Below are 54,887 nucleotides of genomic sequence, written 5' to 3'. Positions count from 1 at the left end.
CGCCTCGACCGCGTAGTCACGGAAGTCGGGCATCCGCAGCGGCGTGAGCAGCAGCCCGCCGTTGGCGTGCGGGGACGCGCTCATCCGCAGCTCACCGCCGGGGTGCAGGGCGGCGATGTCCGGCGCGGGTGCGCCCGCCTCGTCGAAGAGCTCCTCGGGCCGGTAGCTGAGCATCCACTCCTCGAGCACCGCACGGTGCCCGTCGTCGCTGCGGGCGTTGGCGAACGGGACCTGGTGCGAGCGCCAGAAGCCCTCGACGCGCTTGCCGTCGACCTCCTTCGGCCCGGTCCACCCCTTGGGGGAGCGCAGCACGATCATCGGCCAGGGCCGGCGCGAGACCGTCCCGGACGAGCCGCGTGCCTCGGCCTGGATCTCCGCGATCTCCTCGAGGCAGCGGTCCACGGCGCCGGCGAAGTCCACGTGCATCTGGGCGGGGTCCGAGCCCGAGACGACGTACGGCGTGTGCCCGTAGCCGCGCAGCAGCGAGACCAGCTCCTCCTCGGGGATCCTGGCCAGCACGGTCGGGTTGGCGATCTTGTAGCCGTTGAGGTGCAGGATCGGCAGCACGGCGCCGTCGCGACGCGGGTCCAGGAACTTGTTGGAGTGCCAGCTGGTCGCGAGCGGGCCGGTCTCGGCCTCGCCGTCCCCGACGACGGCCGCGACGACGAGGTCGGGGTTGTCGAACGCGGCGCCGTACGCGTGCGAGAGCGCGTAGCCGAGCTCGCCGCCCTCGTGGATCGAGCCCGGCGTCTCCGGGGCCACGTGGCTGGGGATGCCGCCCGGGAAGGAGAACTGCTTGAACAGCCGCTGCATCCCGGCCGCGTCCTGGGTGATGTCCGGGTAGACCTCGGAGTAGGTCCCCTCGAGGTAGGACGACGCGACCAGGCCCGGACCGCCGTGGCCGGGGCCGGTGACGAAGATCATCTGCTGCTCGCGCGCCATGATCGCGCGGTTGAGGTGCGCGTAGACGAAGTTCAGGCCCGGGGTCGTGCCCCAGTGCCCGAGCAGCCGCGGCTTGACGTGCTCGGCGAGCAGCGGCTCGCGCAGCAGTGGGTTGCCCATCAGGTAGATCTGCCCGACCGACAGGTAGTTGGCGGCGCGCCACCAGCGGTCGAGGGTGCCGAGCGTTGCGTCCATGGCCTCACGGTTCCGGGGCGCTAGACCGGGCGCAAGGGCAATCGGGCCCTGTTTCGGCGTGGGTTAGCGTGAAGGTCGACCAAGGAGGACCCATGAGCAGTCACAGCGAGGGCGAGTCCGAGATCTACGGCGACTACAGCGTCGACGACGAGGACCAGCCCGGGAACATCGACGACCTGGGCGACGGCGACGTCGAGGACGAGCTCGACCGGGGCTACTCCCCGCCCGAGCAGTACTCCGCCGGCCAGCGCTACGGCAACACGCCCTGGGAGGAGGAGCACCGGGAGACCATCGACCAGCGGGTCCGCCAGGAGGTCCCCGACGAGGACCCGTACGCCGACGCCGGTGACGACGAGCTCCTCGACGACGGCGAGGTCGGGCGGGACCGCGCCGGGCGGCTCGTCGACCCCGACCAGGGGCTCGGCGAGGACACCGAGAAGGACCTGGTCGGCCAGGACGTCGGCATCGACGGCGCGGCCGCGTCGGCCGAGGAGGCCGCCGTCCACATCGTCGAGGACGTCCCCGAGGAGTGAGAGCCGGCGCAGCGGGGTACGAGTGGGTCTCACCAAGAGGGAGGAACACTCATGGCATTCCTGCTGTGGATCCTGGCCGTCATCCTTGTGATCGCCGGCATTTTCCAGCTCTTCAAGGGCCAGCTGCTCTGGGGCATCGTGCTGATCATCGTGGGCCTGCTCGTCGGCCCCGGTGGGGTGAGCCTCTTCACATAGAGCGGAACCGCTCAGCAGCGACCCGCAGGTCGGCGACGAGATCCTCGTACGCCGACCTGCGGTCGTCTGCGCGCAGCACGGCCGCTGCTCGGGCATGACCGGCCGGTAGCCCGGGAACCGGAGCGGCATGACCGACATCGCCCTGCGCGCCCTCGTGCTCGTCTGCACGCTCAAGCCGTCCCCCGCCGAGTCCAGCTCCCAGCTCCTCGGCGAGCGGGTGCTGCGCGAGATGGAGCAGCACGGCGTGACCGGCGAGGTGGTCCGGGTGGTCGACCACGACGTCCGGTTCGGCGTCAGCGCCGACGAGGGGGACGGCGACGCCTGGCCGGAGATCCGGGCCAAGATGCTGGTCAGCGACATCCTGGTGATCGCCACCCCGATCTGGATGGGGCAGCCGTCCTCGGTCTGCAAGATGACCCTGGAGCGGCTCGACGCCGAGCTCAGCGAGACCGACGACGAGGGCCGGATGCTCACCGAGGGCAAGGTCGGGGTCGTCGCCGTCGTCGGCAACGAGGACGGTGCCCACCACGTCGTGGCCGAGGTGCTCCAGGCGCTCAACGACACCGGCTTCACCGTCGCGGCGAGCGCCGGGACCTACTGGGTCGGCGAGGCGATGCAGAGCACCGACTACAACGAGCTCGACCCGACCCCGGAGAAGACGGCCTCGACCACCGAGGCGGCCGCGCGGCACGCCGCCCACCTGGCCCGGCTGCTCAAGGACGCGCCGTACCCCGGTCCGCAGTAGACCAGAACGCGTTCTAGTTCGTGGCTAGGCTGAGCGCGTGCGCTTCTCGATCAGTACGGCGTTCCAGCCGGTCGACCACCTGCTCCCCCTCGCCCGCGCGGCGGACGAGCTCGGCTACCACTCGATGGCGGTGCCCGACCACGTGGTCGACCTCGAGGAGCTGGCCACGCCGTACCCGTACACCGCCGACGGCGCCCGCCGCTGGGACTCCTCGGCGGCCTGGCCCGACCCGTGGGTGCTGATCGGGTCGCTGGCCGCGGTCACGACCCGGCTGCGGTTCTTCACCTCGGTCTACGTGCCGGCGATCCGGAGCCCGTTCCAGGTGGCGAAGAGCGTGGGGACGGCCGCCGTGCTCTCCGGCAACCGGGTCAGCCTCGGCGTCGGGATCGGCTGGTGCCGGGAGGAGTTCGAGCTGCTCGGCCAGGACTTCGGCACCCGGGGTCGCCGTACCGACGAGGCGCTCGCGCTGATGGCCGCGCTCTGGACGCCGGGCTGGACCGAGTTCGACGGCGAGTTCTACTCGGCGCCCCGGCTGATGATGGAGCCGACGCCCACCGAGCCGATCCCGGTGCTGGTCGGCGGCCTGTCCGAGGTCGCGTTCCGGCGCGCGGCCCGCCACGACGGCTGGGTCGGCGACATCTACCCCGTCGACGAGGCGATCGCGCTGGCCGGGCGGCTCGCGGAGGTGCGCCGCGAGGCCGGCGCCGACGGCGACTTCACCGTGGTGGCCGCGCTCAGCGACGCGCTCCTGCCCGAGGACTTCGCGCGCGCCGAGGCCGGCGGGATCACCGACTGCTGGACGATGCCGTGGGCCTACTACCACGGGCTGGACGCGACGCTGGAGCAGAAGGTCGACGCGCTGGAGCGCTTCGCGCGGGAGGTGCTCGCGCCGGTCAACGGCTGAGTCGGCCGCTGGGCTCGCATGGGGCCCGCCGGCGTCGGGTACCTCGTCGGGGTCCGGTACAACCCGACCGAAGGAGGAGTCCGTGCCCAGCAAGTCGGCGAACGTGAAGAACGAGAAGCAGTACGAGGCCCTCAAGGACAAGGGCATGTCGAAGGAGCGGGCGGCCAAGATCGCCAACGCGAAGGACTCCTCCAAGCACGGCGGCGAGCAGTCCGGGAAGGGCGGCGACAGCAAGCAGGGCGGCACCACCGCCCAGAAGAAGGAGGCCGGGCGCAAGGGCGGCAAGGCGACGGCGAAGAAGCACTGACGAACCGGCTCGGGCCTACGAGGCCGAGGTCCTCCCGGCACTGCGGCGCTCGGCGACGTAGGCGAGCCGCCGCAGGCTCTCGGAGTTGCGCCAGGTCAGCTGGAGGTCGCGGACCGGCTTCGGCACGAGCAGTGCGGGACCGCTGATCGCGTCCTCCTCGATGCTGACGTCGGTCTCGACCCCGACCGCATCCAGCCGGATCGTCACCTTCGCGGCGCCGGTCGGCCACGCCCGGGCGTGCAGCACCAGCGTCGAGCCCGGGGTGGACTCGACCACCTCGGTGGTGTCGTCGAGCAGCGCCGGCCAGGTGCCGACCGAGTGGTGGAGCTGGGAGCCGACCGCCGGCCACGAGTCGTCGACCTCGCGCATCCGGGAGGCGCCCACGACCCACAGCGGGTAGAGCCAGCCGTCGGCCAGCACGTCCCAGACCTGCTCGGGGGTGGCCTTGAACCTGCGGGTGTTGGTCGCCATGGCGGCGCTGTACCCACTTCCGGAAATGGAAGAACCGCCGGGGTCTCGGGTCCCCAGCGGTTCGTTGAAAACTCTACTCACTCCGAGCGGTCGCTGTCAGGAGGACGGCCCGCCGATTCGGTGAGACGTCCGTCACGCCCGATCTGCCCGACAGGTGGACGCGACCGGCGGGCCGGCCCACCGCTGCCTACGCTCGCTACCGCGCACGTCGGCCGCGATCCCCCAGGAGCAGAGATGACCTACCGACCGGAGACCCTCGCCGTCCACGCGGGCCAGGAGGAGCACGACCCGGCCACCAACAGCCGGGCGGTCCCGATCTACCAGACCACGTCCTACGTCTTCAACGACACCGAGCACGCGGCGAACCTGTTCAGCCTCGCCGAGCCCGGCAACATCTACACCCGGATCATGAACCCGACCCAGGACGTCTTCGAGCAGCGGATGACCCAGCTCGAGGGCGGCGTCGGGGCGCTGGCCGTGGCCAGCGGCTCGACCGCGACGACGTACGCCGTGCTCAACCTGACCTACGCCGGCGACAACATCGTGGCGATGTCGACGCTGTACGGCGGCACCTACGCGCTGTTCGCCCACACGCTGCCCCAGTTCGGCATCGAGGTGCGGTTCGTCGACCCCGAGCGGCCGGAGGACCTCGCGTCGGTCGTCGACGACAAGACCCGCCTCGTGTTCGGCGAGACCGTCGGCAACCCCAAGATCAACGTCGTGGACATCCCGGCGTGGGCCGAGGCCGCCCATGCGCTGGGTCTCCCGCTGATCATGGACAACACCGCGCCGACGCCGTACCTCGTGAAGGCCTTCGACCAGGGCGCGGACGTCGTCGTGCACGCGGCGACGAAGTACATCGGCGGCCACGGCACCTCGATCGGCGGCATCATCGTCGACTCCGGGAAGTTCGACTGGGCGGCCCACGCCGACCGGTTCCCGGGGCTGACCAAGCCGGACCCGGCCTACCACGGCGCGGTCTGGACGGAGGCGGCCGGCCCGGCGGCGTACATCATCCGGGCCCGTACCGTGCTGCTGCGCAACACCGGCGGGGCCACCACCCCGATGAACTCCTGGCTGTTCCTCCAGGGCCTCGAGACGCTGCACCTGCGCATGGAGCGGCACAGCGAGAACGCGCTGAAGGTCGCGGAGTTCCTGCAGGCGCACAAGGGGGTGTCCTGGGTGAGCTACCCCGGCCTGGCGGACAGCCCGCACAAGGCGGTCTTCGACCGGATCGGCACCGGCAAGGGGTACGGCGGCCTGCTGAGCTTCGGCCTGAAGTCCGGACGCGAGGGCGGCAAGCGGTTCATCGAGGCGCTGGGACTCTTCAGCCACCTGGCCAACATCGGCGACGCGAAGTCGCTCGCGATCCACAACGCCACCACCACGCACAGCCAGCTGACCCCCGACGAGCTCGAGGCGGCCGGCGTGCCCGAGGACATGGTGCGGCTCTCGATCGGCATCGAGAACGTCGAGGACATCATCGCCGACCTGGACCAGGCGCTCGCGGCCAGCAAGTGATCCCATGACCGGCTCGCTCGGCCACGTCGAGACGCAGCGGGTCGTCCTCGCCAGTCCGGACGACCCGCTGCGCCTGCGCGGCGGCGGCCGCCTCGACCACGTCGAGGTCGCCTACGAGACCTACGGCGAGCTGTCGCCGGCTCGCGACAACGCCGTCTTCATCTGCCACGCCCTCACCGGCGACGCCCACGCCGCCGGGCTGCACGTCGGCTCGAAGAAGCGCGGCTGGTGGGACAACCTGATCGGCCCCGGCAAGCCGGTCGACACCGACCAGTTCTTCGTCATCTCGGCCAACCTGCTGGGCGGGTGCTCGGGCACCACCGGGCCGCTGTCGACCGATCCGGCCACCGGCGCGCCGTACTGCCTGGGCTTCCCGATGCTGCACATGAGCGACCTCGTCGCGGTGCACCGGCGGCTGGTCGCGCACCTCGGGATCGAGCGCCTCCACGCGGCGGTCGGCGGGTCGCTCGGCGGCATGCAGGTCCTGCAGTGGGTGATCGACGGCCCCGGCGCGCTCGACCGGGCGGTGCTGGTGGCCGCGTCCTCGCGACTGTCCGCGGAGAACATCGCGTTCTCCGCGATCGGCCGCGAGGCGATCATGTCCGACCCCGACTTCTGCAACGGGCGGTACGTCGAGCAGGGCGTCTTCCCCTGGCGCGGCCAGAAGGTCGCCCGGATGATGGCGCACGTCACCTACGTCTCGGCCCAGTCGCTGGAGACGAAGTTCGGCCACCGCCGGAGGTCTCGCGGCGACGCCTGGACGCTGGCCCCCGACTACGAGGTGGAGCACTACCTGCAGCACCAGGGACAGGTGTTCCTGGACCGGTTCGACGCCCTGTCCTACCTCTACCTGACTCGGCTGCTCGACTACTTCGACCCGTTCGCCGACCCGGGGACGGCCGAGGCGCTGCGGAGCACCGCGACCCGGTTCCAGCTGACCTCGTTCGACTCCGACTGGCGCTTCGACTCGACCCAGTCCGCGCGGATGGCCGCTCAGCTCGAGGAGCTCGGGGTGGCGGTGGACTGGGCGGAGCTGGCCTCGCCGCACGGCCACGACTCGTTCCTCCTGCAACCGCAGGGGTACCACGAGCGGATCGCGGAGTTCCTCGGCTGAGGGGCGACCGGTCAGATCACTCCCACTCGATGGTGCCGGGGGGCTTCGAGGTGATGTCGACGGTGACCCGGTTGATCTCGCGCACCTCGTTGGTGATCCGCGTGGAGATCCGCTCGAGGACGTCGTACGGCAGCCGGGCCCAGTCGGCGGTCATCGCGTCCTCGGAGGTGACCGGGCGCAGCACGACCGGGTGCCCGTAGGTGCGCTGGTCGCCCTGGACGCCGACGGAGCGGACGTCGGCGAGCAGGACCACGGGGAACTGCCAGATGTCGCGGTCCAGGCCGGCCCGGGTCAGCTCCTCCCGGGCGATGGCGTCGGCCTCGCGGAGGATGTCGAGGCGTTCGCGGGTGACCTCGCCGATGATCCGGATGCCGAGTCCCGGGCCCGGGAACGGCTGGCGCCAGACGATCTCGGCCGGCAGGCCGAGCTGCTCGCCGACCAGGCGCACCTCGTCCTTGAACAGGGTGCGCAGCGGCTCGACCAGCTCGAACTCGAGGTCGTCGGGCAGCCCACCGACGTTGTGGTGGGACTTGATGTTGGAGGTCCCGGCTCCCCCGCCGGACTCGACCACGTCGGGGTAGAGCGTGCCCTGGACGAGGAACGCGACCTTGTCGCCGTCGCCGCCGGCGACCGCCTCGCTGAGGATGTCCGCCTCGGCGGCCTCGAAGACGCGGATGAACTCGCGGCCGATGATCTTGCGCTTCTCCTCGGGGTCGGTGACCCCGGCGAGCGCGTCGAGGAACTGCTTCTCGGCGTCGACGACCTTGAGGTCGACGCCGGTCGCGCCCACGAAGTCGCGCTGCACCTGCTCGGTCTCGCCCTGGCGCATCAGCCCGTGGTCGACGTACACGCAGGTGAGCCGGTCGCCGATCGCCCGCTGCACGATCGCGGCCGCCACCGCGGAGTCGACGCCGCCGGACAGGCCGCAGATCGCCTGGCCGCGGTCGCCGATCTGGGCACGGATCGCCTCGATCTGCTCCTCGACGATGTTGACCATCGTCCAGGTCTGGCGGCAGTGCGCGATCTGGACCAGGAAGTGCTCGAGCACCTTCTGGCCGTGCTCGGTGTGCAGCACCTCGGGGTGCCACTGGACGCCGGCCAGGCCGCGGTCGACGTCCTCGAACGCGGCCACCGGGGTCGTGGCCGTGGAGGCGAGCACCTCGAAGCCGCTCGGCGCGGCCGCCACCGAGTCGCCGTGGGACATCCAGACGGTGTGGTGCGCGGGGATCTCGGCCAGCAGGGTGCCGGGCCGGCCGACCGTGACCGCCGTACGCCCGTATTCGCGGGCACCGGTGTGGGCCACCTCGCCGCCGAGGCCCTGGGCCATCAGCTGGAAGCCGTAGCACATGCCGAACACCGGCGTCCCGGCGGTGAAGATCGCGGGGTCGATCGAGGGTGCCCCCGGCTCGTAGACCGAGGACGGCCCGCCGGAGAGGATGATCGCCTTCGGCTCCCGGGCCAGCATCTCGGCCACCGGGGTGGTGTGCGGCACGATCTCGGAGTAGACCCGCGCCTCGCGCACCCGGCGGGCGATCAGCTGCGCGTACTGCGCCCCGAAGTCGACCACCAGGACCAGATCGTGCTCCGCCGCCGGATTCATGCCCCGCATCGTATCGGCCGCATCCGGCTGCCCCACGGCTCGCGTCGCACCTGACACAACTGCTGTCGATCCGGTGGCAGGACGACAGATCCGTCAGGTGCGCGAGAGCCGGGGGCGGATCAGGAGGCCTGCCGGCGCAGCCATACGGCCCGGGCGGCGGCGTCGAGCACGCGACGGCGAGCCACCGTCGAGGTGTCGACCCACCAGTCGGGCTGGTCCACCGTCCAGGAGCGAGGCGTGCCGCGCCGCTGCGCGGCCCGGTGGTAGGCACCCTGCAACCGGGCGAGGAACGACGTGAGGTCGCGGCCGTCGGCCGACATCATCGTCACGAGCTCGATGCCCAGGTCGCGATACAGCGCGTCTCGGTCGAGGTCGCGGCGCCGCGGCCCGTCGCCGAGGTGGACGACGCCGTCGTACTCGCCGCCGACCCCGTGCTCGACGTCGAGCAGGTCAGGGGTCAGTAGGTGCCGGCCGTCGTGGTCGAAGATCGGTGCGTTGCACAGGAGTCGTGCCTGGGGCAGCGCCCGCCGCCAGTGGATCCGCATGGTCGGCTCCTGCGGGGACCAGGAGTTCTCGTCCGCCCACTCGATGGCCGCCCGCAGCCTCCTGACCCCCGGGCGGCCGGCGAGCCGACCGGCGTAGACGCGCATCGACTCGACGTCCACCAGGTCGTCCGCCGCGGCCATGTCGATCGCCCGGACGGCCCCGATCAGGGACTCCGCACGCAGCATCTCGTAGGCGACCGACCGCTCGGCCACCGTGAGCGGCAGGCCGTCGAGCTCCACGACATCGTCGGCGAACAGCCAGTCCTCGGAGAGGACGACGCCCGCACGCGGCCGCACGGCCCGTCGGTCCCCGAGCGCGACCGGCACCGGCAGCGGGGTGACCCCGTCCGCCGCCAGTCCACTGAACCACCGACCCCGCCCCCAATGCAGCGCGGCCCAGCCCGTGGCCGCGACCGGACCGGACGTGCCGAGGACGGCCTCCACGATCCGCTGCTCGAGGTCGCCGGGATCGACCGACGCCGGGACGTACCGCCCAGATCCGACCCGCCGCCAACCGGGGCCACGGGCCTGACCCGGCGTCGGCCCGGTCACCCCTGTCGGGTCCAGCCGCACCGGCATCACGATGCCGGGGCGTTCGATGCGGGTGGTCATCGGCCGAGCATCCCTCGTGAGCGCCCCCGTCCGCCGGCGTCATCCACAGGCCCCACGGGGTGGTCGCCACGCCCCTGACAGATCTGTCGGGAATCCGGCCGGACGGGAGCAGATGCGTCAGGTGCGCGCCGGACACAACGGTGCGGGCGCGGGCCCACTCGACCTCCTCGCTGCGTCTTCGTCTCGGAAAACGCATCAGGGCCCGGCCGGGGAGGGAGGGATGGCCGGGCCCTGACCGTCCATGCATCTGCTGGACAGAGCCTGGACATGGGACCCGGCGGTGGGAGGGAGCGTATTTACCGGGTCCGCTGGCTCAACGACCCGTGTTGACCCGAGTCACGGGCCATTCTCAGGAATTTTCTGGAGTTTCCCGTCCGGTTCAGCTGACGCCGACGATCGGCAGCCGCAGCGCGCCGGGCGCCGCGTCCGGGACCGCCGGTGCGGCGGGGCGGACCGGGTCGATCCGGCGGTACGCCGAGCCCAGCTCGGGCCGCGGGTCGGCCTCGCCCTTGTTCGGCCAGAACGACATCGCGCGCTCCGCCTGGGCGGTGATCGTCAGCGACGGGTTCACGCCCAGGTTCGCCGAGATCGCCGAGCCGTCGGCGATGTGCAGGCCGGGGTACCCGTAGACCCGCTGGTAGGGGTCCACGACGCCGGTCTCCCGGGAGTCGCCGATCGGGCAGCCGCCCAGGAAGTGGGCGGTCAGCGGCTTGTTGAAGGCGTCGCCGACCGCGCTGCCGGGGAAGCCGCCGGTGATCCGGGCCATCGCCCGGATCGCCTCGTTGCCGGCCGGGATCCAGGTGGGGTTGGGCTCGCCGTGGCCCTGCTTGGAGGTCAGGTAGCGCCGGCGGGTGCCGGGGATGCGCTTGGTGTAGGTGGTGATCGAGTTGTCCACGCTCTGCATCACCAGCGCGATGATCGTGCGCTCGGACCAGTGCTTCATGTCGTAGAGGTTCGGCACCTGCTTGCGCTGGCGCCACACCTCGCGCAGCCAGGTCCGCCACCGCGGCTCGTCGCCGTCGCCGTCGGTGAGCACCGACTGGAGCAGCGACATCAGGTTGCTGCCCGGGCCGTAGCGCACCGGCTCGATGTGGGTGTTCGGGTCCGGGTGGAAGCTGCTGGTGATCGCGATGCCCTGGCTGTAGTCGACCGACAGGTCCGGGGCGACCACGCCGCCGATCGACTCCGAGTTGGTGCGCGCGAGCTCGCCGAGCCGGTCGGACAGGCGGGGCAGGTGCCCCTCGTCCTTCATCTTGTGCAGCAGCCGCTGGGTGCCGAGCGCGGAGGCGGAGAACACGACCTGCTCGGCGGTCAGCACCCGCCGCACCGAGCGCCGGTCGATCTTCGCCTTCGTGTAGCGGACGTGCACGTCGTACCCGCCGCCCTCCCGCGGACGCACCCGGGTGACGGTCGTCAGCGGCATCACCTTCGCGCCGTTGTGCTCGGCGAGGTAGAGGTAGTTCTTCACCAGCGTGTTCTTGGCGTTGTGCCGGCAGCCGGTCATGCAGGAGCCGCACGCGATGCAGGTACGGCGCTCCGGGCCGGCGCCGCCGAAGAACGGGTCGTCCACGGCCTGGCCCATGCCCGCGCCCGGGCCGCCGAAGAAGACGCCGACCGGGGTCGGGTGGAAGGTGTCGGCCACCCCCATCTCGGTCGCGACCTTCTCCATGATGTCGTCCGAGGGCGTGCGGAGCGGGTTCTCGACGACGCCGAGCATCCGCTTGGCCTGGTCGTAGTACGGCGCCAGCTCGGCGCGCCAGTCGGTGATGTGGCTCCACTGGCTGTCCGCGTAGAACGCCGGCAGCGGCTCGTAGAGCGTGTTCGCGTAGACCAGCGACCCGCCGCCGACGCCCGCGCCGGAGACGATCAGGCAGTCCTTGAGCGCGTCGATGCGCTGGATGCCGTAGCAGCCGATCTCGGGCCGGAAGAGGTACTTCGAGACCTCGAAGGAGGTCTCGGGCAGGTCCTGGTCCTCGAACCGCGCCCCGGCCTCGAGCACCCCGACCCGGTAGCCCTTCTCGGTCAGCCGCAACGCCGTGACCGAGCCGCCGAACCCGGAGCCGACGACGAGGACGTCGTAGTCGAAGCCCGGCCGGTCGTTGCGAGGGGTGCTCATGCGCGTCCCACCTTCTTCATCAGGCGCAGGTTGGCGTTCATGACCCTGGCGTACATCTGGTCGGACATGCCGTACTGCGGGGCGAACCGGATCAGTCGCTGGGTCGCGACCGCCTGGGTCTCGGTGAAGCGCCGGACGCCCATCGCGCCCTGGCGGCGGCCGGCACCGGACTCGCGCATGCCGCCCATCGGGGCGTCGATGCTCGCGAAGGTCGCGGCGAAGGCCTCGTTGACGTTGACGGTCCCGCACCGCAGGTGCCGGGCGATCGTCCGGGCCCGCGCGCCGTCCTGGCTGTAGACCGAGGCATTGAGGCCGTACTCGCCGGCGTTGGCCCGCGCGACCGCGTCGGCCTCGTCGTGGAACCGGTACAGCGACACGACCGGGCCGAACGTCTCCTTGCCGAAGCAGGTCATGTCGGGGCTGACGCCCTCGAGGATCGTGGGCTCGAAGAAGTACGGCCCGAGGTCGGGACGGGCGCGGCCGCCGACGAGCACCCGGGCGCCCTTGGCGACCGCGTCGTCGACGTGGGCGGTGACGGTGTCGAGCTGGGCCTGGGAGATCAGCGGGCCCATGTCGTTGCCCCAGTCCAGGGTCGCGCCGAGCGTCAGCGCCTGGGTGCGGGCCACGAAGCGGTCGACGAACCGGTCGTAGAGCTGGTCGGCGACGAAGATCCGCTCCATCGAGACGCACAGCTGGCCGGCGTTGGAGAACGAGGCGCGTACGGCGCCCTCCGCGGCCTTCTCGAGGTCGGCGTCGCGCAGCACCAGCAGCGGGTTCTTCCCGCCCAGCTCGAGCGAGCAGCCGATCAGCCGGTCGGCGCAGCCCTTGGCGATCGCCCGCCCGGTCGCGGTCGAGCCGGTGAAGCAGACGTAGTCGGCCCGCTCGACGATCGCGCCGCCGATCTCCGCGCCCGGGCCGGCGACGACCTGCCACAGGTCACGGGGCAGGCCGGCCTGCTCGAGCAGCCGGGCACCGAGCAGCGCGGAGAGCATCGTCTGCGAGTCCGGCTTGGCGACGACCCCGTTGCCGGCCATCAGCGCGGCGATGCCGTCGATCAGCGCCAGGTTGAACGGGTAGTTCCATGGCGAGATGATCCCGACCACGCCGACCGGGTTGTGGTTGACCTCGACCCGGGTCAGGCCGGGCACGACGCCCAGCTTGCGCTCGGTACCGAGGTGGCGCTTGGCGGTGCGCGCGTAGTAGCGCGCGGTCAGCGCGACGTGCAGCGGCTCGTCGAAGGCGTGCTTGCGGGCCTTGCCGCTCTCCCAGACGATCAGGTCGATGATCTCGTCCTGGTGGTCGAGCACCAGGTCGTGCAGCCGCAGCAGGATCGCCGAGCGCTCCGCGAGCGGAGTGCGGCCCCACGCGACCTGGGCCCGGCGGGCCCGCTCGAAGGCGGTGGCGACGTCGGCGACGGTCGACTGCGGGACGTGCCCGAGCGGGGCGTCGTTGAGCGGGGACCGGACCTGGACCGAGCGGCCCGAGGTGGCCACCAGCCGCCGGGTCAGCGCGTCGGCGTACTCCGGCTCGAGGGCGTACGCCGCCGTCGGGTCGTGCTCGGGGTCGAAGGGGCCTTCGACGACCGGGCCGCCGGCGGGAGTGGGGCTCTGGGCGCTCATAGGGCCGAGGGTATGTGACGCGCGTCTCGGAAACTACCCTTCGGTAGCCTCGTGTGCGCTTTTACACATGACGTCCGGATGTCAAGACGCCCGCGGGCCGCGGCTACGGCAGGTAGATCGTCTTCAGCTCGGTGTACTGGGCCAGCCCCTCCGGGCCGAACTCGCGGCCGATGCCGGAGGACTTGTAGCCGCCGAACGGGGCCGCGAAGTCCATCGTGTAGGTGTTCACGCCATAGGTGCCGGTGCGCACCCGCCGGGCCACGTCGAGGCCGCCCTCGACGTCACCGGTCCACACCGTGCCCGCCAGCCCGTAGTCGGAGTCGTTGGCGATCCGGACCGCGTCGTCGACGTCGTCGAAGGGGATCACCGAGAGCACCGGGCCGAAGATCTCCTCCTGCGCGATCCGCATCCGGTTGTCGACGTCGGCGAAGACCGTCGGGCGGACGTACCAGCCCGAGTCCAGCCCGTCGGGCCGGCCGTTGCCGCCGACGACCACGCGGGCGCCCTCCTCCTGGCCCAGGGCGATGTACTTCTCGACCCGCTCCTGCTGGCGCTGGGCCACCAGCGGGCCGATCTCGGTGGCCGGGTCCATCGGGTCGCCGACCTGCATCCCGGACACGGTCGCGGCCAGGGCGTCGACGACCTCGTCGTACCGGCTCCGGGAGGCGAGGATCCGGGTCTGCGCGACGCAGGCCTGCCCGGAGTTCATCAGCGCGGTGAACTTCAGGCCGTCCATCGTGGCGGCCAGGTCGGCGTCGTCGAGCACGATCGCCGCCGACTTGCCGCCGAGCTCGAGCGAGACCCGCTTGAGCTGCTCGCCGCAGACGGCCGCGATCCGGCGCCCCGCGGCGGTCGAGCCGGTGAACGCGACCTTGTCGACGCCCGGGTGGGCGACCAGGTGCTCGCCGACCTCGCGGCCGGCGGCGACGATGTTCACCACCCCGGCCGGTACGCCGGCCTCCGCGAGCAGCTCGGCCATCAGGTAGGTGTCCAGCGGGGTCTCGGGCGCGGGCTTGACCACCACCGTGCAGCCGGCGAGCAGCGCCGGGACCACCTTCGACATCGTCGTGAACTGCGGGACGTTCCACGGCGGGATCGCGGCGACGACGCCGACCGGCTCGCGCCGCACGATCACGTCGGTGCCGAGCGCGCCGGGCCGCGCCTCCTCCCACGGGAACGCCCGGGCGACCGCGAGGAACGACTCGATCTGCATCCACGGCGCCGGGGACTGCGCGAGGTTCGAGAAGGACGTGGGCGAGCCCATCTCGATCGTGATCAGCTCGGCCATCTCGGCGAGCCGGCCGGCGTAGGCGTTCGAGAACGCCTGGACCACCTCGATCCGCTCCTCGGGCGTCATCCGCGGCCACGGGCCCTCGTCGAACGCGCGGCGGGCGGCCGCGACCGCGGCGTCGATGTCGGCGGCACTCCCCTCGGGCACGGTCGCGACCACCTGCTCGGTGTGCGGCGAGACCACCTCGAGCGTGGCCGAGGTCGCCGGGGCGGCCCAGCCGCCGTCGATGAAGAACGCGGAGCGGTCGAGGGTCATGGTTGCGGTTTCCTCTCGGGTGCGGGGGTCTCGACAGGCTCGACCACCGGCGCGGCTAGGGGGCGAGGGCGAAGAAGTCGGCGAACCCGGACGGGTCGTGCCGGCCGATGCAGAAGTGCTCGAAGAGGCCGAAGCCCTCCTGGCCGTCGACGCCTCCGGTGCTGCACAGGGCCCGGCCGACGTGGTCGACGCAGCCGAACATGAACCGGCCCTGGACCGCCGGGTCGTCCATCGCGTAGGTGACCCGCTCGGCGAAGCCCGCGCCCTTCCAGGTGCCGTGGATCCAGTCCGGGTCGCCGCCGTAGCCGCCGCCGACGTGGAGGGGTACGGCGAGCCGCGACTCGACCTCGAGCACGAGCGGCTTGCCCTCGGGCGTCGTGCAGCGGATCGTCGCGCCGGTCGGCGTACGCGTGCCGGAGGCGTAGTGGACGTCGATCAGCGGCCAGCCGAGCTGCTCGATCCGGCCGTCGCGCCACACCCGGGTGCAGTCGTTGAGCGTGCGGAACCCGTCGGGGTCCTCCTGGATGATGATCACGACCGCGTAGTCCTCGAACTGCAGCGGGACGTAGAGCCACCATATGCCCTCGAACGGCGGGTCGCTCGGGGCGCCCGGGGGCTCGGCCTCGCCGACCGGGCGGATCCCCCAGGAGCGGTCCCGGCTCCCGAGCCAGGTCGCGGGGTCGACGGTGATCTCCTCGCCGTCGATCGCGATGGTGCCGCGCCAGCTGCCGAGCTGGGCGAACCGCTGGGCGTCGAGCGTGACCCGGCTGCCGGAGCGCAGCACGTGCGGCTGCTCCTGCACGACGTCGCAGGTGCCCTCCCAGGTGAGGTCGAGCGCGAGGCCCTCGGTCTCCTCGAGGACCACGCGGATCTTCTGGAGCGGCTCCGGGACCTCGACGCGGTAGCGGCCGACATGGGGGTTGAGCCGGTCCTGGTCGATCAGGTCGGAGAGGTGCACGGCGGTCTGCCTGCCGTCGCGAGCGACCAGGACGAAGGCGTCCTTGGTGCCGAGGTTCGGGTAGTAGCCCAGGCCGGTGACCACCATGATGTCGCCGGTGCGGTCGTGGGCGTTGAAGTACCAGCGGTCGTAGAAGTTGCGGTCGCTGCTGCTCGCCCAGGCCAGCGGCAGCGGCGCCTGGTGGAGCGGGAACTCGTCGAGGGGTCCGATGCCGCCGTTCATCCGGGGTCCCCGACGAGATGTGCGCGGAGGGAGCGCAGCGAGCGGAGCGTGCATCTCGGTGGGGTGGTCATGCGCCCGCCTCCTCGAGGAGCCGCTCCATCAGCGGCTTGTGGTGGAACAGCGACTCGAGGTCGTCGGGGCGCTCGATCTCGCCGAAGTGGATCTGCCGGGCGCCGGTGCGCATGAAGACGATGCACCACTGGACCGCGTTGTAGACGTGGTACCAGTGCAGGTCGCCGACCTCGACGCCGGCGAGCTCGGCGTACGTCGCCACCACGTCCTCCTCGCGCAGGAAGTGCGGCATGCCGGGGAGCTCGAGCATCCCGGTGATCGTCTCGAACACCTGGTGGGCGAACACGATCCACGAGAGGTCGAGCTCGCGCGGCCCGAGCGCGGCCATCTCCCAGTCGAGGACGCCGACCGGCTCGAAGTCGCGGTAGAGCACGTTGCCGATGCGGGAGTCGCCCCAGCACAGGACGGCCTCGTCGGTGGCCGGGAGGTTGGCCTCGAGCCAGTCGAGGCCGCGCTCGACCAGCGGGGAGCGGCCGATGTCGGTGACCGCGAAGTCGTACCAGGCGCGGGTCCGCGCGAGGTTGCGGGCCAGCGGGGTCTCGCCCGGGTGAGCGGGGTCGAGGAACGAGAACGTCGTGGCCGCGTCGGGAATCGCGTGCAGGCGGGCGATCACGTCCACCGTGGCGTCCTGGAGCCGGCGCTGGTGCTCGTGCGGGGCGTCGTGCAGCCAGTTGTCGCCGAAGTTGTAGGGCAGCACGTCCTGCGGGACCACGCCCTCGATCCGGTCCATGAGGAAGAACGGCGTGCCGAGCACCTCCCCGGTCGGCTCCATCCAGCGCACCTGCGGGACGGGGACGTCGGTGGTCTCGCCGACGATCCGGATCGCGTCGTACTGCTCCTGCAGGGCATAGCTCGGGAACACCGGGAGGTCGTCGGCCGAGGGCGCGACCCGCGCGACGTACTCCCCCAGCCGCCGCTCGCCGGCCTCGGTCCAGGCCACGTCGAGGAGCAGCGTCTCCGAGGACATCCCGTTGGCGTCCACGCCGCTGTGCAGCGTCACCATCGGCTCGGCGCCCTCCGGCAGCACCGCCGCCAGCCACCCGGCCAGCCGGGTCGGCACGGTGCTCGCGTCCCTGCTCGAGCGCTGCATCCTCAGGTCGGCCGGCGGCGGTGCCTGGGTCACGTTCCCCTCCCGGCGGATCGCTGTGACATGGGTCTCAGCATCGGTGGAACGTGTTCTAGTTGTCAATGGCGGCCGGCGGGCTTGCGCAACCTCAGACGATGTCGGGGGCCGACACCCGGGCCTCGTCGGCCTCCTGGTCGGTGAGCATCAGCTGGCTCTGGCGCTCGGCCTCGACCCGGCGCCGGTAGTGGTCGATCTCGTCGGCGGTGCGCGCGGCGTCCCAGTCGAGCTCACCGGCCATCAGCCGCGCGACCTCGGAGGCCGCCCGGACGCCGCGGTCGAAGGTCTCGATCGAGATGCGGGTCCGGCGGGTCAGCACGTCGTCGAGGTGCCGGGCGCCCTCGTGGGTGACGGCGTAGACCACCTCGGCGGCGAGGTAGTCGTCCGCACCCTCCAGGGGCGACGCCAGCTCGGGCCGGGCGGCCACCAGCGCGAGCAGGTCGTCGACCAGGCCGCCGTAGCGGCCCAGCAGGTGGTCGATCCGGGCGACGTGCAGCCCCGAGCGGCGCGAGAGCAGCACCCGCTGGTTGGAGCGGGTCTCCCAGTCGGCGGCACCGACCAGCGGCACCCGGTCGGTGATCGAGTCCCGGACCGTGAGGCTCGCGGTGGTGCGCAAGGAGTGCGCGGCCGCGTCGATGGCGTCCTTGCCCATCACCCGGTAGGTCGTGAGCTTGCCGCCGGCGATCATCACCAGTCCGGGCACCGGCGTGACGACGGTGTGCTCGCGGGAGATCCGCGAGGTCGGCTCGGACTCCCCGGAGAGCAGCGGCCGGAGCCCGGCGTACACGCCCTGGACGTCGTCGTGGTCGAGCGGTTCGCGCAGGATCGCGTTGACGTGCTCGAGGACGTAGTCGATGTCGGCCCGCGACGCCGCCGGGTGCGCCTTGTCCAGGTCCCACGGCGTGTCGGTGGTCCCGATGATCCAGTGCCGGCCCCATGGGATCACGAACAGGACGGACGTCGCGGTGCGCACGATGAACCCGGCCTCCGAGCGGATCCGGTCGCGGGGCACCACCAGGTGGATGCCCTTGCTGGCCTGGACGTGCAGCGCGCCGCGGCCACCGACCATCTCCTGGATCTCGTCGGTCCACACCCCGGCGGCGTTGACGACCACCCGGGCCCGGACCTCGAGCTCCTCCTGGGTCTCCAGGTCGAGAGCGCGTACGCCGACCACGCGCTCGCCCTCGCGGAGGAACCCGGTCACCTTGACCCGGGTCGCCACGTGCGCGCCGTGGGTGGCGGCGGTGCGGGCGAGCGTGACCACCAGCCGGGCGTCGTCGACCTGGCAGTCCCAGTACTGGATGGCGCCGGCGATCGTCTCGTACCTGAAGTCCGGGGCGATCCGGGCGACCTGGCGACGGAGCAGGTGCTTGTGCCGGGGCAGCCCCATGCCGCCCTGGCTCCGCAGCGCCCCGATCGTCGCCATCCCGTCGTAGAGCGTCAGGCCCGCGGCGACGTACGGGCGCTCCCAGCCGCGGTGGGTCAGTGGATAGAGGAACGAGACCGGCCGGACCAGGTGCGGCGCCAGCCGGGTGAGCAGCAGGCCCCGCTCCTGGAGCGCCTCGCGGACCAGGCCGAAGTCGAGCATCTCCAGGTAGCGCAGGCCGCCGTGGATCAGCTTGCTGCTGCGGCTGCTGGTGCCGCTGGCCAGGTCGCGCTGCTCGAGCAGCCCGGTGCTCAGCCCTCGGGTCACGGCGTCCAGCGCGGTGCCGGCACCGGTCACGCCGCCGCCGACGACCAGCACGTCCAGCTCGGACCCGCCCCCGGTCGCCCGCATCGCGGCGAGCGCCTGGTCGCGGGCCTGCGGGCTGAGGGCACTGGGCTGGCTCATGTGCCCAGTCTCGCAAACGCCGAGCCGGCGATGTGCTCGACGGACCGGGCCGGAACGCTGGCCTGGTCGAGGTTGCTGACGATCAGGCCCGCACCCGCGGGCCCAGGTCGGCGCGGTGGTCACCGATCATCGTGTGCGTGGCCCGGGTCTGCGCGACCAGCGCCGCGTCGAGGTCGGCGATCGCCAGCCCCTCCTCGTCGGCGAGCCGCGCGAGCGGGCGCCCCTCGGGGTCGTAGACGGCCGAGCCGCCGATGAAGTCGAACCCGCCGCAGCGGCCGGTCAGCCCGGAGAGCACGACGTACATGCCGTTCTCGACGGCGCGGGCCGCGTAGTAGAGGTCGCGCCGGTGGGCGCCGCCGGGGAAGTACGCCGCGGAGCTCAGGTAGCCGACGGCGCCGTCGCGGGCCGCGGCCTGGGCGTGCTCGGGGAAGCAGCCGTCGTAGCAGACCGAGAGGCCGAGCTCGAGGCCGTCGACCTCGATCGAGGTGCCGTGGTCGCCGACGGTGAAGAAGGTCTTCTCGAGCCCGTCCAGGTGCTGCTTGTCGTACGGCGCGTCCGCGCGGCCGTCCGGCCGCACCACGATCTGCGAGAGCCGGCGCTCGGAGCCCCGCCGCAGGGCGGTGCCGACCACGACCGTGACGCCGGCGGCGGCCTCCGCGCGGAGCGGCTCCAGCCAGCCGGCGTCGAGCCCGTCGGCGTCCGGCAGCGGGCCGTCGAACGCGGCGACGTCGTACCCGGTCAGGAACGCCTCGGGGAGCACGAGCAGCCGGACGCCCTGGGTCGCGGCCAGCCGGGTGAGCCGGGCGGCGGTGCGCACGTTCGCGTCGAGGTCGCCGCCGACCGACGCCGCCTGCCCGGCCGCGACCCTCACGCCGGCCTCACTCGACGACGATCTCGACGCGCTGGAACTCCTTGAGCTCGGTGTAGCCGGTGGTCGCCATCGAGCGGCGCAGCGCACCCATCAGGTTCATGGTGCCGTCGGCGACCCGGGACGGGCCGAACAGGATCTCCTCGATCGTCCCGACCGTGTCGAACTGCACCCGCTGACCGCGGGGCAGGTCGTGGTGGTGGGCCTCGGTGCCCCAGTGGAAGCCGCGGCCGGGCGCGTCGGTGGCCCGCGCGAACGGCGAGCCGACCATCACGGCGTCGGCACCGCAGGCGATCGCCTTGGCGACGTCACCGGACTTGCCGATCGAGCCGTCGGCGATCACGTGCACGTAGCGGCCGCCGGACTCGTCGAGGTAGTCGCGGCGCGCTGCGGCGACGTCGGCGACCGCGGACGCCATGGGGACCGCGACGCCGAGCACGGTCCGCGTCGTGTGCGCCGCTCCCCCGCCGAAGCCGACCAGGACGCCGGCCGCGCCGGTGCGCATCAGGTGCAGCGCGGCCTGGTGGGTGGCGCAGCCGCCGACCACGACCGGCACATCGAGCTCGTAGATGAACTCCTTGAGGTTCAGCGGCTCCGCCTGGGAGGACACATGCTCGGCGGAGACCGTCGTACCCCTGATCACGAACACGTCGACGCCCGCGTCGACGACCGCCTTCGCGAACTCCTTGGTGCGCCCGGGCGAGAGCGAGCCGGCCACGGTGACCCCGGCGTCGCGGATCTCGCGCAGCCGCTCGGTGATCAGCTCGGCCTTGATCGGCTCGGTGTACATCTGCTGGAGCCGGCGGGTGCCCTCGCTGCCCCGGAGCGCGGCGACCTCCTCGAGCAGCGGGTCCGGGTCCTCGTAGCGGGCCCACAGGCCCTCGAGGTTGAGGACGCCGAGCCCGCCGAACCGCCCGAGCGCGATCGCCGTCGCCGGCGACATCACCGAGTCCATCGGCGCCGCGAGCACCGGGATGTCGAAGCGGTAGGCGTCGATCTGCCAGGCGGTGCTCACCTCCTCCGGGTCGCGGGTGCGCCGCGAGGGCACGATCGCGATGTCGTCGAAGGAGTAGGCGCGCCGGGCCCGCTTGGCCCGGCCGATCTCGATGTCGGTCACCGGCGAACTCTATCGAGGTCACCCGTCAATGGCCCGATCTGGCCGTTCTCAGGCCCGCGGCACCGGAGGAGGATCGGCGCACCACGCTCGAGGAGGCACCATGCGCCCGGTCACGCTGCTCGGAGCCGTCGTCGCGACGCTGCTGCTCACCCTGCTCGTCCCGGTCCCGCCCGCGAGCGCGGCCACGACGTACACGTGGAGCGGGGCCGAGAGCACCGTGTGGACCAACAAGAAGAACTGGCGCCCCGAGGGTGTGCCGAAGGACGGCGACGCCGTGGAGCTCGGGCCGGGACCCCGGCCGACGATCACCGACGTCCCCGACGTGAGCCTCACCAGCCTGAGCGTCACCGGCTCGACCGACGGCCTGGTGTCCATGACGGGCGAGGGCCAGGTCATCACCGGGAGCCTGCGGTGGAACGGCGGCGACATCAATACCGACCTGATGGTCTCCGCACCGCCGCTGGACCCGACCCCGTCGTACATCATGATGGGCGATACGCCGATGCACTTCGGCAACGGCACCAGCAGCCTGACCGGCCACCAGACCCTCACCATCAACAGCACGCTGTCGCTGATGACCGGTCCGCTGGGGGCCGGCGACGGTCCGTGGCTGACGTTCATGTTCGACAGCAGCATGCGGATCGCGAGCACCGGCAAGCTGCTCGTCGACCCCGCGGCCCGGGTGCTCGGCAGCCGCTGCTGCAGCGGCACCACCTCGACCGTCATCGTCGACGGCACCCTCGAGGTGTCCTCGGCGATCGGCGCGACCGGCTTCACGTCGCACTTCGACGAGCTCGGCATCGACCTCGCCGGGGACGTGGTGGTCCCGAAGGGCAACACGCTCGAGATCACCGGTGGGCCGATCCGGGTGGGCGGGCACGCCGTCAACGGCACGGTGGGCGACGCCGCGCTCAAGGGTGGCGGCACGGTCGACATCGACGAGACCGACGGTGAGGCCTACGACCCCGACCACCCGCTGCTGCCGGACGGCACCCTGAAGTTCATCGAGGACGGCGAGAAGCTGGGCCTGGACGACGACACCGTGCTCCGGCTCGGCCCGTACACCGAGGTCTCCGGCGTCGGCAGCATCGTCGGCAAGGGCACGGTGGAGCTGGCCGGCGCGAGGATCCGCGGGCGGCTGACGATCGCGGACGGCGTGAAGGCGGCGACCGAGCCGGGCACCCAGACCACCATCGAGGTCTGGGACAGGACACTGCCCGGGCAGACCGGGATGCTCACCCCCGCCGGTGACCTGCGCATCGAGCCCGGCTCGACGCTGCGGGTGCAGGGCGGGGGCGGGCGGCTGGTCGTGCCCAACGAGGCCACCCTCGAGCTCCCCGCCGGCGCCGTCCTGGACTCCGGCAGCTGCTGCACCGACACCGGGCGGGTCACCCTGCAGAAGGGCTCGACGATGAGGATCGGCCAGGGCGACGGCGACCCGGCCATCCTCCGCTACGTCGAGCTCGGTGGCCAGGGCACCGTCGAGCACGCCGGGTCGTCCGCGTGGGGCCTGGCGGGCACGGCGTTCGTCAGCGGCGCCCGGATCACCGGCGAGGGCACCATCACCGGCGACCTGCCCGCCGGCCCGGCCGACATCCGCCCGACCGGGGTCCTGACGGTCGACGGCGACCTCACCACCAACCAGGCCGCCAGCTACCGTCCGCTGATGGCGGTCCTGCGCAGCGAGCCGAAGGCGGCCGGTCGGCTGGTCGTCACCGGGAACGCGGCGCTGTCCGGTCGTCTCCGGCCGATCGGGGACACCACCTATCCCGCCGGCCGCCGGGTGGTCGTGCTCGAGGCGGGCACGATCACCGGCGAGTACCAGTGCGCCGTGGCCGGCGGGATGCTCATGGACGCGACCCCGACCACCGTCGGCCTGCACTCCATCGAGGCGCACGTGTCCGACTGCCTGCGGCCGGCGCCGCGGCCCGTGCTCTCGGCCGCGTTCGCCGGCACCAGGCGGCTCGACCTCGGACTCCCGGACTCCGCGTCGTCGGTCCTGGTCGACGTGACGGTCTCCGGTGCGCAGCGCGGTACCACGCTGAAGCTGTCGGCGGGGCGGGGCACGGTCACCGTCCAGGTCCCGAGGCGCCGTACCGTCACCCGTCAGCTCGAGGTGCCGGTCGCCGCGCAGACGAGGCTGACCGTCCAGCTCAGCAAGCGGGCCCGGGTCCGCATCGGTCAGGTGGGCTACGCGTTCTAGTCCCGGCTAGCGCCCGGTGTAGTTGGGTGCCTCGACGGTCATCTGCACGTCGTGGGGGTGGCTCTCCTTGAGCGAGGCGGAGGTGATCCGCACGAAGCGGCCCTTCGCCTGCAGCTCGGGGACGGTCGCAGCGCCGATGTAGAACATCGACTGGTTGAGGCCGCCGATCAGCTGGTGGGCGACCGCGGCGAGCGGACCGCGGTAGGCGACCTGTCCCTCGATGCCCTCGGGCACGATCTTGTCGTCGCTGGTGACCTCGGCCTGGAAGTAGCGGTCCTTGGAGTAGGACTTCTTGCCTCGGCTCGACATCGCGGCCAGCGAGCCCATGCCCCGGTAGGACTTGTACTGCTTGCCGTTGACGAAGATCAGCTCGCCCGGGGACTCCTCGCAGCCGGCGAGCAGCGAGCCGATCATCACGGTCTCGGCGCCGGCGACGATCGCCTTCGCGATGTCGCCGGACTGCTGCAGGCCGCCGTCGGCGATCACGGGTACGCCGGCGGGCTGGCAGGCCAGCGAGGCCTCGTAGACCGCGGTGACCTGCGGGACGCCGCACCCGGTGACGACGCGCGTCGTGCAGATCGAGCCCGGCCCGAACCCGACCTTGACCGCGTCGGCCCCGGCGTCGACGAACGCCTGGGCGCCCTCGCGGGTCGCGACGTTGCCTCCGATCACCTGCACGTGCTTGGTGGCCGGGTCGGACTTGAGCCGGCGCACCATGTCGAGCAGCAGGGTGACGTGGCCGTGGGCGGTGTCGGCGACGAGGACGTCCACACCGGCCTCGATCAGCGTGGTCGCCCGCTGCCAGGCGTCGCCGAAGTAGCCGATCGCGGCACCGACCATCAGCCGCCCGGCGCCGTCGTACGACGCGTTCGGGAACTGCTCGCCCTTGACGAAGTCCTTCACGGTGATCAGGCCGGTGAGGTGGCCGGCCTCGTCGACGAGCGGCAGCCGCTCGCGCTTGTGCTGGCGCAGCAGGACGGTGGCGTCCTCGCGCGAGATGTCGGAGTGGCCGGTGATCAGCGGCATCGGCGTCATCACCTCGTCGACCTTGGTGGTCGCCCACTCCGCGACCGGGGTGAAGCGCAGGTCACGGTTGGTGATCATCCCGAGGAGCCGGTTGTCGGCGTCGACGACGGGGAAGCCGGAGATGCGGTACTCCCCCGCGAGCTGATCGAGCTGCTCGAGCGTCGCGTCCGGCCCGATCGTCACCGGGTTGGAGATGATGCCGGTCTGGGTCCGCTTCACCAGGTCCACCTGGTAGGCCTGGTCCTCGATCGACAGGTTGCGGTGCAGCACGCCGAGGCCGCCCTGGCGGGCCATCGCGATCGCCATCCGCGACTCGGTCACGGTGTCCATCGCGGCGCTGACGAGCGGGACCTTCAGCGAGATCTCGCGGGTCAGCCGCGAGGTCAGGTCGATGTCCGAGGGCGCGAGGTCGGAATGACCCGGCAACAGCAGGACGTCGTCGTAGGTCAGGCCGAGGGCGGCGAACTTCTCAGGCAGCTCCACTCCGACAGCCTACCGGCGCCCGGAACGATCCCGACACGCCGGCTCCTGAGAGGGTGGAACCGTGGAGCACCTGCGCCGGCACCCGGTCGTGGTGGCCGCGGCCCTGGCGTTCCTGGCGCGGCTGCCCGCCCTCACCCGACCGCTCCGTGCCGACGAGGCCGGGTTCCTCCTGGTCGCCCGGTCGTGGGACCCGGAGCCGGGCAGCATGTTCGGTCCGCACTGGGTGGATCGACCCCCGTCGCTGATCGCGGTCTACCGAGCCGTCGAGGCGTTCGGTGGGGCGGTCCCGCTGCGGCTGCTCGGCGCCGTGGTGGCCGTCGCGACGGTCCTGCTGGCGGCCGCCGTCGCGCACGAGGTCGCCGGCCGGCGGGCCGTCGGGTGGACCGCGGCGACCTCCGCCGCCCTGCTGTCGAACCCGATGATCGACGTGGTGGCGGTCAAGGGCGAGCTGCTCGCGCTGCCGCTCCTGCTGGTCAGCATGCTGCTCGTCCTGCGCGCGGTCCGGCGTACGTCGGTGCTGCTCGCACTCGGATCGGGGCTGGCGGCCGGGCTGGCCGTCGGCCTCAAGCAGAACCTCGCCACCGGGCTGGTCTTCGCCGCGGTGCTGCTCCTCGTCGCCTGGCGCACCGGGCGGCTCTCCGGGACCCGGACGCTCGCGCTGGCGTCGGCCGGCGCGGCCGGCGCGGCGGTGCCGGTGGTCGCCACAATCGTCTGGGCCCGAGCCGCCGGCGTGCGGCTGACGACGCTGTGGGAGACCGTCTACGGGTTCCGCGCCGGCGCCGCCCGGGTGATCGCCGACGGCAGCACCGAGGCCCCCGAGCGGCGGGCGTGGACCCTGCTGGTGATCGCCCTCGCCTGCGGGCTGCTGCCGATCCTCGCCGGTCTGGTCGCGCACCTGCGCGAGCGGTGGCGCGACGACCCGCCGGTCGTCGCCGGCACCGTCGCCGTGGTCGCCACCGACGTCATCGGCCTCGCCGCCGGGGGCAGCTTCTGGCAGGACTACCTGACGCCGCTGGTCCCGGGTGCCGCCCTCTGCGTCGCGCTGCTGGCGGGGCGGCCGGAACCGGCCGGCCGCCGGATGCGCGGGGTCGTGGTGGGGACCGCGGCCTCGGCGGCCGCGGCCATGGTCTTCTGGCTGGCGTGGAACGTCACCGGGCTGCAGGAGTTCCACGAGGTCCACACCGGCGAGGCCGTCGCGTCGGCCGCCGACCGCGGCGACACGCTCGTGGTGTTCGGGGGCCGTCCCGACCTCCAGGACGCGAGCGGCCTCGGCTCGCCGTACCCCTATCTGTGGAGCCTGCCGATGCGCGCCCGCGACCCCGGGTACGCCGACCTCCGGGCGCTGCTCGCCGGGCCCGACGCGCCCACCTGGCTGGTCGAGTGGGTCGACTTCGACGCCTGGGCGCCCGCCGGCGTCGTTGAGCTGGAGCGGGTCGTCGAGGAGCGGTACGTCGCGAACGGCGTCACCTGCAACGGACGGCCGGTGTACCTGCTGCGCGGCCTGGAGCGGCCGACGGTCGACCCGGACTGCGACTGAAACGACGTCGACCCGCCCGAGGGTCTCGGGCGGGTCGACGTGCGGGGTGGATCAGTGGCCGTGGCCGTGCCCGTGGCCGTGTCCGGCCGCCGGGGGCTCCTCCTCCTCGGGCTTCTCCACGATCAGCGTCTCGGTCGTGAGCAGCATGCCCGCGATCGAGGTGGCGTTGACCAGCGCGGAGCGGGTGACCTTCACCGGGTCCAGGACGCCCTGGGCGACCAGGTCGCCGTACTCCTCGGTGGCGGCGTTGTAGCCGTTGCCGAGGCCGAGCTCGCGGACCTTGGTGGTGACGACGTAGCCATTGACGCCGCCGTTCTCGGCGATCCAGCGCAGCGGCTCGTCGGCGGCCTTGCGGACCACCCGGACGCCGAGCGCCTCGTCGCCGGTGAGGCCGAGGTCGTCGGCGAGCACCGAGACCGCGTGGACGAGGGCGGAGCCGCCGCCGGCGACGATGCCCTCCTCGATCGCGGCGCGCGTCGCGGAGACGGCGTCCTCGATGCGGTGCTTCTTCTCCTTCAGCTCCACCTCGGTGGCGGCGCCGACCTTGATCACGCACACGCCGCCGGCCAGCTTCGCGAGGCGCTCCTGGAGCTTCTCGCGGTCCCAGTCGGAGTCGGTGTTCTCCACCTCGGCCTTGATCTGGTTGACCCGGCCCTCGACCTCCTTGGGGTCGCCGGCGCCGTCCACGATCGTGGTGTCGTCCTTGGTGACGACCACGCGGCGGGCCTGGCCGAGCACCTCCAGGCCGACCTGGTCGAGCTTGAGGCCGACCTCGGGGGCGACGACCTGACCACCGGTCAGGGTCGCGATGTCCTGCATCATCGACTTGCGGCGGTCACCGAACGCCGGGCTCTTCACCGCGACCGCGTTGAAGGTGCCGCGGATCTTGTTCACGACCAGGGTGGAGAGGGCCTCGCCCTCGACGTCCTCGGCCAGGATGAACAGCGGCTTGCCGGACTGGATGACCTTCTCCAGCAGCGGCAGCAGCTCGGCTACCGCGGCGATCTTGCCCTGGTGCAGCAGGATGTAGGGGTCCTCGAGGACGGCCTCCATCCGCTCCGGGTCGGTCACGAAGTACTGGCTGATGTAGCCCTTGTCGAACTGCATGCCCTCGGTGAACTCGAGCTCGGTGCCCATGGTGTTGGACTCCTCGACCGTGATCACGCCGTCCTTGCCGACCTTGTCGAAGGCCTCGGCGAGCAGGTCGCCGATCACGCTGTCGCGGCTCGAGATCGTGGCGACCGACGCCATGTCCTCGCGCGACTCGACCTCGCGAGCGGCCTCCTTGAGGGCGTCGCCCACGGCCTCGGCCGCGGCGTCCATGCCCCGCTTGAGCCCCATCGGGTTGGCGCCCGCGGTGACCGCGCGCAGGCCCTCGTGGACCATCGCCTGGGCCAGCACCGTGGCGGTCGTGGTGCCGTCACCGGCGATGTCGTTGGTCTTGGTGGCGACCTCCTTGGTGAGCTGAGCACCGAGGTTCTCGAACGGGTCGTCCAGCTCGATCTCACGCGCGACGGTCACGCCGTCGTTGGTGATGGTCGGGGCGCCCCACTTCTTGTCCAGGACGACGTAGCGGCCCTTCGGGCCGAGCGTGACCTTGACGGCGTTGGCCAGCGCGTCCACACCGCGCTCCAGTGCGCGCCGGGCGTACTCGTCGAACTCCAGGATCTTGGGCATATCTCTCCTCTAACGAAGACCGGGCCGTGTGCCTGAGAACGCGCCATGGCGCGTCGTCAGGCACACGACCCGGAAGGACTTCAGGAAACGACGGCGAGGACGTCGCGGGCCGAGAGGATGAGGTACTCCTCGCCGGCGTACTTGACCTCGGTGCCGCCGTACTTGCTGTAGATGACCTTGTCGCCGACGGTGACGTCGAGCGGGACGCGGTTGCCGTTGTCGTCGATGCGACCCGGGCCGGTGGCCAGGACCTCGCCCTCCTGGGGCTTCTCCTTGGCGGTGTCCGGGATGACCAGGCCCGAGGCCGTGGTCTGCTCGGCGTCGAGCGGCTTGACGACGATCCGGTCCTCGAGGGGCTTGATGTTGATCGACACTCCTGATCAACCTCCACTTTCTGGGACTTCGAGTTTGGTGGGTGATGCACGTGTGTGCCTGCCGTCCGGTACGCCGTCGCGGGGGTCGCATCGGGAAGACAAGCGCTGGCACACTCCGGCGGAGAGTGCCAACTCAGAAACTAGCACTCTCGCCAACTGAGTGCCAGACGGCCCCGGGTGACAGGATCCGGGGATGGACCTGGAGGCGTTCCGCTGGCTGCTCACCTCCGACGGCGCCCGGCTCCTGGAGGCCGCCGCCGCGGCCGTCGCGGCCGACGAGGACCCGCTCGCGACGCAGACCCGGCTGCGCCGGGGGGCCGATCCGGCGCACGTCGCGGCCGCGCTCACCCAGGCCACCCTGCGGGTCCGGGCGCGGGAGAAGTTCGGCGAGCTCGCGGACCGGATGTACTTCACCCCCGACGGCCTCGAGCAGGCCACCCGCCACCGGGTCGCCACCCACCGCGCGAGCCGGTTGGTCGCCGCGTCCGCCTCGACGCTGGTCGACCTCGGCTGCGGCATCGGCGGCGACCTGCTCGCCGCGTCCCGCGCCGGGCTGACCGCTGCCGGCGTCGACCTCGACCCGGTGCGGGTGGCCGTCGCGCAGGCCAACCTCGACGCGCTGGGGCTCCCGGGCGCGGTGCAGGTCGCCGACGCGACCACGCTGGACACCAGCCCCTTCGACGTCGCGTTCGCCGACCCGGCGCGGCGTACCGCCCGGGGACGCACCTTCGACGTCGACGGCTGGACGCCCCCCTGGCCGTTCGTGGAGCGGCTGCTGACCCGCGACTCCTGCGTCAAGGTCGCCCCGGGCGTCCCCCACGAGCTCGTCCCCGACGGCGTCGAGGCCGAGTGGGTCAGCGACCACGGCGAGGTGAAGGAGGCCGCCCTCTGGTCGGGCCGGCTCGCCACCACCGCGCGGCGAGCGACCGTGATCGGCGAGGGCGGCCTGGCGACCCTCACCGACGAGGACGATCCGGGCGCACCCGTGGGCGCCGTGGGCGCCTTCCTCTACGAGCCGGACGGTGCGGTGATCCGCGCCGGACTGGTCACCGCGGTGGCCGCGGGGGTCGACGGCCGGCTGGTCGACGAGCACATCGCGTACGTCGCCTCCGACTCGTCGTACCGCACCCCCTTCGCCCGCGGGTACCAGGTGCTCGAGGAGCTGCCGTACCGCGAGAAGGCGCTGCGTGCCGCGCTCCGCGAGCGGCGGATCGGCCGGCTGACGATCAAGAAGCGCGGCGTGGACGTGGTGCCCGACCAGCTGCGCAAGCGACTGGACCTCGCCGGCGACCAGGAGGGCACCATCGTGCTCACCCGGGCCGCGGGCCGCGGGATCGCACTCCTCGTCCGGCCGTTCTGAGCGAGCTGCGGGCCACGGCCGAGTCGGCGCAACATGCCCGCGAGGAGCGCCCCAGTCGGCGCAACTTGCCCGCAGCCACGAAGAAGGCGGGCAAGACGCGCCGACTCGACCCCCGACAGCGGGCAAGACGCGCCGACTCGACGCTGGAGACTGGCCCGGAAATGCATCATCTCCCGGGAGTCGAAGGGGACTCCCGGGAGATGACGTTCAGCGAGCGGTCAGACCATGGACGGTCAGGCCGTGACGGCCCGGGCACCCGCAGGAGCGGTCTTCTCGACGCGCTTGGCGTGCCAGATGCCGAGGGCGAACAGCGCCAGCAGGATGCCCGCGCCGACGAAGGAGAAGATCGCGGCGATACCGGCGATGGTGCCCATCGTGGCGAACGCGTAGCCGTAGAGGAGCAGGCCGCGCAGGGTGTTGCCGTCGAGCATCGTCTGCTTCAGGCCGGCCCACGCAGCGGCCTCGTCCTGCTCAGCCTGGGTGGGGTTCGGGTTCTCGGCGAGCGCGGCACCGAGGGCACGGGCCTGGCCGCTGACCTCGGAGTACGACATGACCTCGCCACCGAGCTCCTCGGAGGCTGCGTTCATGTGCGCCAGGATGTAGTGGTCCGCGAAGGCCTGGGCCTCGGGGCCGCTGTCGAGGGGGCTGCCCGCGTACTGCTTGAGCACGTCGGCGTCGGCCTTGGGCAGGCTGGCGATGGCCTCACCCTCCGGCATGACGATGTCCTGGAGGGCGAACTGGTCGTGAACCTGGTCGCCGATGAAGGTGTTCGCCCAGGTGAGCAAGCCACCTGCAACGAGAAGGACGGCGGCGAGGGCCAGGCCCGTCCACGAGATGAGCTTGTCGAATGCAGATCGCATCGTGGTGACTCCTAGTTCGGGGCGGTGTCTCCGCCACATCTGCTTTGGTGTCATCACCGTATGAACTTGAACCCTCCACCAATCAGGGCCGGAGTCCTCGCATCGGGGGGCACAACGGTCCCGATCTGGCGGGACCTTCGGCGCCCCGGTCGCTGGGACCCGTCCCGGCCCGGGTCAGGTCCCGAGTCCCGCCCGCTCCGCGCCGATCGTGGTGTCCCCACCGTGGCCGGTGTGGACGACCGTGTCGTCCGGCAGCGCGAACAGCGTCGTCCGGATCGACGCCACGATCAGATCGGCGTCCGAGAACGACCGCCCGGTCGCGCCGGGGCCGCCCTGGAACAGCGTGTCGCCGGTGAACACGCAGCCGAGGTCCGCGGCGTACAGGCAGACCGCGCCGGGGGCGTGGCCCGGCGTGTGCAGCACCCGCAGGGTGGTGCCGCCGACCTCGATCTGCAGGCCGTCCTCGAGGTCGAGGTCCCAGAGGTAGCGGGAGTGCGTGAGCTCCCACAGCGGCCGGTCCGCCGGGTGCAGCATGATCGGCGCGACGACCTCCTCCCGCAGCGCGGGCGCGACCCGGACGTGGTCGTCGTGCGCGTGGGTGCACACGATCGCCTTCACCTTCCGGTCCCCCACCACCGCCAGGATGTCCGCGACGTCGTGCGGCGCGTCGATCACCACGCACTCGGCGTCGTCGCCCACCACCCAGATGTTGTTCTCGACCTCGAAGGTCTCCCCGTCGAGGCTGAACGTCCCCGACGAGACCGCATGGTCGACCCGTGCCGGACCCCGGCCGGCCATCAGAACACCACCACCGAGCGGAGCACGTCGCCGTGGTGCATCCGCTCGAACGCCGCCTCGACGTCCCCGATGCCGATCTCCTCGCTGACGAACGCGTCCAGGTCCAGCCGGCCCTGCTGGTAGAGGTCGACCAGCATCGGGAAGTCCCGGCTCGGCAGGCAGTCGCCGTACCAGCTGGACTTCAGCGACCCGCCGCGGCCGAAGACGTCGATGAGCGGCAGGTCCGGGACCTTCATCTCGGGCGTCGGTACGCCGACCAGCACCACGGTGCCGGCCAGGTCGCGGGCGTAGAACGCCTGCTTCCAGGTCTCCGGTCGGCCGACGGCCTCGATGACCACGTCCGCCCCGAAGCCGCCGGTGAGCTCCTGGATCGCGGCGACCGGGTCGGTGCTGCTGGAGTCGACGACGTGCGTGGCGCCCATCCGTCGGGCCGCCTCGAGCTTCTTCGCGTCGACGTCGACCGCGATGATCGGCGAGGCCCCGGCGAGCGCGGAGCCGGCGATCGCGGCCACACCGACGCCGCCGCAGCCGATCACGGCGACCGACTTGCCGCGGGTGACCGCGCCGGTGTTGATCGCGGCTCCGATCCCCGCCATCACCCCGCAGCCGAGCAGGCCGACGGCGGCCGGTCGCGCCGCGGGGTCGACCTTCGTGCACTGGCCGGCCGCCACCAGCGTCTTCTCGGCGAACGCGCCGATCCCCAGGGCCGGCGCGAGCTCGGTGCCCGCGTCGGGCCCCTCGGCGAGCGTCATCCGCTGGGTGGCGTTGTGGGTCGCGAAGCAGTACCACGGCTCGCCGCGCTCGCAGGCCCGGCACTCGCCGCACACGGCCCGCCAGTTCAGGACCACGAAGTCGCCCGGCGCCACCGCAGTCACGTCCGGGCCGACAGCCTCGACCACGCCGGCCGCCTCGTGGCCGAGCAGGAACGGGAAGTCGTCGTTGATGCCGCCCTCGCGGTAGTGGAGGTCGGTGTGGCAGACCCCGCAGGCCTGCACCTGGACGACCGCCTCGCCGGGTCCCGGGTCGGGCACGTTGATGGTGGTCACCTCGACGGGCTGCCCCTTGCCACGGACGACCACGGCCTTCACCTGCTGCATGCTGCTCCCTCTCCGCGGATGGTGTGTGAGGGACCATGCAACCGCATCCCGGCCGCCCGGCGCAGGACCGGCCGTCGGGACGGTCCGCTACTCCCGGTCGGTCGGGCGCTCGGTCCGGTCCCCCATGCCGGCCTGCCGGATCAGGCCGGACACCAGGTCCTGGGCCTGCGTGATCGTGGCGTTCAGGGTGCGCAGGCCGGTCTCGACGTCACCAGCCTCCAGCGACCACTTCGCCGCGGCCATGCCCTGGATCAGGGAGTCGTTGATCTCGATGGCGTCGCGGTGCAGCAGCGCCGCGGTCTCCAGCCGTCGGCGCTCGGCGTCGTTGCGGCGCAGCCGGTCGCTGGCCTCACCGAGCAGTACGCCGAGCAGCAGGATCGGCATGATCCGCGAGGCCCAGCCGGCCGGGTCCAGGGACACGTCGCGCACCACGGCCCACACGACGATGAGCAGCACCGCGAGCACCCCGGCGGCCGCGCCCTTCCGCAGGCCGAACGCGAAGGCGACCAGGGCCACGGGGAACACGTAGAGCATCGAGTAGGCGTCCTCGACGGTCCCACCGGAGAGGCGCAGCACGAACACCCCGAGGAACAGGCTCGCGGCCGCCCCCCACGTCAACGGCGGCCGCCTGCGGAACCAGGCTTCGGTCGCGGTGGCCGTGCCCGGCCCAGGAAGCGTCATGGCCCCCAGGATGCCTCGTCGCCGTCGGCCGGCGGGGGATCGGGTGCTCATCGGCCTTCGAGCCAGGCCACCGCCTGCCCAGCGGTCCAGCCGCCGGGATGGCGCTCGAGCAGCCGGCGCGGGCCGCTCAGGTCGCTCCCGAGCGTGACCAGCCCGGGCTCCTGGTAGCCGTCGGGGCGGGTCTGCCCCAGGCCCACGTCGGCCGTCAGCGAGTTGCACAGGCACTTGCGCCCGACCGTGTCGGCGAGGTCGCCGCCCTTGCGCTGGTAGGCCGCGACCGGCTCAGCCGGGCACCGGTAGCCGACCCGGCCCGCCGCGGTGAGGTACGGCGTGCGCAGGTAGCCGAGGTCGCACAGCCGCTCGCGGGCGCCGTACACCTCGGGCTCGGAGAGCGTGCCGTCGATCCGCGCGACCTTGAACGGGAAGCCGGTCGGGGAGGAGCGCACGTCGGTCCGCACCCGCAGCGTCCCGGCACCGAGCTCGGCGCCGACCTGCTCCCGCAGCTCGGGACGCAGTCCCGACTCGACCGCGAGCGCGAAGAGGGTGCCGACCTGGATGCCGGCGGCCCCGGCGGCGCGGGCCGCCTGCAGGCCCTCCGGCGTCCCGTGCCCGCCCGCCAGCCAGAACGGCAGGCCGAGGGTCGCCACCTTGTCGAGGTCGACCGCGTCGCGGTCGCCGTACACGGGCTCGCCGTCGTCGTCGACCACCAGCGTGCCGCGCGGCGGCGCGTTGTGGCCGCCGGCGACCGGGCCCTCGATCACGAACCCGTCGGGCCGGGTCGCGTCGTCGCGGGCGAGGTAGGCGGCGAGGACGGTCGCGGACACGATGGCCAGGAACCGCGGCCGGCGCAGCGGCGGCAGGTGCCGGCCGAGCAGGGCCCGCGGGTCGACCTCGATCCGCGACCGCTCGGGCGCGCCGTGCACGTCGACGCCGATCCCGCCGACGTCCCCGCGCGCCAGATCGGTGAGCAGCTGGGGGATCTCCCGGGGCACCCCGGCGCCCATCAGCACGAAGTCCACCCCGGCGAGCATGGCCCCCAGTGCGGCCGCGGGCGTCGCCAGCTGGATCTTCTCGAGGAAGTTCACGCCCACCGTGCCGTCGTGTCCCTGCTTGGCCAGCCACACCTCGACGAAGTTCCCGAGCACCGCCAGCTCCTGGGCGTGCCGGCTGGGGCGCAGCGAGGGTTTCGGCGTCGGCCGGTACGGGCGGCCGGGCTCCCGGCCCTCGGGGAGGTGGTAGCGGTCGAGCACCCGCGCGACCATCGCCCGGTCGGGGAAGGCGTCGAGGGCGCGCCGCGCGTGCCCGTCGGGGTCGCCGTCCTGCAGCCGGCGCGCGAGGGTCGCGTCGAGCGCCGTGCCGGAGACCACGCCGAGATGGCCGGCCCGGGCGACGGACCGGGCGAGCTGCCAGGACGAGACGCCGACCCCCATCCCACCTTGGATGATGGACGGTGTCGTACCGGGCACGGGCTCTCCTCACGTCGGACGGCTGCGGGGTCGCAGGCAGGTCCGCAGGTTCGCAGGCGCCCGTGGGCGGCGGCCAGGGCCGAAGGACCCTGGGTCGGCGTCCGGATCGAGGAGAATTGCAACCCTTCCGCGCGCGTTCGCGTCTTGAGGGTGTGTTGACGGAGGAACGAGGAGCCACGATGACGGAGCGGGACGCCGACTTCACGGCGTACCTCCAGGCCCGCCAAGGACGCCTGCTCCGGACCGCCTACCTGCTCACCGGGGACCAGCACCAGGCCGAGGACCTGCTGCAGACCTCGCTGGCCAAGCTCTACCTGTCGTGGGACAAGGTCCGCGACCGCGGCTCGGTGGACGCCTACGTCCGCCGGATCATGGTCAACGAGAACAACTCGCTGTGGCGCCGAGGCTGGAAGCGGCGCGAGGCGCCGACGGCCACGGTCCCCGAGGGCAGCCCGGTCCACGACGCGTACGACGAGGGTCTCGGCGCCGCGGTCTGGGCCGTCGTCCAGACCCTGCCCCGCAAGGCGCGGGCCGTGGTCGTGCTGCGCTACTACGAGCAGCTGTCCGAGGCAGACACCGCCGACGTGCTCGGCATCTCCGTCGGCACCGTGAAGTCCCAGACCAGCCGGGCGCTCGCCGCGCTGCGCGAGCGAACGCCCGTCGAGCTGAGCCCGACGCACCGGGAGGAGGAGCGATGACCGAGGAGATCTTCACCCGCGAGCTGGAGCGCCGCGCGGAGCGCGAGTACGGCGGGGTCCACGGCGCGCCGCTCAGCTTCGAGGACGTCCGGGGCACGGCGCAGGGCATCCGCCGTCGTCGCCGGGCCGCCGCGGCCGGTGCCGTGGCCGCCGCGGTCGCCGTCGCGATCCTGGTCCCGACCGTGCTGACCGGGGGCTCGAACCGGTCCCAGGGCCCCGATCCGGCCCCGGCCCCCCCGACGGCGCCGGGCGCGTCGGTGCTCCACGACGGCGTGGTCACCCGCCCCGACGGCGGCACCGTGCCGGTGGACGTGTCCAACGAGAACGTCGTCAACTACGGCGTCCTCACCGACGGGCGGGTGGTCGTCGCCACGCAGAAGCCGAACGCCGTCCGGGTCTTCGCCCCCGACGGCAGCCTGCAGGCGACGTACCCGGTCCAGACGAACGTGGTGACGATGAGCGCCGACGACAGCGTGGCCGCGTGGGTCGACGAGAAGTACCGGACGGCGGTGCTGCGCAGCGGCGTCGCCGAGCCGGTCACGATGGACGGACCGCCCTCGCCCGGCGGAGAGTCGCCGGGCAGCATCGACGCGGTGCTCGACGCCGAGCACCTGCTCGTCGGCGACTTCAACACCACGACCGGCACGGTGACACCCGCGGGCCGCACCGACCTGACGACGAGCCGGCCGCTTCGGGTCACCGACGTCAGCCCGGACGGCGACCTGTGGGCGGTGCAGTACGCCGACGACTCCGACCCGCAGTACGGCTGCGCAGGCCTCTACGACCCCGCGGCCGGCGAGCTCGTCGCACGCAGCTGCGAGACGGCGGGGTTGACGTTCTCGCCCGATGGGAAGCACCTGCTCGGCGGCTTCTACGAGAACAACATGGCCGGCGAGGTCGCGGTGTTCGACCGGAGCCTCCAGCCGGTCGGCAGGTTCGAGTCCTCGGGGCGGGGCGACGTGGTCAGCCGTGCGGCCTGGGCGGACGCGACGCACGTGCTGGTCTCCGGCACCGACTGGACGACCAGCACCTGGTCGCTCACCAGGGTCGGACTCGCGTGGGACGACCGACAGGTCGTCGTCCCGGAGGGACCGGGGGGCAACCCGGAACAGGTCGCGGAGTTCATCCTCTCGGAGTGAGAGAGGTCTACTTAAATCGGAGGCCGGCGGGCGGTCCGCGCCGCTAGGGTCGTGAGACGTGTTCGCCGCCCTTGGTCGCCTCGTCTCCCGTCGTCGCTGGTTCGTCATCGCCGCGTGGGTGGTGCTCGCCGTCGTCGTGGTCTCGCTGGCTCCGGCCCTGCAGACGACCTCGGAGGAGTCGGAGTTCCTCCCCGACCACTACGAGTCGATCAAGGCGACCGATCTGCAGTCCGAGAAGTTCCCCGGCGCGACGACGCCGGCCGCGATCCTGGTGTTCGAGCGCGAGGACAGCGCGCCGCTGACCGAGGCCGACCAGGCCGACGTCGACCGGATCGCCGAGCAGCTCGGCCCGGAGCTGGGCGAGAAGACGTTCGTCCAGCAGGTCGTCACGGTCAACCCCGAGGGCAAGCCGAACCTCTCCCAGGACGGGATGGCCCAGATCGGCATCGTCGGCCTGGCCGAGGGCGCGACCGGGTTCGATCCGCAGGCCTTCGACGACGCGAAGGACCTGCGCGACGACCTCGCCCCGCTCGTCGACGGCACCGACCTGCGCGTGCAGACCACCGGCTCGGTGCCGCAAGGCCTGGACTCGCAGGAGTCCGGCGACCGGACCCTGGCGATCGTCGGCATCGCGACGATCGTGCTGATCGTCGTACTGCTCGCGGTGATCTTCCGCAGCGTCATCATCTGCCTGATGCCGGTGCTCGTGGTCACCCTGGCGTCGCTGGTCGCCACCGGCCTGATCGGATGGGCCAACGAGGTGTTCGACCTCAAGGCGGACTCCTCGATCCAGACGATCCTGGTCGTGGTCCTCTACGGCATCGGCACCGACTACATCCTGTTCTTCCTGTTCCGCTATCGCGAGCGGCTGCGGCAGGGCGAGGAGCCCCGCGCCTCCGTCGTGCACGCGCTCGAGCGCGCGGGCGAGGCCATCGCCTCCGCCGGCGGAGCCGTGATCGTCGCCTTCCTCGCGCTGCTGCTCAGCTCGCTGAGCATCTTCCGGGCGATCGGGCCCGCGCTCGCGATCGCGGTCGGGGTGACCCTCCTCGCCGCTCTGACGCTCGTGCCGGCGGTCGTGACCGTGCTCGGTCGGGGCCTGTTCTGGCCGTCGAAGAAGTGGCGCCGGGAGCCCGAGGGTGCCCGCTTCGCCCGGATCGGCGACGCCCTCGGCCGCCGGCCGGCGGCCTTCGCCGCACTGTCCGGGGTCGTGATGGCGACGCTCGCGGTCTTCGCGCTCAGCTTCAACCCGTCGTTCGACTTCACCTCGAGCCTGCCCGACGACGTCGAGTCGACGAAGGGCCTGGAGACCTTCCAGAGGCACTTCGCGGCGGGTGCCAGCGAGCCGGTGCCGGTCATCCTGGTCTCCGACGACGGCCCGCTCGACCAGGCCGCGCTCGGGACCTACCGCTCGGACCTGGAGGGTGCCAGCGGCGTCACCCAGGTCTACCCGGGCCAGCTCTCGGAGGACGGCACCGCGGCGCAGTTCAGCATCGTCCTCGACGAGGATCCGGCGTCCGACGCGGCCCTCCAGGACGTCAAGGGCCCGATCCGCGACGCCGCCCACGACTCGGCCCCCGACGGCACGGAGGCGTACGTCGGCGGCACCCCGTCGGTGTTCGCCGACCTCCAGGACGCGATGGCCCGCGACTACTCCATCGTCTTCCCGGTGGCCGCGCTGGTCATCATGGTGATCCTCGGGCTCCTGCTGCGCAGCCTGGTCGCGCCGTGGTACCTGATGGCAGCGGTGGGTCTCGGCTTCGCCGCGACCCTCGGCGCGACGGTGGTCATGTTCCAGCACGTGCTCGGCCACGAGGGCCTGATCTTCATGCTGCCGATCTACATCTACCTGTTCGTGACCGCACTCGGCACCGACTACAACATCTTGATGATCGCGCGGCTGCGCGAGGAGGCTCGCGAGGGCAAGGACCCGCGGGCCGCGGCCGCCGAGGCGGTCAAGCACGCGGGCCCGACCATCGCCGCGGCCGGCGTGATCCTCGCCGGCACGTTCGCCTCCCTGATGCTCGGCGGGAACACGCTGATCGTCTCGATGGGCTTCGCGCTGTCCTTCGGGATCTTCGTGGCGGCGTTCGTGATGGCGATGTTCTTCACCCCGGCGCTGACCGCGTTGATCGGGCACGCCGCGTGGTGGCCCGGCCACGGGGACGAGCGGGAAGCGCCGGAGCTCTCCGAGGTGCCCTCCACCAGCGATACCCCCTGACGCTCACAGCGGAGCGCTCAGACCAGGACCTGGGTCACCGGCAGCGAGGAGTCGGCCGGGAGGTCCAGGGGCGACGGCGTCCGACCGCGGGCGACCATCTCGGCACCGAGGGCGGCCACCATCGCGCCGTTGTCGGTGCACAGGCCGGGACGGGGCACCCGGACCCGGATGCCCGCCGCCCGGGCGCGCTCCTCGGCCAGCACGCGCAGCCGGGAGTTCGCGGCCACGCCGCCGCCGATCAGGATGTCCTCGATGCCCTCGCTGGACGCCGCGTCGATCGCCTTGCGGGTCAGCACGTCGCAGACCGCCTCCTGGAAGCTCGCGGCCACGTCGGCCACGGGCACCGGCTCGCCGGACCGCTCCCGCGCCTCGACCCACCGCGCGACCGCGGTCTTGAGGCCCGAGAACGAGAAGTCGAAGCGGTGCCGCTCGAGGTCGCGGCGGCTGGTCAGCCCGCGCGGGAAGTCGACGTACACACTGCTGCCCTCGCGGGCCGCGCGATCGATGTACGGGCCACCGGGGAACGGCAGGCCGAGCAGGCGGGCCACCTTGTCGAAGGCCTCGCCGGCAGCGTCGTCGATGGACGAGCCCATCGGGTCCACGCCGGAGGTGACGTCCTCGACGCGGAGCAGACTGGAGTGGCCGCCGCTGACCAGCATCGCCAGGCACGGCTCCGGCAGCGGGCCGTGCTCGAGCTGGTCGACGGCCACGTGCGCCGCGAGGTGGTTCACGCCGTAGATCGGCTTGCCCAGCCCGACCGCCAACGCCTTCGCCGCCGCGACCCCCACCATCAGCGCCCCGGCGAGCCCGGGCCCGCTGGTGACCGCGATCGCGTCGACGTCGTACAGGCGGATGCCGGCCGTCTCGCAGGCGCGCTCGATGGTCGGCACCATCGCCTCGAGGTGCGCGCGGCTGGCGACCTCCGGCACCACCCCACCGAAGCGCGCGTGCTCGTCGACACTGCTCGCCACGGCGTCCGCGAGCAGGGTGTGCCCGCGCACGATGCCGACACCGGTCTCGTCGCACGAGGTCTCGATGCCCAGGACCAGGGGGGCGCTGCGTTCGCTGCTCACCTACCCATTGTGCCGACCGTGCATACGCCGCCCGAGCCTCCCCCGAGAGGACCTCGAAACGGGCTTGGAAGCGGCCTCGGAATCGCCTCTTCCCAGGGCCCGTGGTGGGGCGTACGTTGACCCGGTCAACCTCGCACCTCAAGGAGCATCCATGCGCAACTCGGGACGCGCCGGGGCCCGCGCCGTCGTCGCCGCCACCTCCGTTCTCACCGTCCTCGTCACCACGGGAGCCGCGGCCGACGCCCGCACCGTCGACGACTCGACACTCACCCCGCACACGCACTTCGTGGTGCACCCGCTCAACCCGGACGGCAGCACACCTGCGCCGGCCGCCAACGGCGAGTCGATCCCCAACATCGACTCGGTGAAGTCGACGATCCGGAAGTACTACAACGCCAGCAGCGCCGGCATCGCCGACAAGACGAGCTCGCCGTACATCACCGAGATGACGGGCATCGAGCAGGCGATCCTGAGCCAGCTGCCCGACCCGGCGCCCGCCCCGAACCTGGCCGTCGTCCTCGACGCCGACGACACCACGCTGTGGACCTACGACATGGAGGACGGGGCGATGCACTTCAACTTCGACCCCAAGGTCCAGAACGACGACTGGGTGGTCCCCGGCAAGTTCCCGGCGACTCCGGGCATGGTCGACTTCGTCAACGAGGTCCAGGACCGCGGCTACCAGGTCTTCGGCATCACCGGCCGCGGCGAGGCCCAGGAGCAGGCGACCCTCGACAACCTCACCAAGGTCGGCTACGACGAGTTCGACGCGGACAACTTCTACACCAAGCCCGCCACGCTGCCCGACTACCTCGACTGCCACGCCAGCGTCGACCCGAACGACGACCCGGCCAAGTGCAGCACGGTCGAGTACAAGGCCGGCACCCGCGCCCACATCGAGTCGCTGGGCTACACGATCGCCCTCAACATCGGCGACCAGTACTCCGACCTCCAGGGCGGGCACGCGTTGAACACCGTCAAGCTCCCCAACCCGACGTACTACCTGCCCAGCCCGAACGTGCAGGGCGCGCCGGCCGGCGACGCCGACCTGGTCCTGCCGACCCAGTTCGACATGGCGGCCGACGGCTCGAGCGGCCTGACCACGCCCGGCGACCAGATCCCGAACATCGACAACGTCAAGGCCGAGATCCGCGCGTACTACGGCGCGACCAACGGCATCGCGAACAAGACGGCGTCGCCGTACGTCTCGCAGATGACGCGGATCGCGACGAAGTGGACGCACCGGCTCACGAACATCTGCGCCAAGGGAGTGCGCGCCAAGGAGCGGCCGGCGGTCGTCTTCGACGCCGACGACACCACGCTGATGACCTACGACATGGAGGACGGGGCGATGAAGTTCAACTTCGACCCGACCCTGCAGAACACCTGGGTGCAGGAGGGCCGCTTCCCGGCCACGCCGAAGATGCCGGGCGTCGTCGGCGCCGCCGCTCGGGCGGGCTGCAAGATCGTCGGCCTGACCGGGCGCAACAACAGCCAGCGGCTCGCGACCCTCGACAACCTGGCGAGGTACTACCACGACGCCGATGGCGATCCGCGGTTCACGTCGGCGTACTACTTCACGAAGTGGACGAGCACCGACACGCCTCCGGCGTACGTCGACTGCGGGCTGGACGGCGACGACGCCAAGTGCTCGACCATCGACTACAAGGCGTCGACACGCAAGTACGTGCAGGACGAGCTCGGACTGCACATCGTCGCGAACTTCGGTGACCAGTTCAGCGACCTGATCGGCGGCTCGTCCGACCGGGCCGTGAAGCTCCCCAACCCGACCTACTACCTGCCGTAGGAGCAGGTCGGGCCGAGGCCCAGGCGGAGGACGACAGCAGTGGCGCCGTCGCGGTAGTAGCGGCGGCGCCGGTCGACCTCGACGAAGCCACGTGCGGCGTAGAACGCGAGCGCGCCGGCGTTGTCCTCGCGCACCTCGAGCAGCAGCCGGTCCGCTCCCCCGGCGCGGGCGGTCGCGACGACCTCGTCGAGCAGCGCGCTCGCGAGTCCGCGCCGCCGGTGCTCGGCCCCGACCGCGATCCGCTGCAGCTCGGCGACGTCCTCGACGACGCTCGTCACCGCATGGCCCACGACCCGGCCGTCGACCTCCGCCACGAGGTAGGACACCGTGGGGAGGGCGCCGCGGATGCCTTCGGCGAGCAGCCCCTCGGACCAGGCGTCCGCACCGAGGCACTCATGCTCGAGGGCCGAGACGGCCGGTAGGTCGTCCGCCGCCGCGGGCCGGACCGTCACGAGACGCGCTTGGGCGCGTGCGGGGTCGCCGCGTCGGGACGCCGCAGGTACAGCGGCTCGGGGTCGCACAGCTCGGCCCGCTCGTCGGTCACCACCCGGGCCAGCCAGCCGGCGCTCGGTGCCGCGGGCCCGGTCCGGCGGGGGAACGCCTCGGGGTAGAGCTCGCCGCCCTGCCCCACGACCCAGTCCCCGGTCGCCAGGTCGGCGGGCCTGCCGACGACCGGCCCGTCCAGCCGCACGCCCTCGGCGTCGTAGCGGGCCAGGTAGACCTCCTTGCGCCGCGCGTCGGTGGCGACCACGAAGGCGCCGGAGACCGCGCCGGTGTCGACGGCCTCGACCGCGAGCACGTCGAGGGAGCAGACGCCGTACACGGGCACGTCGAGGACGAAGCCCAGCGTCCGAGCCGTGACCAGGCCGACGCGCAGGCCCGTGAACGGCCCCGGTCCGACGCCCGCGGCGATCGCGGTGAGGTCCTGGCGGACGATGCCCGCCTCGGACATCGCGCGGTCGATGAGCGGTGCCAGCTGCTCGGCGTGCTTCATGGGGCGCTCGGCGACCAGCTCGACGACGACGTCCGCGCCGTCATGGAGCGCCACGGTGACGAGCGGGGTGGCGGAGTCGAGGGCGAGGAGCACGGGCTGAGGCTAACGCGTGGGTGAATTCTTGCCGTCCTGTGGATCTGGTGTGACCCGGGCGTGGAAGTCGCCGCCTAGTGTTCTGAGTGCCGGGGGAGACCACCGGCACCGGGGCACAGGATCCGTGGGGGAGACAGGGCCACCGGTCGCGACAGATGATCGACCGAGCGGATCGTGGGGATCCGCCGGCGCTGGGGGGAGCGCCACCGGTCGGTCCGAGAGGCCCGCTCCGCGCGCTTGGATCAGTCCATGAAGGCGGGGCGGGCCTTTCCACCGTCCGGACCGCGCGTCGGTCGGTCCGTCGGCCTGCCGGGCGACCAGTCGGACTCGCGCTCGGTGCCGAACGGGAAGCCGTGCTCGACGCCCCAGGCGACGGCCTGGGCGCGACTGGTGACGTCGAGCTTGCGGTAGATCGACCGGATCAGGCTCTTGACCGTGTTGATGCTCAGGTAGAGCTCGGCCGCCACCTCGTCGTTCGAGCGGCCGGTGACGATCAGGGCCAGGACCTCCTGCTCGCGGGGGCTCAGGTTGACGTCCCGGCCCAGGTGGCGGCGCCGGTCGGCCTGGTTGTCGAGGTCCGCCTGGGAGCCGTCCTGAAGGTGGCCGGCGGCGAAGGTCTCGATCGCTGCCGCGAGCTCCTCGGCCGGCAGGCCCACGGAGATCGACGCGACGGCACCCAGGTCGAGGGCGCGCGCGGTCAGCCCGGGCTGGAGCACCCGGGAGAGCGCGAGCACTCGGTCCGGGTACTCCTTGACCACCCGCTCGAAGTCCTCGTCGTGGCCGACGTGCAGGCCGAAGACGTCGTACAGCACCACGGTGTCGGCATCCGCGGCCGCCGCGTCGACGACCACGATCCGGTCGGCGAACCGCGCGAGCAGATGCTCCACGCCGGCTGCGATCACGGGCTGCTCCGACAGAACCAACACTGACACCAACCGATTGCGCGCGGACATCGGATCCGGTCTCCTCCCTCGACTGATCTGACGTCGAGATTCCCAACCGGATCGCGGTTCAAACCGCGGCCGGCTCAGGATTCGATCCGGTTGCCCTCCTCGTCCCAGTGCGCCGCGACCTTCTTGCTCGGCTGCACCCGCGGCGGCTCGCCGGGCATCTTCGGGTAGTCCGGCGGGAAGCTCATCTCGCCGCCCGGCAGCTCCTCCCAGAGCCTCAGGAGCGGCTCCAGCGAGTACGCCGTGTCGTCGATGCTCGCCCAGGGGTCGCCGTCCGCGACCCGGTCGGGGACGGTGAAGAGGTTGAAGGCGCGGGGGTCGGTGACGCCGGCCAGCTCCTCCCAGGTGAGCGGCGTGGAGACCGGGGCGCCGGGGAGCGGGCGGAGGGAGTACGCCGAGGCGATCGTGCGGTCCCGGTTGTTCTGGTTGAAGTCCACGAAGATGCGCTCGCCGCGCTCCTCCTTCCACCAGGCCATCGTCACGCCCTCGTCGCGGCGCGCGAGCTCGCGGCCGAACCCGATGGCGGCGTGCCGCACGTCGGTGAACTCCCAGCGTGGCTCGATCCGCACGTAGATGTGCACCCCGCGGTTGCCCGAGGTCTTCGGATAGCCGACCAGGCCGAGCTCCTCCAGCAGCTCCCGCGCGACGCCGGCCACCCGGACGGCATCGGCGAACGACGTCCCCGGCTGGGGGTCGAGGTCGATGCGCAGCTCGTCGGGATGGTCCTCCCAGGCATCGACCCCAGTGGCCCGGCGCACCGGCCAGGGGTGGAAGACCAGCGTGCCCATGTGCGCGCACCACACCGGCACGGCGATCTCCGTGGGGCAGATCTCGTCCGCCGTACGCCCGGACGGGAAGGTGACCTGAACGGTCTCGACGTAGTCGGGCGCGCCCTTGGGCACCCGCTTCTGGTAGAACGCGTCGGCGTCCTTGTCCTGCGGGCCGGTCGCCAGCCGCATCCCCTCGCGCACCCCGGACGTCCAGCGCTCCAGGGCCGTGGGCCGGTCGTGCAGCGCGCGCATCAGCCCGTCCTCGACGCTCGCGAAGTACTCCGCGACCATCAGCTTGGTGACCTCGGGCGTCCGGTCGGTCGCCTCGTAGATCACCCGGTCGGGGCTCGACACGCGGACGGCGCGGCCCCCGGCGTCGACCTCGGCTGCGGCTGGCTTCGGCATGCCAGCGACCCTAGGGCACGCGCTCGACGACAGCCGGGTGTCGGTTTCCCCGGGTACCCGGGGAAACCGACATGCCCTACAGCAGCGAGTTCGGCTGGAAGGTCGGCCGCCGGTCGAGGTCGTCCCGGGTCGGACGCACGAACTCGAAGCCCGCGGTCAGCGTGATCTGCCAGACCGGGTCGGCGTCCGGCGTACGGCGCAGGTCCTCCGCGCACGCCACGTGCATCGGCGGCAGGTGGAAGGCGTTGCGCGCGACCTCGTCCGGGGTGCCGAGGAACGCCACGGGACGGCCGAGCGACTGCGCGCATCCACCGCAGATGCGGCTCAGCGCACACTGGGTGACCCACGAGGCGTCGCCGAGCCGGTCCCGCTGGCTCAGGCTCACGACGCGCTCCGCATCCACCCGCCGAGCTCGCGGCGCCGGCTGGGGCGCTCCTCGTCGGTGCGGCGCTTGCGGTCGCGCGCCGGCGTGGGCGGCTCCGTGATCGGGGGAGGCTGGTCGCTGGAGGTCATCCTGTTGGGCAGCGAGAGCTTGATGATGGTCCGCAGCGCCTGGCCGTACTGCCGGTGCAACGGCCCCGTCGTGTAGGGCAGGTCGTACTTGTCGCACAGCTCGCGCACCCGCACCGAGATCTCGGCGTACCGGTTGCTCGGCAGGTCCGGGAACAGGTGGTGCTCGATCTGGAAGCCGAGGTTGCCGCTCATGATGTGCAGCAGTGGGCCGCCGTTGAAGTTGGCGGCGCCCAGGATCTGGCGCAGGTACCACTCCGAGCGGGTCTCGTCCTCGATCTCCTCCTCGGTGAAGTGCATCGCCCCGTCGGGGAAGTGCCCGCAGAAGATGATCACGTAGGACCACAGGTTGCGGATCACGTTGGCGGTGAGGTTGGCGGTCAGCGTGGACCTCCACCTGCGGCCGGACAGCGCCGGGTAGACGACGTAGTCCTTGAGGACCTGGTTGCGGCCCTTGCGGAAGATCTGCTTGAGCTGCCGCTTCATCTCCGTCGGGTCCTTCTCGCCCTTGCGGATCCGCTCGATGTCGAGGTCGTGCAGGGCCACCCCCCACTCGAAGAGGGTCGCGAGCAGGGCGTTGTAGACCGGCTGCCCGATGTTCGCGGGGTGCCACTTCTGCTCGCGGGCCATCCGCAGGATGCCGTAGCCGATGTCGTTGTCGTAGCCGAGCACGTTCGTGAACTGGTGGTGGATGTAGTTGTGACTGTGCTTCCACTGCTCCGCCGGCTGGGCGGTGTCCCACTCCCAGTTCGAGGAGTGGATCTCGGGGTCGTTCATCCAGTCCCACTGGCCGTGCATGACGTTGTGGCCGATCTCCATGTTCTCGAGGATCTTGGCCACGGCGAGCAGGCCGGCGCCTGCGGCCCACGTGGGCTTCCTCCCCTTGTCCGACGCGGCGTTCGCGAACAGCGCCACGCGACCGGCAGCGGCCAGCGCCCGCTGGATCGTGATCATCCGGTTGATGTACGCCGCGTCCGCGGCGCCGCGCGAGTCCTCGATCTCCGCGCGGATCGCGTCGAGCTCGCGGCCGATCTGCTCGACCTCCTCCTCGGTGAGATGGGTGTACTCCTTGACGTCCGAGATGGCCATGGGTCAGTCCTTCCTGTCGGGTGGTCTCGAGGCACGCTTCGCTCGCACCTCGATCACCGTTGTCGTCAGATGTCGAGGGTGCAGTCGCCGACGGCGGCGGTCACGCAGGTCTGCACGCGCTCGTTCGGTTGGGAGAACTCCTCGCCGTTACGCAGGTCGCGCACCCGGCCGGAGACGAGGGTCAGCGTGCAGGTGTGGCAGATGCCCATCCGGCAGCCGAACGGCATGCCGACGCCGGCCTCCTCCCCCGCCTCGAGGACGGTGGTGGCGCCGTCGGCCTCGACGGAGCGGCCGGAGGTGCGGAACGTGATGGTGCCGCCCTCACCGCCCTCGCCGCCGAGCTCGAGGGAGAACCGCTCCAGGTGCAGCCGATCCTCCAGGCCGGCCGCCTGGAAGTGCTCGGCGATCGCGTCGAGCATCGGCCCGGGCCCGCAGGCCCAGGTCTCACGCTCGCGCCAGTCGGGGCAGATGCGGTCGAGGCCGGTCTCGGGATGGGCGAGCTCCAGCATCCCGTCCAGGTCGGTGTGCAGCCGGTGCACGCTGAGCGACTCGTGCCGGGCCTCGAGCTCGTCGAGCTCGGCGCGGAAGATCATCCGCTCCGGGGTCGGCGAGGAGTAGTGCATGACGACGTCGGGCAGCGCTCTGCTGTTCTTCCGGGCACGCCGGTCCATCGTGCGCAGCATCGCCATCACGGGCGTCACGCCGCTGCCGCCGACCAGGAACAGCATCCTCGGCGGCGGTGGGTCGGGCAGGACGAAGTCGCCCTCGGGGAGGGCGAGCCGGACGATGGTGCCCGGCGCCAGGCCGTTGACCAGGTGCGCCGAGAGCTTGCCCTCGGGCATCGCCCGCACGGTGATCGCGATGGTCCGCCCGCGGCGCACCGGCGGCGAGCTCACGGAGTAGGACCGCCACTGGAACCGGCCCTCGACCTGGACGCCGATCCCGACGTACTGGCCCGGACGGTGGTCGAAGCGCCATCCCCAGCCCGGCCGGATCACCAGCGTCGCGGCGTCGTCGGTCTCGGGGACGACCTCCTCCACCCGGCCGCGGAGCTCGCGCTCGCTCCAGAGCGGGTTGAGCAGGCGCAGGTAGTCGTCGGGGTGGAGGGGCGTGGTGAGCTTGTCGCCCGCGCTGCGCAGGCGACCCCACGGGATCGTCATCGGTCCGGCCATGCACTTCAGTGAACAATTGTTCTCCGAGTGAGTCAACGACCCGCAGGGGTGACCTGGCTCTCTGCAGGCGCGCGAGCGCGGGACGAGCTCGCGACCGTCGTGTCGAGACCCACCACCGACGAGGACCCGACCGCCGCCACGCACCCGACCGGTCGGTGCCGCTTGTCGCGAGCACTACGGTGGGACCATGACGTACGAGGTCAAGAAGACCGACGAGGAGTGGCGCTCGGAGCTCTCGCCGGAGGAGTACGCCGTACTCCGCGAAGCCGCGACCGAGCGGGCCTTCACCGGGGAGTACAACGAGACCGAGACCACCGGCGTGTACCGCTGCAAGGCCTGCCAGGCCAAGCTGTTCGAGTCGGACACCAAGTTCCACTCCGGCTGCGGCTGGCCGTCGTTCTACCAGCCGATCAGCGACACGATCGAGTACCTCGAGGACACCTCCCACGGCATGAAGCGGGTCGAGGTCCGCTGCTCGAACTGCGGCTCCCACCTCGGGCACGTCTTCCCCGACGGCTACGGCACCCCCACCGGTGACCGCTACTGCATCAACTCGATCAGCCTGACCCTGGAGCCCTCCGACCAGGGCTGACTCCGCCGGCGCGGAGACCGTCGAGATACATGAACTGGCTGTCTTGGATCGTTCAAGGACAGCCAGTTCACGTCTCTCGACGATCAAGGCGGCAGCCGCGCCTCACCCGTCGATCAGGGCGGGGCGCACGATGACGACGTCCTTGCCGTAGGTGTCGTCGACCCAGGCCTGCAGCGACCCGTCGTCGTAGACCACGTCGACGAGGACGTGCCCGGCGTCGGTGTACGCGCCCTGGGCGCCGGGGAGGGCGCCGACCACGCCGGCGATGTCCTCCAGCTCGGCCGGGGGGTGCTCGACGGCGGGCGCCGGGAGGTGGACCTCCTCGGTCGGCATCGCGTCGTAGAGCGCGGCCGGGACGGCATCCTGGTAGCCGAAGGTGCTGCCGTCCCAGGTGCCGGTGACCAGGAACTGGCCCCACCGGATCCGCTGCTGGCGCTCGAACACGCCGTGGTGGTCGGCCCAGTCCCAGCCCTCGATCGGGGGGCCGCCGCACTGCGGCGGCCAGGACTCGGCGACCGCACCGAGGCACAGCTCGGGGCCGGCCTTGTCCATCACGGTGGCCAGGCCGCGGGTGTGCACGGTGCCCCGGGCGGCCGGGATCTCGGTCGGCATCTGGGCCGGGCGGGAGCTGCCCGGGTCGCTGCCCGGGTCGGTGGCCGTGGTGTCGCCCTCCTCGCCGCACGCCGCGAGGAGCGGCGCGGCGAGCAGCAGGGCGACCGCGGCGAGCAGGGTCCTCATGGCGGTACGACGGGTCCCGGCCGGAGCCGGTTCCGTGGTCTGGTCCGGTTGCCGACGGGGGCGCCGGACGCGGGTCAGGGCAGCCGCTGGACCAGCTCGGTGATCGGCGTCCGGGCGCCGGTGTAGAACGGGACCTCCTCGCGGACGTGCCGGCGCGCGGTCGCCGCGCGCAGGTGCCGCATCAGGTCCACGATCCGGTGCAGCTCGTCGGCCTCGAAGGCCAGCATCCACTCGTAGTCGCCGAGCGCGAAGCTGGAGACCGTGTTGGCGCGCACGTCGGGGTAGTCGCGGGCCATCTTGCCGTGCTCGGCGAGCATGTGCCGGCGCTCGGAGTCCTCGAGGAGGTACCACTCGTAGGAGCGCACGAACGGGTAGACGCAGACGTGCCGGCGGGGCGGCTCCTCCTCGTCGAGGAACGCGGGCACGTGGCTCTTGTTGAACTCCGCCGGCCGGTGCAGCGCCAGCTGGGACCACACCGGCTCGAGCCGCCGGCCGAGCGCGGTGTGGCGGAGCCGCTCGTAGGCGTCCTGCAGCGCCTCGGAGGTCTCGGCGTGCCACCAGATCATCAGCTCCGCGTCGGCGCGCAGCCCCGCGACGTCGTACACGCCGCGCACCACGACGTCCCCGGCCTCGAGCTCGGTGAAGAGCCGCTCGACCTCGGCGCCCTCCGCGGCCCGGTCGGCCCCGGAGTCCGGCGGACCGAGCGGGTCGGCGACCCGGAACACCGACCACATCGTGTAGCGGATGGCGTCGTTGATCTCGCGGGCCCTCTTCGACTTGGCGCTCATGGGCCCATTGTCCCCCGCCCTCAAGCGCGGCCGCAGCCGGCCTCCCCGCCTCGATGATCGCCTCGGCCCCGCCCCGAGGCTCGCGGGCCCGGTGCCCCGGCCGTCAGGGGCAACGGGGCACACCTCACGGGCACACCGCGACGGCACCCCTCACGAGTGCAGGGCGAGCACCTCCGTGGCGGCGCGGTGGGCGGAGCCGATGACCGCCGGGATGCCCACGCCGTCGTACGCCGCGCCGCAGACGGCGAGGCCGGGCACGGCAGCGACCGCGGCGCGGATCCGGACGACCCGGTCGAGGTGGCCGACGGCGTACTGCGGCAGGCCACCGCCCCAGCGCTGCACGTGGGTGTCGACCGGCGCGGGGAGGGGGCCGACGGCGGCGATGAGGTCGGCGAGCGACCAGGCCACGAGCTCCTCGTCGGTGGCCTGGAGCGCCGTCTCCTCGCGGTGCCGGCCGAGCGAGGTGCGCAGCAGGAGCAGCCCGTCGCCGGCGGCCCGGACCCAGCCCCACTTCGCGAACGAGAACGTCGCGGCCTTGATCCGGCGCCCGTCCACCGGCGGGACGAGGAAGCCCGAGGAGTCCGTCGCCGCGAGGTCGGGTACGTCGCTGCCGCGGAACGCGAACGTCACCACGACCATCGATGCCGACTCCACGGCCGCCAGCTCGGTGGCGGCGGCCGGGGCGACGCCGGCCAGCAGCCGGGCGGCCGGCGCAGGGGGCACGGCCAGCACGACCGCCTCCGCCTCGACCGGCTCGGGCGCGGTGGTCGGGCCGATGGTGAGGGTGAAGCCGGTGGTGGTGCGGGCGAGCTCGCGGACCGTCGCGCCGGTGTGGACCGTGCCGCCACGCGCGACTGTGTCGGCGAGGGTCTCGACCAGCCGGCCCATCCCGCCCGGGATCCCGGCGAACACCGGCCGGTCGTAGGTCGTCGGGATCGCCGCGGCCTGCTCGAGGACCGAGCCGCGGGAGGCGTAGTCGAGCAGCTGCGGCACCGACGCGCGCGCCGAGATCAGCCGCGCGTGTCCGGCGTACACCCCGCCGAGCAGCGGCTCGACCAGCCGGTCGGTGACCTCGGGCCCGAACCGGCGGTCGACCAGGTCGCCGACCGAGACGTCGCCGTCGAAGCGCTCGGGCCACAGCGTCGGCTCGGCGCGCACCCGGGCCAGGCCGGCGGCGGAGAGCACGCCGGACTGCTCGAGCTGGGGCAGGTCCAGGGGGATGCCCATCAGCGAGCGCGGTAGCGGCCGCAGCCGCCCGCGGGTCCAGATCCGGGACGCGGCGACGGTCGGGTGCTCGATCGGTAACCCGAGCCGCGCGGCCAGGCTGGTGCCCTCCGGGCGACGGTCGAGCATCGCCTCGGCGCCCACGTCGACCGTGACGCCGGCGACCTGCTCGCGGCGGAGCTTGCCGCCGACCCGGGGCGAGGACTCCAGGACGACCACCTCGTGGCCGGCCTCGGTGAGGTCGCGCGCCGCGGTCAGCCCGGCGACCCCGGCGCCGATGACGACGACCCTGCTCACCCCGCGAGTCTCCCAGAGCTCGGGCCGGAACCGATCGGCCGGGTCGGCCGTCCCAGGCGGTATGAGGCTCACCCCGGTCCGCACCCTGGTCCCCGCACTCGTCGTCCTCGCGGTCGCCCTCACCGGCTGCTCCGGCGGGGGTGCCGAGGACACCGCCAGCTCCGCCGCCGGCGGCGCCAACAGCCCGGTGGCCGCCGGGGCCCCGGCCGAGCGCGACTCCGCCGCCGACGGCGTGACCACCTCCGAGGCCTATGGCGCCGGCAGGACCGACTCGCTCCTGTCGGTCGTGGACAAGCCGAGCCCGACCGATCCGCAGCAGGCGCTGATCAAGAAGGGCAACGTGTCGCTGCGGGCCGACGACGTCGGCAAGTCCCAGTTCGAGGTGCAGCGGGTGGTGGACAAGCACGCCGGCAAGGTGACCGAGGAGAAGACCACGACCGACGACGACGGCGCGCCGGCGTACACGCGGATGGTGCTGCGCATCCCGGCCGCGGCCTTCGACGACGCGATGGCCGAGCTCAAGGACATCGAGGGTGCCGAGCTGGAGTCGGCGAACACCAGCTCGGACGACGTCACCACCAAGCTCATCGACACCGAGACCCGGCTGCGGGTCCAGCGGCGCAGCATCGCGCGGATCACCACGCTCTTCGACCGGGCGCAGAGCATCCGCGACATCATGGCGATCGAGGCCCAGCTCTCGCGGCGCCAGGCGGACCTGGACTCACTCGAGCGGCAGGCGGCCTACCTGCACGGCCAGACCACCCTCTCGACGATCGTGGTCAGCATCGACGAGATCCCGGCCAAGAAAGCGGCGCCGAAGAAGGAGGACGACACCGGCTTCCTCGCGGGCCTCTCGGCGGGCTGGGGCGGCCTGAAGACCTTCGCCGTCGCGCTGGCCACCGTCCTCGGCGCCCTGCTGCCCTGGCTCGTGGTGATCGTGGTGCTCGGCGTCCCGACGCTGCTGCTGGTCCGCGCCGCCCGGCGCCGCCACCCGCACCCCGACCCCGAGCCCTCGGAGGGGTAGGTCCGAGGCAGCTCGGACCGAGCCTGCGAGGGGCGGGCGTCAGCCGAGGAGGTTGAGGAGTCTCGGCTGAGGCATGCGCGACAGCGCGGGGCTCAGCGAGACGTCTCGAAACCCTGGACGAACTCGGTGAGCCGCTGGAGCTGGTCGGGGTCGGTCGAGGGGATGACCCCGTGGCCGAGGTTGAAGATGTGGCCGCGCGCGGACCGGCCGGCCTCGATGATCTCGGCCGCGCGGGCAGTCATCACCTCGGTGGGGGCGAAGACGAGCGTCGGGTCGAGGTTGCCCTGCACGACACGGTCGCCCACCAGCGGGATCGCGTCGGCGAGCGGGGTGCGCCAGTCGACGCCGACCACATCGGCACCCGCCTCGCCCATCAGGCCGAGCAGGTTCGCCGTACCGACGCCGAAGTGGATGCGCGGCACGCCCAGCGCGCCGGCGCGCTCGAGGACGCGCGCGGAGTGCGGCATCACGAACGCCCGGTAGTCGGCCGGGGTCAGGGCGCCGGCCCAGGAGTCGAAGAGCTGGACGGCCGAGGCGCCGGCGGCGACCTGGACCTCGAGGTAGGCGGCGGAGATGCCGGCGATCTTGCGCAGCAGCGCGTCCCAGACGTCGGGAGCACCGAACATCATCGCCTTGGTCCGCGCGTGCTCCTTGGACGGCCCGCCCTCGACGAGGTATGACGCGACCGTGAACGGCGCACCCGCGAAGCCGATGAGCGGGGTGCCACCGAGCTCGGCGACCAGGCCGCGGACCGCCTCGGTGACGAACGGGACGTGCTCGGGGGTCAGGTCCGGGATCGCCTCGACGTCGGCGAGCGTGCGGACCGGGTCGGCGACGACCGGCCCGACACCGGGCTTGATGTCGAGGTCGAGGCCGACCGCCTTGAGGGGCAGCACGATGTCGGAGAAGAAGATCGCCGCGTCCACGCCGTAGCGCCGCACCGGCTGCAGGGTGATCTCCGTCACCAGACCCGGATCCATGCAGGACTCGAGCATCCCGATGCCCTCGCGGACGGCGAGATACTCCGGTAGCGAGCGGCCCGCCTGGCGCATGAACCACACCGGCGTGTGCGGTACCGGCTCGCCGCGGGCCGCCTTCAGGAAGGCGCTGTCGGCGAGTCGCGGATCGGGGGTCACGGGGCGAAGCCTCGCAGGTCACCCGGCGTGTTCGCACATCGGGATCGGAGGATCGACCTACTGTGAACTCATGGTCGTCGGTCAGGAGACGCACCCGAGCACGGGTGCGGGTGCGGCACCCCCGGAGTTCCGGGACGCGGTGGCGACCATGCACGCCGCGCGGCTGCGCCCCGAGATCTTCTGCGAGGAGATGCCGGCCCCGCAGCGGATCGCGCCGTACGCCTCGGCCCTGAGCGCCGACGTCACCGTCGACGACACCGACATCGGCACCGGCCGGATCATCCTGCTCCACGACCCCGCCGGCAACGACGCCTGGGAGGGCACCTTCCGGTGCGTCGCCTACGCCCGCGCCGAGATCGACCTCGAGCTGATCACCGACCCGATGCTCGCCGCGGTGGGCTGGTCCTGGCTGACCGAGGCGCTGGAGGCGCACGGCGCGTCGTACGCCGCGGCCTCCGGCACGGTCACCCGGGTCGCGACCGAGAGCTTCGGCGGAATGGCCGAGGAGGGCGGCACGGCCCAGATCGAGATCCGGGCCTCGTGGACCCCTCTCGTCCCCGACGACCTGGCGCCGCTCGACCTGGCGCCGCACGTGGAGGCCTGGGGCGAGCTGCTGTGCACCGCGGCCGGACTGCCGCCGGTGCCCGAGGGGGTGACCGTGATGCCGAGCCGCCGCGGGCAGCGGGGCTCGGGACGCTGACATGGCCTCTGACCCCACCGACGCCAGCCCCGACGCCAGCCCCGACGCCGCCCCGGAACCAGCGCCCGAGGCCGCGCCCGAGCCCGAGCGGCCGCTGCTGGCCCTGCGCGAGACCCTCCCCCGCGTCGTGGACACCGAGGCCGGCCTGGCGGCGGTGTGCGAGCGGATCGCGGCAGGCTCCGGCCCGGTCGCGGTCGACGCCGAGCGCGCCTCCGGCTACCGCTACTCCTCGCGCGCCTATCTGATCCAGCTGCGCCGCGAGGGGGCGGGCACGTTCCTCGTCGACCCGATCCCGTTCGTGATCCTGCCCCAGCTCCAGGACGCGCTCGAGGGCACCGAGTGGATCCTGCACGCCGCCACCCAGGACCTGCCCTGCCTGGCCGAGGTCGGCCTGCTGCCCTCCCGGCTGTTCGACACCGAGCTCGCCGGCCGGCTGCTGGGCTACCCCCGGGTCGGCCTGGCGACCCTGGTCGAGACGCTGCTCGGGTCCCGCCTCGCCAAGGAGCACTCGGCGGTCGACTGGTCGACGCGGCCGCTGCCGGAGCCCTGGTTGGAGTACGCCGCCCTGGACGTCGAGGTGCTGGCGGAGCTGCGCGCCGTGCTGGCCGCTGAGCTCGAGGCCACCGGGAAGGCCGAGTGGGCGCGGCAGGAGTTCGACGCCCTACGCAGCTTCGTCCAGGCCGAGCGGGTCGACGCGTGGCGCCGCACCTCGGGCCTGCACCGGGTCCGCGGGCGACGCGCACTGGCCGCGG

Annotated in this window: 50 protein-coding genes (1 of these 50 only partly in view); 18 read left to right on the top strand and 32 right to left on the bottom strand. The window is 72.3% G+C overall.

Annotated features, from left to right (window positions below; all coding sequences use genetic code 11):
• Positions 1 to 1,137 (bottom strand): phosphoketolase family protein (locus QMC84_RS09875; protein ID WP_300374364.1); only part of this gene is annotated, 1,137 nt, incomplete at its 3' end.
• A gap of 92 nt (positions 1,138 to 1,229) precedes the next feature.
• Between QMC84_RS09875 and QMC84_RS09870 the strand changes: the two genes are divergently transcribed.
• The 5 genes from QMC84_RS09870 to QMC84_RS09850 all read left to right on the top strand — a co-directional run bounded on the left by QMC84_RS09870 (position 1,230) and on the right by QMC84_RS09850 (position 3,821).
• The gene (locus QMC84_RS09870) at positions 1,230 to 1,670 is read left to right on the top strand and encodes a DUF5709 domain-containing protein (RefSeq protein ID WP_300374362.1); all 441 of its coding nucleotides are present in this window, start codon (positions 1,230 to 1,232) and stop codon (positions 1,668 to 1,670) included.
• Between the two features lie 51 nt (positions 1,671 to 1,721).
• On the top strand, positions 1,722 to 1,865 hold the full coding sequence (locus tag QMC84_RS09865; RefSeq protein ID WP_300374360.1) for a GPGG-motif small membrane protein: 144 nt from the start codon (positions 1,722 to 1,724) through the stop codon (positions 1,863 to 1,865).
• A 127-nt stretch (positions 1,866 to 1,992) separates the two neighbouring features.
• Entirely contained in the window at positions 1,993 to 2,610 is a 618-nt protein-coding gene (locus tag QMC84_RS09860; protein WP_300374358.1) for an NAD(P)H-dependent oxidoreductase, read from the top strand.
• A 37-nt stretch (positions 2,611 to 2,647) separates the two neighbouring features.
• Entirely contained in the window at positions 2,648 to 3,514 is an 867-nt protein-coding gene (locus tag QMC84_RS09855) for a TIGR03619 family F420-dependent LLM class oxidoreductase (RefSeq protein WP_300374356.1), read from the top strand.
• Positions 3,515 to 3,596: 82 nt separating this feature from the next.
• On the top strand, positions 3,597 to 3,821 hold the full coding sequence (locus tag QMC84_RS09850) for a hypothetical protein (RefSeq protein ID WP_300374354.1): 225 nt from the start codon (positions 3,597 to 3,599) through the stop codon (positions 3,819 to 3,821).
• Positions 3,822 to 3,836: 15 nt separating this feature from the next.
• Here the strand turns inward: QMC84_RS09850 and QMC84_RS09845 are convergent, their stop codons facing one another.
• Positions 3,837 to 4,292, bottom strand: coding sequence for an SRPBCC family protein (locus QMC84_RS09845; RefSeq protein WP_300374352.1), 456 nt, complete (start codon positions 4,290 to 4,292; stop codon positions 3,837 to 3,839).
• A 234-nt stretch (positions 4,293 to 4,526) separates the two neighbouring features.
• On the opposite strand from QMC84_RS09845, the gene QMC84_RS09840 reads away from it, so the two are divergent.
• Positions 4,527 to 5,813: an O-acetylhomoserine aminocarboxypropyltransferase/cysteine synthase gene (locus QMC84_RS09840; protein WP_300374350.1), complete on the top strand. Its 1,287-nt coding sequence runs from the start codon at positions 4,527 to 4,529 to the stop codon at positions 5,811 to 5,813.
• Positions 5,814 to 5,817: 4 nt separating this feature from the next.
• Positions 5,818 to 6,927: a homoserine O-acetyltransferase gene (locus QMC84_RS09835; protein ID WP_300374348.1), complete on the top strand. Its 1,110-nt coding sequence runs from the start codon at positions 5,818 to 5,820 to the stop codon at positions 6,925 to 6,927.
• 16 nt (positions 6,928 to 6,943) lie between these two features.
• Here the strand turns inward: QMC84_RS09835 and guaA are convergent, their stop codons facing one another.
• From guaA to QMC84_RS09785, 10 genes are all read right to left on the bottom strand, one after another.
• Positions 6,944 to 8,527, bottom strand: coding sequence for a glutamine-hydrolyzing GMP synthase (gene guaA / locus QMC84_RS09830; protein WP_300374346.1), 1,584 nt, complete (start codon positions 8,525 to 8,527; stop codon positions 6,944 to 6,946).
• 119 nt (positions 8,528 to 8,646) lie between these two features.
• Entirely contained in the window at positions 8,647 to 9,684 is a 1,038-nt protein-coding gene (locus QMC84_RS09825; RefSeq protein ID WP_300374344.1) for a hypothetical protein, read from the bottom strand.
• A 379-nt stretch (positions 9,685 to 10,063) separates the two neighbouring features.
• Positions 10,064 to 11,800 carry a GMC family oxidoreductase gene (locus QMC84_RS09820; RefSeq protein ID WP_300374342.1) on the bottom strand — a complete coding sequence of 579 codons (1,737 nt, stop codon included), beginning with the start codon at positions 11,798 to 11,800 and terminating at the stop codon, positions 10,064 to 10,066.
• Positions 11,797 to 13,419 carry a succinic semialdehyde dehydrogenase gene (locus tag QMC84_RS09815; protein WP_300374340.1) on the bottom strand — a complete coding sequence of 541 codons (1,623 nt, stop codon included), beginning with the start codon at positions 13,417 to 13,419 and terminating at the stop codon, positions 11,797 to 11,799. The genes QMC84_RS09820 and QMC84_RS09815 overlap by 4 nt, the downstream gene beginning before the upstream one ends.
• A 103-nt stretch (positions 13,420 to 13,522) precedes the next feature.
• A complete protein-coding gene (locus QMC84_RS09810; protein WP_300374338.1) occupies positions 13,523 to 14,965 on the bottom strand; it encodes an aldehyde dehydrogenase in 1,443 nt (480 codons plus the stop codon).
• A 55-nt stretch (positions 14,966 to 15,020) separates the two neighbouring features.
• Positions 15,021 to 16,145 (bottom strand): hypothetical protein, encoded by a 1,125-nt coding sequence (locus QMC84_RS09805; protein ID WP_300374336.1) that lies wholly within the window; start codon positions 16,143 to 16,145, stop codon positions 15,021 to 15,023.
• Positions 16,146 to 16,212: 67 nt separating this feature from the next.
• Entirely contained in the window at positions 16,213 to 17,340 is a 1,128-nt protein-coding gene (locus QMC84_RS09800; RefSeq protein WP_300374334.1) for a phosphotransferase family protein, read from the bottom strand.
• 91 nt (positions 17,341 to 17,431) lie between these two features.
• Positions 17,432 to 19,171 carry a glycerol-3-phosphate dehydrogenase/oxidase gene (locus QMC84_RS09795; protein WP_300374332.1) on the bottom strand — a complete coding sequence of 580 codons (1,740 nt, stop codon included), beginning with the start codon at positions 19,169 to 19,171 and terminating at the stop codon, positions 17,432 to 17,434.
• An 82-nt stretch (positions 19,172 to 19,253) separates the two neighbouring features.
• The gene (locus QMC84_RS09790; protein ID WP_300374330.1) at positions 19,254 to 20,042 is read right to left on the bottom strand and encodes a carbon-nitrogen hydrolase family protein; all 789 of its coding nucleotides are present in this window, start codon (positions 20,040 to 20,042) and stop codon (positions 19,254 to 19,256) included.
• A gap of 7 nt (positions 20,043 to 20,049) precedes the next feature.
• Positions 20,050 to 21,156, bottom strand: coding sequence for a GuaB3 family IMP dehydrogenase-related protein (locus QMC84_RS09785; protein ID WP_300374328.1), 1,107 nt, complete (start codon positions 21,154 to 21,156; stop codon positions 20,050 to 20,052).
• A 100-nt stretch (positions 21,157 to 21,256) separates the two neighbouring features.
• Between QMC84_RS09785 and QMC84_RS09780 the strand changes: the two genes are divergently transcribed.
• Complete coding sequence (locus QMC84_RS09780; protein ID WP_300374326.1) at positions 21,257 to 23,359, top strand: hypothetical protein; 2,103 nt, start codon at positions 21,257 to 21,259, stop codon at positions 23,357 to 23,359.
• A gap of 6 nt (positions 23,360 to 23,365) precedes the next feature.
• Here QMC84_RS09780 and guaB read toward each other — a convergent pair whose 3' ends face one another.
• The gene (gene guaB / locus QMC84_RS09775; RefSeq protein ID WP_300374324.1) at positions 23,366 to 24,868 is read right to left on the bottom strand and encodes an IMP dehydrogenase; all 1,503 of its coding nucleotides are present in this window, start codon (positions 24,866 to 24,868) and stop codon (positions 23,366 to 23,368) included.
• 61 nt (positions 24,869 to 24,929) lie between these two features.
• On the opposite strand from guaB, the gene QMC84_RS09770 reads away from it, so the two are divergent.
• Complete coding sequence (locus QMC84_RS09770) at positions 24,930 to 26,405, top strand: hypothetical protein (RefSeq protein ID WP_300374322.1); 1,476 nt, start codon at positions 24,930 to 24,932, stop codon at positions 26,403 to 26,405.
• A gap of 51 nt (positions 26,406 to 26,456) precedes the next feature.
• Here QMC84_RS09770 and groL read toward each other — a convergent pair whose 3' ends face one another.
• On the bottom strand, positions 26,457 to 28,082 hold the full coding sequence (groL, locus tag QMC84_RS09765; protein WP_300374320.1) for a chaperonin GroEL: 1,626 nt from the start codon (positions 28,080 to 28,082) through the stop codon (positions 26,457 to 26,459).
• An 80-nt stretch (positions 28,083 to 28,162) separates the two neighbouring features.
• A complete protein-coding gene (groES, locus tag QMC84_RS09760; protein WP_300374318.1) occupies positions 28,163 to 28,456 on the bottom strand; it encodes a co-chaperone GroES in 294 nt (97 codons plus the stop codon).
• Between the two features lie 193 nt (positions 28,457 to 28,649).
• Here groES and QMC84_RS09755 point away from each other — a divergent pair, with 193 nt between their 5' ends.
• Positions 28,650 to 29,816 carry a class I SAM-dependent methyltransferase gene (locus tag QMC84_RS09755; protein ID WP_300374316.1) on the top strand — a complete coding sequence of 389 codons (1,167 nt, stop codon included), beginning with the start codon at positions 28,650 to 28,652 and terminating at the stop codon, positions 29,814 to 29,816.
• Between the two features lie 233 nt (positions 29,817 to 30,049).
• On the opposite strand, the gene QMC84_RS09750 is transcribed toward QMC84_RS09755, so the two are convergent.
• From QMC84_RS09750 to QMC84_RS09730, 5 genes are all read right to left on the bottom strand, one after another.
• Positions 30,050 to 30,676, bottom strand: coding sequence for a hypothetical protein (locus QMC84_RS09750; RefSeq protein WP_300374314.1), 627 nt, complete (start codon positions 30,674 to 30,676; stop codon positions 30,050 to 30,052).
• A gap of 174 nt (positions 30,677 to 30,850) precedes the next feature.
• Positions 30,851 to 31,474, bottom strand: a complete 624-nt coding sequence (locus QMC84_RS09745; RefSeq protein WP_300374312.1) for an MBL fold metallo-hydrolase — start codon at positions 31,472 to 31,474, stop codon at positions 30,851 to 30,853.
• On the bottom strand, positions 31,474 to 32,571 hold the full coding sequence (locus tag QMC84_RS09740; protein ID WP_300374310.1) for an S-(hydroxymethyl)mycothiol dehydrogenase: 1,098 nt from the start codon (positions 32,569 to 32,571) through the stop codon (positions 31,474 to 31,476). Before QMC84_RS09740 ends, QMC84_RS09745 begins: the two co-directional genes overlap by 1 nt.
• A gap of 87 nt (positions 32,572 to 32,658) precedes the next feature.
• Positions 32,659 to 33,252 (bottom strand): hypothetical protein, encoded by a 594-nt coding sequence (locus QMC84_RS09735; RefSeq protein ID WP_300374308.1) that lies wholly within the window; start codon positions 33,250 to 33,252, stop codon positions 32,659 to 32,661.
• Between the two features lie 47 nt (positions 33,253 to 33,299).
• Entirely contained in the window at positions 33,300 to 34,718 is a 1,419-nt protein-coding gene (locus QMC84_RS09730) for a nitronate monooxygenase (RefSeq protein ID WP_300374306.1), read from the bottom strand.
• 179 nt (positions 34,719 to 34,897) lie between these two features.
• On the opposite strand from QMC84_RS09730, the gene QMC84_RS09725 reads away from it, so the two are divergent.
• Genes QMC84_RS09725 through QMC84_RS09715 form a run of 3 tightly spaced genes read left to right on the top strand, consistent with a single transcriptional unit; the run spans position 34,898 to position 38,773 of the window.
• A complete protein-coding gene (locus QMC84_RS09725) occupies positions 34,898 to 35,416 on the top strand; it encodes a SigE family RNA polymerase sigma factor (protein WP_300374304.1) in 519 nt (172 codons plus the stop codon).
• On the top strand, positions 35,413 to 36,555 hold the full coding sequence (locus tag QMC84_RS09720; protein ID WP_300374302.1) for a hypothetical protein: 1,143 nt from the start codon (positions 35,413 to 35,415) through the stop codon (positions 36,553 to 36,555). Before QMC84_RS09725 ends, QMC84_RS09720 begins: the two co-directional genes overlap by 4 nt.
• Before the next feature lie 58 nt (positions 36,556 to 36,613).
• Entirely contained in the window at positions 36,614 to 38,773 is a 2,160-nt protein-coding gene (locus QMC84_RS09715) for an MMPL family transporter (RefSeq protein ID WP_300374300.1), read from the top strand.
• Positions 38,774 to 38,790: 17 nt separating this feature from the next.
• Here QMC84_RS09715 and tsaD read toward each other — a convergent pair whose 3' ends face one another.
• Positions 38,791 to 39,846 (bottom strand): tRNA (adenosine(37)-N6)-threonylcarbamoyltransferase complex transferase subunit TsaD, encoded by a 1,056-nt coding sequence (gene tsaD, locus QMC84_RS09710; RefSeq protein WP_300374298.1) that lies wholly within the window; start codon positions 39,844 to 39,846, stop codon positions 38,791 to 38,793.
• 151 nt (positions 39,847 to 39,997) lie between these two features.
• Here tsaD and QMC84_RS09705 point away from each other — a divergent pair, with 151 nt between their 5' ends.
• Positions 39,998 to 41,653: an HAD family acid phosphatase gene (locus QMC84_RS09705; RefSeq protein WP_300374296.1), complete on the top strand. Its 1,656-nt coding sequence runs from the start codon at positions 39,998 to 40,000 to the stop codon at positions 41,651 to 41,653.
• On the opposite strand, the gene rimI is transcribed toward QMC84_RS09705, so the two are convergent.
• The 7 genes from rimI to QMC84_RS09670 all read right to left on the bottom strand — a co-directional run bounded on the left by rimI (position 41,641) and on the right by QMC84_RS09670 (position 47,636).
• Positions 41,641 to 42,105, bottom strand: a complete 465-nt coding sequence (rimI, locus tag QMC84_RS09700) for a ribosomal protein S18-alanine N-acetyltransferase (protein ID WP_300374294.1) — start codon at positions 42,103 to 42,105, stop codon at positions 41,641 to 41,643. The genes QMC84_RS09705 and rimI overlap by 13 nt on opposite strands.
• Complete coding sequence (gene tsaB, locus QMC84_RS09695) at positions 42,102 to 42,740, bottom strand: tRNA (adenosine(37)-N6)-threonylcarbamoyltransferase complex dimerization subunit type 1 TsaB (RefSeq protein ID WP_300374292.1); 639 nt, start codon at positions 42,738 to 42,740, stop codon at positions 42,102 to 42,104. The genes rimI and tsaB overlap by 4 nt, the downstream gene beginning before the upstream one ends.
• Positions 42,741 to 42,982: 242 nt before the next feature.
• Positions 42,983 to 43,642, bottom strand: a complete 660-nt coding sequence (locus tag QMC84_RS09690) for a response regulator transcription factor (protein ID WP_300374290.1) — start codon at positions 43,640 to 43,642, stop codon at positions 42,983 to 42,985.
• 125 nt (positions 43,643 to 43,767) lie between these two features.
• On the bottom strand, positions 43,768 to 44,865 hold the full coding sequence (locus QMC84_RS09685) for a DNA polymerase domain-containing protein (RefSeq protein WP_300374288.1): 1,098 nt from the start codon (positions 44,863 to 44,865) through the stop codon (positions 43,768 to 43,770).
• A 76-nt stretch (positions 44,866 to 44,941) separates the two neighbouring features.
• A complete protein-coding gene (locus tag QMC84_RS09680; protein ID WP_300374286.1) occupies positions 44,942 to 45,250 on the bottom strand; it encodes a hypothetical protein in 309 nt (102 codons plus the stop codon).
• Positions 45,247 to 46,464: an acyl-CoA desaturase gene (locus QMC84_RS09675; RefSeq protein WP_300374284.1), complete on the bottom strand. Its 1,218-nt coding sequence runs from the start codon at positions 46,462 to 46,464 to the stop codon at positions 45,247 to 45,249. Before QMC84_RS09675 ends, QMC84_RS09680 begins: the two co-directional genes overlap by 4 nt.
• A 65-nt stretch (positions 46,465 to 46,529) precedes the next feature.
• The gene (locus tag QMC84_RS09670) at positions 46,530 to 47,636 is read right to left on the bottom strand and encodes a ferredoxin reductase (protein ID WP_300374282.1); all 1,107 of its coding nucleotides are present in this window, start codon (positions 47,634 to 47,636) and stop codon (positions 46,530 to 46,532) included.
• A 187-nt stretch (positions 47,637 to 47,823) separates the two neighbouring features.
• Here QMC84_RS09670 and msrB point away from each other — a divergent pair, with 187 nt between their 5' ends.
• Positions 47,824 to 48,228: a peptide-methionine (R)-S-oxide reductase MsrB gene (gene msrB / locus QMC84_RS09665; RefSeq protein ID WP_300374280.1), complete on the top strand. Its 405-nt coding sequence runs from the start codon at positions 47,824 to 47,826 to the stop codon at positions 48,226 to 48,228.
• 102 nt (positions 48,229 to 48,330) lie between these two features.
• Here msrB and QMC84_RS09660 read toward each other — a convergent pair whose 3' ends face one another.
• The 3 genes from QMC84_RS09660 to hemG all read right to left on the bottom strand — a co-directional run bounded on the left by QMC84_RS09660 (position 48,331) and on the right by hemG (position 51,275).
• Positions 48,331 to 48,966: a hypothetical protein gene (locus tag QMC84_RS09660; protein ID WP_300374278.1), complete on the bottom strand. Its 636-nt coding sequence runs from the start codon at positions 48,964 to 48,966 to the stop codon at positions 48,331 to 48,333.
• Positions 48,967 to 49,040: 74 nt separating this feature from the next.
• A complete protein-coding gene (gene hemQ, locus QMC84_RS09655; RefSeq protein ID WP_300374276.1) occupies positions 49,041 to 49,754 on the bottom strand; it encodes a hydrogen peroxide-dependent heme synthase in 714 nt (237 codons plus the stop codon).
• A gap of 150 nt (positions 49,755 to 49,904) precedes the next feature.
• Positions 49,905 to 51,275 carry a protoporphyrinogen oxidase gene (gene hemG, locus QMC84_RS09650; protein WP_300374274.1) on the bottom strand — a complete coding sequence of 457 codons (1,371 nt, stop codon included), beginning with the start codon at positions 51,273 to 51,275 and terminating at the stop codon, positions 49,905 to 49,907.
• Between the two features lie 61 nt (positions 51,276 to 51,336).
• Here hemG and QMC84_RS09645 point away from each other — a divergent pair, with 61 nt between their 5' ends.
• Positions 51,337 to 52,299 (top strand): DUF4349 domain-containing protein, encoded by a 963-nt coding sequence (locus QMC84_RS09645; protein ID WP_300374272.1) that lies wholly within the window; start codon positions 51,337 to 51,339, stop codon positions 52,297 to 52,299.
• Between the two features lie 92 nt (positions 52,300 to 52,391).
• On the opposite strand, the gene hemE is transcribed toward QMC84_RS09645, so the two are convergent.
• Positions 52,392 to 53,435, bottom strand: coding sequence for a uroporphyrinogen decarboxylase (gene hemE / locus QMC84_RS09640; protein ID WP_300374270.1), 1,044 nt, complete (start codon positions 53,433 to 53,435; stop codon positions 52,392 to 52,394).
• 70 nt (positions 53,436 to 53,505) lie between these two features.
• On the opposite strand from hemE, the gene QMC84_RS09635 reads away from it, so the two are divergent.
• Positions 53,506 to 54,135, top strand: a complete 630-nt coding sequence (locus tag QMC84_RS09635; protein ID WP_300374268.1) for a DUF3000 domain-containing protein — start codon at positions 53,506 to 53,508, stop codon at positions 54,133 to 54,135.
• Position 54,136: 1 nt separating this feature from the next.
• Positions 54,137 to 54,887, top strand: the 5' portion of a protein-coding gene (locus QMC84_RS09630) for a ribonuclease D (protein ID WP_300374267.1). 557 nt of this gene lie beyond the right edge of the window; 751 of the gene's 1,308 nt are visible here — the first part of the coding sequence; its start codon is at positions 54,137 to 54,139; its stop codon lies beyond the right edge, outside the window.

Origin of the sequence: Nocardioides sp. (assembly GCF_030019515.1) — a bacterium.
Taxonomy (GTDB): Bacteria; Actinomycetota; Actinomycetes; order Propionibacteriales; family Nocardioidaceae; genus Nocardioides.
Note: the sequence above shows the minus strand (reverse complement) of the source record. Positions and strands in the feature narration are given on the sequence as shown.

Excerpts from the sequence above, each read along its gene's own strand:
- QMC84_RS09675 (WP_300374284.1), bottom strand. The coding sequence starts at position 46,464 with ATGGCCATCTCGGACGTCAAGGAGTACACCCATCTCACCGAGGAGGAG.
- QMC84_RS09820 (WP_300374342.1), bottom strand. The coding sequence starts at position 11,800 with ATGAGCACCCCTCGCAACGACCGGCCGGGCTTCGACTACGACGTCCTC.
- QMC84_RS09860 (WP_300374358.1), top strand. The coding sequence starts at position 1,993 with ATGACCGACATCGCCCTGCGCGCCCTCGTGCTCGTCTGCACGCTCAAG.
- QMC84_RS09685 (WP_300374288.1), bottom strand. The coding sequence starts at position 44,865 with ATGCCGAAGCCAGCCGCAGCCGAGGTCGACGCCGGGGGCCGCGCCGTC.
- QMC84_RS09815 (WP_300374340.1), bottom strand. The coding sequence starts at position 13,419 with ATGAGCGCCCAGAGCCCCACTCCCGCCGGCGGCCCGGTCGTCGAAGGC.
- QMC84_RS09660 (WP_300374278.1), bottom strand. The coding sequence starts at position 48,966 with ATGAGGACCCTGCTCGCCGCGGTCGCCCTGCTGCTCGCCGCGCCGCTC.
- guaA (WP_300374346.1), bottom strand. The coding sequence starts at position 8,527 with ATGAATCCGGCGGCGGAGCACGATCTGGTCCTGGTGGTCGACTTCGGG.
- QMC84_RS09835 (WP_300374348.1), top strand. The coding sequence starts at position 5,818 with ATGACCGGCTCGCTCGGCCACGTCGAGACGCAGCGGGTCGTCCTCGCC.
- QMC84_RS09870 (WP_300374362.1), top strand. The coding sequence starts at position 1,230 with ATGAGCAGTCACAGCGAGGGCGAGTCCGAGATCTACGGCGACTACAGC.
- hemQ (WP_300374276.1), bottom strand. The coding sequence starts at position 49,754 with ATGAGCGCCAAGTCGAAGAGGGCCCGCGAGATCAACGACGCCATCCGC.
- QMC84_RS09740 (WP_300374310.1), bottom strand. The coding sequence starts at position 32,571 with ATGCAGCAGGTGAAGGCCGTGGTCGTCCGTGGCAAGGGGCAGCCCGTC.
- QMC84_RS09735 (WP_300374308.1), bottom strand. The coding sequence starts at position 33,252 with ATGACGCTTCCTGGGCCGGGCACGGCCACCGCGACCGAAGCCTGGTTC.
- QMC84_RS09645 (WP_300374272.1), top strand. The coding sequence starts at position 51,337 with ATGAGGCTCACCCCGGTCCGCACCCTGGTCCCCGCACTCGTCGTCCTC.
- QMC84_RS09635 (WP_300374268.1), top strand. The coding sequence starts at position 53,506 with ATGGTCGTCGGTCAGGAGACGCACCCGAGCACGGGTGCGGGTGCGGCA.
- QMC84_RS09810 (WP_300374338.1), bottom strand. The coding sequence starts at position 14,965 with ATGACCCTCGACCGCTCCGCGTTCTTCATCGACGGCGGCTGGGCCGCC.
- QMC84_RS09755 (WP_300374316.1), top strand. The coding sequence starts at position 28,650 with ATGGACCTGGAGGCGTTCCGCTGGCTGCTCACCTCCGACGGCGCCCGG.
- QMC84_RS09845 (WP_300374352.1), bottom strand. The coding sequence starts at position 4,292 with ATGGCGACCAACACCCGCAGGTTCAAGGCCACCCCCGAGCAGGTCTGG.
- msrB (WP_300374280.1), top strand. The coding sequence starts at position 47,824 with ATGACGTACGAGGTCAAGAAGACCGACGAGGAGTGGCGCTCGGAGCTC.
- QMC84_RS09780 (WP_300374326.1), top strand. The coding sequence starts at position 21,257 with ATGCGCCCGGTCACGCTGCTCGGAGCCGTCGTCGCGACGCTGCTGCTC.
- groL (WP_300374320.1), bottom strand. The coding sequence starts at position 28,082 with ATGCCCAAGATCCTGGAGTTCGACGAGTACGCCCGGCGCGCACTGGAG.
- QMC84_RS09795 (WP_300374332.1), bottom strand. The coding sequence starts at position 19,171 with ATGAGCCAGCCCAGTGCCCTCAGCCCGCAGGCCCGCGACCAGGCGCTC.
- QMC84_RS09725 (WP_300374304.1), top strand. The coding sequence starts at position 34,898 with ATGACGGAGCGGGACGCCGACTTCACGGCGTACCTCCAGGCCCGCCAA.
- QMC84_RS09720 (WP_300374302.1), top strand. The coding sequence starts at position 35,413 with ATGACCGAGGAGATCTTCACCCGCGAGCTGGAGCGCCGCGCGGAGCGC.
- QMC84_RS09750 (WP_300374314.1), bottom strand. The coding sequence starts at position 30,676 with ATGCGATCTGCATTCGACAAGCTCATCTCGTGGACGGGCCTGGCCCTC.
- QMC84_RS09705 (WP_300374296.1), top strand. The coding sequence starts at position 39,998 with ATGCGCAACTCGGGACGCGCCGGGGCCCGCGCCGTCGTCGCCGCCACC.
- QMC84_RS09840 (WP_300374350.1), top strand. The coding sequence starts at position 4,527 with ATGACCTACCGACCGGAGACCCTCGCCGTCCACGCGGGCCAGGAGGAG.
- QMC84_RS09670 (WP_300374282.1), bottom strand. The coding sequence starts at position 47,636 with ATGGCCGGACCGATGACGATCCCGTGGGGTCGCCTGCGCAGCGCGGGC.
- QMC84_RS09825 (WP_300374344.1), bottom strand. The coding sequence starts at position 9,684 with ATGACCACCCGCATCGAACGCCCCGGCATCGTGATGCCGGTGCGGCTG.
- QMC84_RS09865 (WP_300374360.1), top strand. The coding sequence starts at position 1,722 with ATGGCATTCCTGCTGTGGATCCTGGCCGTCATCCTTGTGATCGCCGGC.
- QMC84_RS09745 (WP_300374312.1), bottom strand. The coding sequence starts at position 31,474 with ATGGCCGGCCGGGGTCCGGCACGGGTCGACCATGCGGTCTCGTCGGGG.
- QMC84_RS09805 (WP_300374336.1), bottom strand. The coding sequence starts at position 16,145 with ATGAACGGCGGCATCGGACCCCTCGACGAGTTCCCGCTCCACCAGGCG.